Below are 55,066 nucleotides of genomic sequence, written 5' to 3'. Positions count from 1 at the left end.
AAGCGCGCAGAACGTACACAACGCGCAGGCACTTTGGCTGCTTCTTGTCGTGCGGGGACGCATTCTCATATGCGGCCGGCATGAGCAGCGGAGGGGACTTCCCCAACTCTACCTCGCTCAACCATGCAGAATTGCCCCCTCCGCTTATCGCGCGGAAGGGGCAATTCGTACCGACGGGTAAGGCTCAGCAGCCTCCGGCGACGGCCGGGATGATCGAGACGCCCGCGCCGGCCGGGGTGGCCGTCTCCAGGCCCTGCTCGAAGCGCACGTCGTCGTCGTTGACGTAGACGTTGACGAAGCGGCGCAGCTTGCCCTGGTCGTCCAGGACGCGGGCGGCGATGCCCGTGTGGTTCTTCTCCAGGTCCGCGATGACCTCGGCGAGGGTCGCGCCCTCGGCCTGGACCTCGGACTGCCCGCCCGTGTAGGTGCGGAGGATGGTGGGGATGCGGACGTTCACGGCCATGTCTTCGGAACCTTTCGGTGGGCCAGGAGGGGACGGACTCAGACGGCCAGGCCGGCGTCGCGGAACGCCTCCAGGCTCGGGCGGATGGTGACGGTCGCCTGAGAGGTGTCGGCCACCGCGTCCAGGGTCTTGAGTCCGTCGCCGGTGTTGAGGACGACGGTGGTGAGGTCCGGGTCGATGAGACCGGCCTCGACGAGCTTCTTGGTGACGCCGACGGTCACGCCGCCCGCGGTCTCCGCGAAGATGCCCTCGGTGCGGGCGAGGATCTTGATGGCCTCGACGACCTGCTCGTCGTTCACGTCCTCCACGGCGCCGCCGGTGCGGCGGGCGATGTCGAGGACGTACGGGCCGTCGGCCGGGTTGCCGATCGCGAGCGACTTGGCGATCGTGTTCGGCTTCTGCGGGCGGACGACGTCGTGACCGGCCTTGAAGGCGGCGGAGACCGGGGAGCAGCCCTCGGCCTGGGCGCCGAAGATCTTGTACGGCTTGTCCTCGACGAGGCCCAGCTTGATGAGCTCCTGCAGGCCCTTGTCGATCTTGGTGAGCTGGGAGCCGGAGGCGATCGGGATGACGAGCTGGTCGGGGATGACCCAGCCGAGCTGCTCGCAGATCTCGTACGCGAGCGTCTTGGAGCCCTCGCCGTAGTACGGGCGGAGGTTGACGTTCACGAAGCCCCAGCCCTCGCCGAGCGGGTCGCCGATGAGCTCGGAGCAGAAGCGGTTGACGTCGTCGTAGTTGCCCTCGATGGCGACGAGGTCACCGCCGTAGACACCGGCCATGACGACCTTGCCCTGCTCCAGGTCGTGCGGGATGAACACGCAGGAGCGGAAGCCGGCGCGGGCGGCGGCGGCGCCGACGGCGCCGGCCAGGTTGCCGGTGGAGGAGCAGGAGAGGGTGGTGAAGCCGAAGGCGCGGGCGGCTTCGAGCGCCTGGGCGACGACCCGGTCCTTGAAGGAGTGGGTCGGGTTGCCGGAGTCGTCCTTGACGAAGAGCTTGCCGGGGGCGACGCCGATCGCGGCGGCGAGGTTGTCGGCCCGGACGAGCTTGGTCCAGCCGGGGTTCAGGTTCGGCTTCTCGGCGACGTCGGCGGGGACGGGCAGCAGCGGGGCGTAGCGCCAGATGTTGGCGGGGCCGGCCTCGATCTGCTTGCGCAGCGCCTCGGGGTCACCGGTGGGGAGGTCGTACGCGACTTCGAGCGGTCCGAAGCAGAGTTCGCAGGCGAAGATCGGGCCGAGCGGGAAGACTTCACCGCATTCGCGACAGGAAAGCCCGGACGCGGGACCGAGGTCGACGTTGGTGGGTGCGACGGTCTGAACAGCCATGGAGGCGAGGCCCTTTCTCCTCATCTTTCCCATGACGAATTTTTCGCCATGAGACGGATTTGGCACCTTCCCTAGTCGGGGACCTCGCTGGAGGACGAGACGAACCGACTGGAGGGTTGCCGGGGCTTCAACGGGCCGTTTCCCTCTGCCCCTCTGGATGAGCGGTATTCGATTGTGAAGCGCGGTGGACTTTCGTTCCTGCGCTCCGACGCGGGCGGCACCCCGACGTGCATCGGGCATCCGCGTTGTTCAAGACTGTAACCGAAGGCCCGGAACCCTGGACCGGCCGTCCGAACCGCGAGATGGAGATCACGTGCTGGAAGAGGTGGAGCGCTGGCTGGACCGGCGGTCCTGGTCCGTGGCGGACCGGCCGCTGGAGCGGATCCTCGCCGCCAAGCGGAACACGAGGGTCAGCGTCGTCCTGCCCGCGCTGAACGAGGAGGCGACGGTCGGGGACATCGTCTCCGTGATCCGGCGCGAGCTGATGACCGAGGCGGTGCCGCTCGTCGACGAGCTGGTGGTGATCGACTCGGGCTCCACGGACCGTACGGCGGAGGTGGCGGCGGCGGCCGGCGCGCGGGTGGTCGCGCGGGACGCGATACTCCCCCGCATACCGGCGGTCCCCGGCAAGGGCGAGGTGCTCTGGCGGTCACTGATGGTGACGAGCGGGGACGTCGTGTGCTTCGTGGACGCGGACCTGCGGGACTTCTCGGCGGACTTCGTGACGGGGATCGTGGGCCCGCTGCTCACCGACCCGGACGTGGACTTCGTGAAGGCGATGTACGACCGCCCCTTCGGGGCCGAACCCGACGGGCTCGCCTCCGGCAGGACCCCTGCCCAGGGCGGCCGGGTCACCGAACTGGTGGCCCGCCCGCTCCTCAACCTGCACTGGCCGCAGCTGGCGGGCTTCGTGCAGCCGCTGGGCGGCGAGTACGCGGCGCGGCGCTCGCTGCTCGAACGGCTGCCGTTCCCGGTCGGTTACGGAGTGGAGCTGGGGCTGCTCGTGGACGCCCTGCACACGGTGGGCCTGGACGCGCTCGCCCAGGTGGACGTGGGCGTGCGCAAGCACCGGCACCAGGACGGTCTCGCGCTGGGCCGGATGGCGGCGGCGATCTACCGGACGGCGCAGCTGCGGCTGTCGCGGGGGCACCTGGTCCGGCCGAGGCTGACGCAGTTCGAGCGGGGCGAGAAGGGCTTCGAGCCGCGGACGTACGCGGTGGACACCGAGGAGCGGCCGCCGATGGCCGAGATCACGGAGTACGCGCAGCGCCGCGTGGCGTGACGCCCCATGATGATCCGTTTTGCATAAATTGCCCTTTTATGCGCTTCAGACAACATCACCTGGGCAGGGTGCTCGCGGCCATCGGGCTCACGGCGGGCTCGCTCGCGGCCGCGGTGGCCGCCCCGGCCGCCGCGGACGTGATCGAGCCCTTCGGCAAGCGGTACGACGCGTCGCTGTACGGCGACTTCACCACGATCGGCAACACGGTCATGGGCTGCCCGGACGCCCCGGCGGACCTGGCGGCGCGCTGCGCGACGGCGGCGTCGGGCCAGGGCTCGGACGACAACAACACCTTCGTGATGCGGCGGATCGACGCGGCGGGCACCGGGAACGCCGGCTTCGGCTCCAGCACCGGCCACGTGAGGATCCCGGCGGGCGCCGAGGTGGCGTACGCGCGCCTCTTCTGGGGCGGCAACGACGGCACGTACAGGGGCCCGGGCGGCGCCCTGCTGAAGCGCTGCGACCTCTCCGGCGCGGACGTCGGGCGGTCCCCCGGCGACCCGACGACGACGGCCCCGGTGATCAGGGTCGGGGCCGGGGCGGCGGCCCCGGTCTCGATCGACAGCATGGTCGCCGACCCGGCCGACACCGGCGGCCCGCACTACTACACGGGCGAGTCCGACGTGACGGCCGCCTTCGCGGGCGTCTCGGGGACGGACGCGCGGGTGGCGGTCGGCAACCTGTGGGCGCCGAGCGGCAAGGGCTGCGTGGCGGGCTGGTCCCTCACGGTCGTCCACAGGTTCCCGGGCCCCGACCCGGTGAAGGCCCCCGAGCGGCGCAGCGTCCACGTCTACGGCGGCCACGTCCTCCAGCGCTCCACGTCCCCCGCGACCACGATCACCGTGGACGGCTTCCGCCGGGGCCCCGGCACGGTACGCGCGAGCGTGACCGCGTTCGAGGGCGACCGGAACACGCCGGGCGACACGTTCCGCGTGGACGGGAAGAACGTCACCGAGGCCCACACCGGCAACACCGGCAACTTCTTCGTCGGCGTGGACGACGGCGCGGTCTCCCCGAAGCCGACCGACAACCTGAGCATCGACGCCAAGGCCTTCGACGTCCCGGCCGGCGCCGTCCCGCCGGGCGCGACCTCGGCGGACCTCACCTTCTCCACCAGCGGCGACACGTACGTGCCGTCCGGGCTCGCCTTCTCGGTGCCGGTCCCGGACCTGGAGATCGCCAAGACGGCGCACCCCCGCACGGTGAGGCCGGGCGACACCCTCACGTACACGATCACCGCGAAGAACGTCGGCGGGACCGACTACCCGGACGCGAGGTTCGGCGACGACCTGACCGGGATCCTGGACGACGCCGACTACAACGGCGACGTGCGGACGGACCTCGGCAGGGTCTCGTACGAGAAGCCGAGGATCGGGTACGCGGGGACCATCCCGGCCGGAAGGACGGCGACGGTCACCTACTCGGTGAAGATCAAGGACCCGGCGACGGGCGACGGGCGGCTCCGCGACGGCGTGGTGGTGCAGAGCCCGCGCTCGAACTGCGGAGACGGCAGCCGGGACCCGTCCTGCTCGGCGACCCCGAAGCTCGACGCCCCGAAGCCGACCCCGACGGCCCCGACCCCGGCCGCGGCACAGGCGGAGCAGGAGCCGGAGCCCCCCTCCCCGGAACCGAGCACCCCGCCCACCGTCTCGGTGGCTCCGCCCTCCCCGGCTCCCCCGGCCCCCGGCCCGCAGGGCGACCGGCACTCCGTCGCGGGCGACGGCTCCGGCACCGGCTCCGACTCCGACTCCGGCTCCGGCTCCGGCTCCGGCTCCGGCTCCGGCTCCGGCTCCATGGCGGAGACGGGAAGCAGCGGCGAGCGTCTCTGGCTGCTCGGCGCGCTCGCGGTGGCGCTGGCGGCGACTGGCCTGGTGGCGAAGGCGGCGATGCGCGGCCGACGCGACTGACCTGCGATGACTGCCCGTGGCCGAATCAGCCCGTCTCGTATACGTACGTTTGAGCGTTTACGAGACGGGCTAGGTTCGCCACATGGCTACTGTGCTCGTGGCATCCAACCGGGGCCCGGTCTCGTACGTGCTCGGCGAGGACGGCTCGCTCGACGCCCGCAAGGGCGGCGGCGGCCTGGCGTCGGCCCTGAGCACCATCGACGCGCAGGAGAGCCTCTGGGTGTGCGCGGCCCTCGGGGCGGGCGACCGCGAGGCGGTGCGGCGCGGGACGGCCGAGCCGGGCGTGCGGATGCTGGACATCGATCCGGCCGTGTACGCGGACGCGTACAACGGCATCGCGAACTCGGTGCTGTGGTTCCTCCACCACCACCTGTACGACATCCCGCGCGAACCGGTCTTCGACGCGGAGTTCCGCCGCCGCTGGGAGTCGTACCGGGCCTACAACCGCGCCTTCGCCGAGGCGCTGGCGGCGGAGGCGGCACAGGGCGCGGCGGTCCTGGTCCAGGACTATCACCTGGCCCTGGTCCCGGGGCAGCTCAGGGCCCTCCGCCCCGACCTGCGCATCGCCCACTTCACGCACACGCCCTGGGCGTCGCCCGCGTACCTGGGGATGCTCCCGGCGGACATCCGCGAGGAACTCCTCGGCGGGATGCTCGGCGCGGACCGCCTCGGCTTCCACACGCGCGCGTGGGCGGAGGCCTTCGAGAGCGGCGCGGGCGACCTGGGCCGCACACGGGTGGCGGCGTACCCGCTGGGCGTGGACGGCGAGGAGCTGAGGGCGCTGGCGTACCGCCCGGAGGTGGACGACCGCCTGGCACGGCTGCGCGACGAGACCGGCGGCCGGAAGACGATCGTCCGAGTGGACCGCACGGAACTCTCGAAGAACATCCTGAGGGGCCTCCAGGCGTACCGCGAACTCCTCACCACGCACCCCGAGTGGCGCGACCGGGTGGTCCACCTGGCCTCGGCGTACCCCTCGCGCCAGGACCTGGAGTCGTACCGCGCGTACACGACGGCGGTCTCGGCCCTGGCGGCGGAGATCAACACCGAGTTCGGCACGGCGGACTGGCAGCCGGTCCTGGTCTCGGTCGAGGACGACTTCACCCGCTCCCTGGCTACCTACCGCCTGGCGGACGTGGCCCTCGTGAACCCGGTGCGGGACGGCATGAACCTGGTGGCGAAGGAGATACCGGTCGTCTCGGAGAAGGGCTGCGCGCTCGTCCTCTCCCGGGAGGCCGGCGCGTACGAGGAGCTCCACGAGGACGCCCTCACGGTGAACCCCTTCGACGTGTCGGAGACGGCGCAGGCCCTGCACACGGCCCTGAACATGCCCCCGACGGAACGCACGGACCGCACGAAACGCCTGGCGGCCGCGGCCACGGCCCTTCCCCCGCAGCGCTGGTTCCTGGACCAGCTGGACGCGCTCAGGGACTAGGGGGTGTCTTGCCCGCGGCCCCGGTCCGCTCCCTGCCCCAGGCCGCGAGGGGTTCGAGGGCGTCGTTGAGGCGGACGCCGTCCTTCGTGAGGGCGTACTCGACGCGCGGCGGAACCTCGTCGTACGAGACGCGGTCGACGACGCCGTCCGCCTCCAGTTCGCGGAGGTGGGACGCGAGGACCTTCTCCGTGATGCCCGGGACCAGTCGGCGCAGCTCGCCGAAACGGCGGTGCGGCTGCTCGTGCAGCGCCCAGAGGATGAGCACCTTCCACTTGCCGCCGATCACCTCCATCGCGGTGTCGATCCCGCAGACGTGGCCGCCCCCGTCCCCCGGCCGGTTCAGTGTCGCCATCCGCCCCACCCTCCTGACCTGTTCGCTCACCCCAGGGTAACCACCCACTTGTAAGTGGGTACTTGAGCAGGTCAGAGGCCCGGCGCAGCCTTGTGGGCATGACAGCGAACACGCCTTCCCCGCTCTCCCTCCTCGGACTCGGCGCCATGGGCACCGCCCTCGCCCGGACCTGGCTCGCCGCCGGGCATCCGCTCACCGTCTGGAACCGCACCCCGGCCCGCGCGGACGCCCTCGCCGCCGAGGGCGCGAAGACCGCGGACAGCGCCGCCGCGGCCGTCGCGGCGAGCACCCTCGTCGTCCTCTGCCTCCTCGACGACGACTCCGTCGGCGCCGCCCTCGACTGCGTCGACGTCACCGGCAAGGACCTCGTCAACCTCACCACCACGACGCCCGCCCAGGCCCGGGCCCGGGCCGCGTGGGCCGAGGAGCGGGGCGCCCGCTACCTGGACGGCGGCATCATGGCCGTCCCGCCGATGATCGGCGTCCCGGAGGCCGGCGGATACGTCTTCTACAGCGGCGCGCGGGAGGCGTTCGAGCTCCACCGGGCCGCCCTGGCCGTACCGGTGGGCACGAGGTACGTCGGCGAGGACGCGGGCTTCGCGGCCCTGCACGACGTGGCCCTGCTCAGCGCCATGTACGGGATGTTCGCCGGGGCCGCGCACGCCTTCGCGCTGATCCGGCGGGAGGACATCGACCCCGTCGCCTTCGCCCCGCTGCTCGCCGACTGGCTCGCCGCCATGTCCGGGGGCGTCCACGGGACCGCCGCCCAGCTGCGGTCCGGCGACTACACCGAGGGCGTGGTCTCGAACCTCGCCATGCAGGTGGCGGGCACGCCGACGTTCCTGGCCACCGCCGAGGGGCAGGGCGTCAGCCCGGAACTGCTCCTGCCGTACTTCGAGCTGATGCGCCGCCGGCTCGACGTGGGCCGCGGCGAGGAGGACCTGACGGGGGTGGTGGACCTGCTTCTTCGCTAGCGGTACGAGGAACCCGTCGTCCGCTTCCTTCCGCTGTACGAGCCGTAGGGGGCGGTCAGCCCTCCCGTACCGCCTCCGCCAGTTCCGTCAGGAACGCGACCACGCCCGCCGGGCCCTGCACGGAGAGGTCGGCGCGGTCGGCCAGCTCAGGGACCTCGGTGGAGCCGCTGCACACCAGGACGCCCGGGGTGCCGTCGGAGCGGAGCTTCTCCACCGCCGCGAAGGCCGGCAGGTCGCCCAGGTCGTCACCCGCGTAGAGCACGGACCCGGCGCCCACCTCCCGTACGTACTCCGCGAGCGCGACGCCCTTGTCCATGCCCGGCGGCCGCAGCTCCAGGACCATGCGGCCGGGCTCCAGGACGAGGCCGTGGGCGACGGCCAGATCGCCCAACGGTCCCTTGAGCGCCTCGAAGGCGCCCTCGGGGTCCAGGGCGCGGCGGGTGTGGACGGCGACCGCGCGGCCCTTCTCCTCGATCCAGACGCCCGGCCAGGCCCCGGCCCGGTCGAGGAAGCCCGGGAGTTCGGCGCGGACGGAGGCCACGCCGGGGTGCGGGGCGGCGGCCTTCACGGTGCCGGTGACGGCGTCCCAGCGTTCGGCGCCGTAGTGGCCGAGGACGACGAGGTGCTCCAGGCCGGGGACGCCGGCGAAGCCGCCGTAGCGGACGGCGACCCCGGCGGGGCGGCCGGTCACGACGGCGACGGAGGCGACCTGCGGGGCGAGGGCGGCGAGGGCGGCCACGGCACCGGGGTGGGCGCGGGCCTGCTCGGGGTCGTCGACGATCTCGGCCAGGGTGCCGTCGAAGTCGAGGGCGACGACGGCCTGCGCGGGCCGCGCGAGGAGCGCGGCCAGGCCGTCGCGGCCGGTGGGTGTGGCCGGGTGCGGGAGGCTGCTGACCATGTTCCCGACCCTACCGACGTACGGGTGTCACGTCAGCGTGGCCGGAGTCACTGGACGGTCACCGACCGGAGTCCCCGGCCGGGGTCACCCTTCGCGCCGGCGCTGCTTCTCCTCGCGGACCCGGCGCAGCCGGTTGACGGTCACCGGGTCGTGGGCCAGGGCGCGCGGGTCGTCGAGGAGGGCGTTGAGGAGCTGGTAGTAGCGGGTCGGGGAGAGCCCGAGCCGCTCGCGGACGGCCCGCTCCTTGGCACCGGGTCCGGGCCAGGAGCGGCGCTCGACCGCGAGGAGGTCCCGCTCGCGCTCTCCGAGCCCGCCTTCGTCCGTTCCCTCACTCGCGGTCATACGACCAACCTATTACTCGGCACTTTCCGCCGCCGTCGCGTCCCGGCCTATCCGGCCGAGGACGTCGGAGGGCCGGCCGTTCGGGGCGACGGCCTTGCCGATGTTCTGCTTGACGTTCTCGCTGACCCTGGCCCAGGACGTCTTGCCGACCGGCGGGAGCTGCGCGTCGGGGAGGACCTTGAGGAAGACGCGCAGGTTGGCGTGGGCGGGGTCGGTCTCCATACGGGTGGAGGCGGTGACGGTGACCGGCAGCAGGTCGTTGTCGCCGGCGAACTTCAGGACGTTCTCGTCGCTGAAGACGAAGTTGAGGAAGTCGCCGATCTCCTTGCGGTGACCGTTCTGCTTGAAGCCCATGATCCAGTCGGCGACGCCCATGGAGGTCTTGGGCGTGCCGTCGGCGCCGGGGAGGGGGACCTGGCCGACCTCGACGCCCTTCTTCGCGGCCTCCTTGAGGAGCGAGGGGTGGCCGTTGAGCATGCCGACCTCGCCGTTCGCGAAGGCGGCGAAGGCGGCCTTGCGGTTGAGCTTGCCGGGGGCGACCGGCCCGGTGAGGTCCTTGCCGACCAGGTTCTTGCGGAGCCAGTCGAAGGTGCGCACGTTGGCGTCGGAGTCGATGGCGTAGCGGTCGGACGCGTCGGTCCAGCCGCCGCCGCCGCTGAGCAGCCACATGAGGGCCTCGGCCTGGGCCTCCTCGGGGCCGAGCGGCAGCGCGAAGGGGGTGGGGACGCCCTTGGCCTTGAGCTTGGCGGCGGCCTCGGCGAGCTCGTCCCAGGTGGTGGGGGCCTCGGCGCCGGCCTCCTGGAAGAGGTCCTTGTTGTAGAAGAGGGGCCGGGTGGAGGCGACGAACGGCATGCCGTACTGGGTGCGCTTGTACTCGCCGGCGGAGACGAGCGGGCCGAGGAAGTTGGCCTGGACGGGGATGGAGAGGAGCTCGTCGGCGGCGTAGAGCTGTCCGGCGGCCGCGTAGTCGGCGTAGGCGCCGATCTGCGCGATGTCGGGGGCCTTGCCCGCCTTGACCATGTCGGCGACCTTGCGGTCGACGTCGTCCCAGGACACGACGTCGATCTCGACCTTGACCCCGGGGTGCCCGGCCTCGAAGGCGGCGACGAGATCGGCCCAGTACTTCTTGGTGGTGTCGCCGCCGGTCAGGTCGTAGTCGGCGGCGACCAGCTTCAGGGTCACGTCGCCGGAGTCACCGCCGAGGGAGCCGCAGCCGGCGACCGTCGTGGTCAGTCCGAGGGCGGCGGCGGCCGCGGTCAGTCCAAGGAATCGTCGCCGCTCCACGTCTTCATCCACCTTTTGCTCATCTTTGAGCTGTCGTTCTGCCAGGGTTTCCACTGCATTGAGCTGTGTATTTGCTCTTCTCAGGGCCGTAAGTCTGCCTCGCGCCCGGACGTGAGGTCTACACCACTCGGGTATCACTTCCGCAACTGCAGCGGGACCATGGCCCCATGGTCGGCCTCGAATTTGTATCCGAGCGCAACAATCCTGCCCAGTGGACTAGACCTTTTGGGTGGTCCCGCGCCAGACTGTCCCCCGTGAAACACGTCATCGCCCTGGATGTGGGCGGCACCGGCATGAAGGCCGCCCTCGTCGGGGCGGACGGCACTCTGCTGCACGAGGCCCGCCGCGCCACCGGGCGCGAGCGCGGCGCCGAGGCCGTCGTGGAGACGATCCTCGGCTTCGCGGAGGACCTCCGCACCCTCGGCCAGGAACGGTACGGAGAGCCCGCCGCCGCGGCCGGCGTCGCCGTCCCCGGAATCGTCGACGCGGAGAACGGCATCGCCGTCTACGCCGCCAACCTCGGCTGGCGCGACGTTCCCATGCGCGAACTCCTCAGTCGGCGCCTCGACGGCATCCCCGTCGCCCTCGGCCACGACGTCCGCACCGGAGGCCTCGCCGAGGGCCGCATCGGCGCGGGCAACGGCGCCGACCGCTTCCTCTTCGTGCCCCTCGGCACCGGCATCGCCGGAGCCATCGGCATCGGCGACCGCATCGAGGCCGGCGCCCACGGCTACGCCGGCGAAATCGGCCACATCGTCGTCCGCCCCGGCGGCACCGACTGCGGCTGCGGCCAGCGCGGCTGCCTGGAGCGGTACGCCTCCGCCTCCGCCGTCTCCCTCGCCTGGGCCGCGGCCAGCGGCGACCCGGACGCCGACGCCGCCGACTGCGCCAAGGCCGTCGAGTCCGGCGACCCCACCGCCGTACGCGTCTGGCAGGACGCCGTCGACGCCCTCGCCGACGGACTCGTCACCGCCCTCACCCTCCTGGACCCCCGCACGCTCATCATCGGTGGCGGTCTCGCCGAGGCCGGGGAAACCTTGTTCACACCACTCCGGGCCGCCGTGGAGGAACGCGTCACGTTCCAGAAGCTGCCCGCCATCGTCCCGGCGGCCCTCGGGGACACCGCCGGATGCCTGGGCGCGGGCCTCCTCGCCTGGGACCTTCTCTCCCACGACTCGGAGGTTTCCGCCTGATGGCCGATCACAAGGTTCTCGCCGGCGCACACGTCGTGCTGCCCACCGGAACGGTCGAGAACGGACGCGTGATCGTCGACGGCGACCGCATCGCGGGCTCCGCACCCGAGAACGCCCCCGTCATCGACCTCGCCGGCCACTGGCTCGTGCCCGGCTTCGTCGACATGCACAACCACGGCGGCGGCGGCGCGTCCTTCACCTCCGGCACCGCCGACGAGGTCCTCAAGGGCGTCCACACCCACCGCCTGCACGGCACCACCACCGTCGTCGCCTCCTTCGTCACCGGCGAGATGGACTTCCTGAGCCGCCGCGCCGGCCTGCTCTCCGAGCTCGCCGAACAGGGCGAGATCGCCGGCCTCCACTTCGAGGGCCCGTTCATCTCCCCCTGCCGCAAGGGCGCCCACGACGAGACGCTGCTCCGCGACCCCGACCCCGCCGAGGTCCGCAAGCTGATCGACGCCGCCCGCGGCCGGGCCAGGATGGTCACCCTCGCCACCGAGCTGCCCGGCGGCCTCGACTCCGTACGGCTGCTCGCCGAGCACGGCGTGATCGCCGCCATCGGCCACACCGACGCCACGTACGAGCAGACGCAGGCGGCCATCGACGCGGGCGCCACCGTCGCCACCCACCTGTACAACGCCATGCCCGCGCTCGGCCACCGCGCCCCCGGCCCGATCGCCGCCCTCCTGGAGGACGAGCGGATCACCGTCGAGCTCATCAACGACGGCACCCACCTCCACCCCGCCGCCCTGGAGCTCGCCTTCCACCACGCGGGACCCGAGCGCGTCGCGTTCATCACCGACGCCATGGACGCCGCCGGCTTCGGCGACGGCAGCTACATGCTCGGTCCGCTGGCGGTCGAGGTGAAGGACAGCGTCGCCCGCCTCGTCGAGGGCGGCTCCATCGCCGGCTCCACCCTCACCCTGGACCGCGCCTTCAAGCGCGCCGCCACAGTCGACGGCCTCCCCGTCGAGGCGGTCGTCCAGGCCATCTCCGCCAACCCCGCCCGGCTCCTCGGCGTGTACGACCGCGTCGGCTCCCTGGAGCCCGGCAAGGACGCCGACATCGTGGTCCTGGACGCCGAGTTCAACCTCAAGGGCGTCATGCGCAAGGGCGAGTGGATCGTGGCGCCCGCGACAGCCTGATCAGGAGTCATACGGAAGGCGGTCGGCCGGGGGTCTGGGCCAACCGCCTTTCGTTTGGCATGATCAGTGCCCGTCGGAACGCCCGTTCCGCAGGACTTCACACGGAGTACGGGGGGTGAACAGGTCATGATCCTCACGGTCACCCTCAACACGGCGGTGGACCTGACCTACCGGGTCCCCGCCCTCACCCCGCACGCCTCCCACCGGGTCACCCAGGTGATCGAGCGGCCCGGCGGCAAGGGACTCAACGTCGCCCGCGTCCTCGCGGCCCTCGGACACGAGACGGTCGCCACCGGCTTCGCGGGCGGCGCGACCGGCGCGATGCTGCGGGACCTGCTCGCGGCGACACCCGTACGGGACGAACTCGTCGAGACGGCGGGGCCCACCCGCCGTACGGTCGCGGTCGTCGACACCGCGAGCGGGGACACCACCCAGCTCAACGAACCCGGCCCGACCGTCACCGCCGCGGAATGGACCGCCTTCCGCGCCCGCTTCGCGGAACTCCTCGACGGAGCCGCCGCGGTCGCCCTCTGCGGCAGCCTCCCGCCGGGCATCCACGTCGGCGCGTACGCGGAACTCATCCGCCTCGCCCGCACGGCCGGAGTCCCGGTCCTCCTCGACACCAGCGGCGAACCCCTCCGGCGGGGCATCGCCGCCCGCCCCGACCTGGTCAAGCCGAACGCCGAGGAACTCGCCCAGCTCACCGGCGCGCGCGAACCCCACCGGGCCACCCGCGACGCCCGCCGCCGGGGCGCCCACGCGGTGATCTCCTCGCTCGGCCCCGAGGGCATGCTCGCCGCCACCCCCGAGGGCCTGTGGCGCGCGACCCCGCCCGCCGCCGTGAAGGGCAACCCCACGGGCGCGGGCGACTCCGCCGTCGCCGGCCTCCTCTCGGGCCTGGTCGACAACACCCCCTGGCCCGACCGCCTCACCCGAGCGGTAGCCCTCTCAGCAGCCACGGTCCTCTCCCCGGTGGCCGGCGAATTCGACCCGAAGGCGTACGAGGAACTGCTGCCCCGGGTGAAGGTGACGTCCGAGCCCGAAGCCGCGTGAGGCTTCCCGGCCCGCTCGGTTCCGGCATGGATTCTCCGGCCTGTCAGGCCGGACGGAACAGGCACGGACCGCGGGCGATTACCGGCCATTCCCCATTTTCCCCTGGACGTTAATCGAGCACACGAACAAGAATCGAATCGCTCTGCAATTCGATTTGAGGGAACGTCACGTGCGCAAAAACTTCTTGACCGCCACGGGAGTCGTAGCGGCAGCCCTGACTCTTTCCGTGGCCACGGCCGGGTCCGCTCACGCCTCGCTGGACTCCGGCATGAGCAGCTGCAACACGACCGGCGCCTTCGGTGACATGGCCTGGGACAACTACTGGGGGCCCGGCTACACCATCAATCTCAGGCTCACCGTGACCGACACCCAGGCCGACGGCAACAGCGTCGGCGTGCGCCTGCTCTCGAAGGACACATGGGGGAAGATCCACTATTGGCCGTGGCATAAGAACACGAAGGGCTACGGAAAGACCGGAATCTGGGACACCACAGCCTCGCACGCCAATGGACTCTTCGACATCGGAATCGAAGTGGCCCGCTTCAACAGCAATGGGACCTGGCGGAACGGCTGCACCAAGTGGTGACCGCGGCGGGGAAGTGATGTGGGGGGTGGCGCGATTGGCGCCACACCCCACATACCTGGGAACGAAATCCTGCCGACGCGGCTGAACAACCCGTCAAGGGTCACTTGCCGGTGTGACCGGCCTCCAGGTAGACCTGATCGAGGATCGCGTCGCAGGTGTCGCCCGTCTCGCAGGAGATCTTGAGCGCGTTGGGCCCTTGGTTCAGGTTCACGTACGCGTACGTGTAGGTCCAGCCCTTCTCCCAGTCGCCCTCGGCGGCCTTCGCGAAGTTGGACATGTTCAGCGCGCGCGGCGTCTCACCGTTGACCGTCAGGGAGGTCTTGGCGTCCTTGCCGGGCACGCCGTACGTGATGCGGAGCGTGTACTCGCCGGTGTTCGGCACGTCGACCGACCAACTCGCGGAGCCGCCGGCCCCGTTGAAGGCCACATAGGCACCGTTCGTGCCCTTGGCGCCCTTGACCGCGGACTCCGTCGTGGCCGGGCCTCCCAGCGTCAGCGTCGCCGCGTCCTGCTTGGGGAGCGCTCCGGGGGTCTTGTCGGCGCTCGGCTCGTTGCTCGGGGTCTCCGAGACCTCGGACGGGGCCGTCGACGCGGTGTTGCCGCCGGCCTTGTCGTCCTTGTCCTTCTCGCCGCCCGAGTTGCTGATGACCGCCGCCGCGATGCCGATCACGACGACCGCGACGACCGCGACCGCGCCGATCAGCAGGCCCTTCGTGTTCGGGCCGCGGCCCGAGCCGCCGCCGCGCTGGGGCGGGATCGCGCGGGTCTGCGGCTGGGCGCCGTACGTCTCCGGCGCCGCGTACTGCGCCTGCGGCTGGCCGTACGGGGCCTGCTGCTGCGGGGGCACGTACGACTGCTGCTGGTGGTGGCCGTACTGGCGCTCGCCGACCGTTCTGACCTGGTTGTACGAGGTCCTCGGCACACCTGGCTGCGCGGCGGCGGGGCCGGGGTAGCCGTAGCCTCCGCCCTGCGGGGGCCGGGCGCCCGCTGCCTGGCCATCCTCGTAGAGGTAGCCGAACGGATCGTCGTCCTCGGGCGTGTTCGCGCCGTCGTTTCCGGCAGCCATCCGGGTCGTCCTCTCCATGCTCGCCAGCCGTCGCCGACCGGCCGAGCCTACCCCGAACGGACCAGCGCGCGACTCAGCCCGCCCGCCGGTGGACCTTCGCGCGGGAGCGCTTCTCCACGTACATCCGCTGGTCCGCCGAGTTCAGGACCTCTTCCACGGTCATCCCGCACTCGGCCCAGCCGATGCCGAAACTCGCCCCGACGCGGACCGCCCGCCCGTCCACCCGGATCGGCGGGATGATCGCGTTGCGGAGGCGTACGGCCAGGTCGGCGGCGTCGGCGGCACCGAGGCCGTCGGCGAGGACGACGAACTCGTCACCGCCGAGCCGGGCGACCGTGTCACCGTCCCGCACGCCGGTGGTGAGCCGGCGCGCGACCTCGATGAGCACCGCATCACCCGTGTGGTGCCCGAAGCGGTCGTTGATCGACTTGAAACCGTCGAGGTCGCAGAAGAGGACCGCGAGCCCCTTGGTGCCGTCGTCGACCTCCCCGCCGGTCGGCGCGACGATGTGGACGTGGTGGTCGTAGGGCCCCGCGCCGCCCGCCGGCTCGAAACCGAAGCCGTGCTCGTGCTCGTGCTCGTACGGCTGCGGCTCGTGGCCGGAGTCGTACGCCGGGTCGTAGGACTGGTCGTACGAGGGCTCGTAGCCGCCGGGCCCCGCCCCGTAACCGCCGTCCCGCTGCGAGTCGTACGTCCCGTACGCGGCCTCGTCCCCCGGCGCCGACGGCCGCTCGCAGAGCCGCGCCGACAGCCGCGAGCGCAGCTCGGCGCTGTTGGGCAGGCCGGTGAGGGCGTCGTGCGAGGCGCGGTGGGCGAGCTGCAGCTCGTGCCGCTTGCGCTCCTCGATGTCCTCGACGTGGGTGAGGAGGAAGCGGGGCCCGTCGGCGGTGTCGGCGACGACGGAGTTGCGGAGGGAGACCCAGACGTACGTGCCGTCCCGGCGGCCGAGGCGCAGCTCGGCCCGGCCGCCCTCGGCGGAGGTCCGCAGCAGCGTCCCGATGTCCTCGGGGTGGACGAGGTCGGCGAAGGAGTAGCGCCGCATGACGGAGGCGGGGCGGCCGAGGAGCCGGCACAGGGCGTCGTTCGTACGGAGGAGGCGGCCGTGCTGGTCGCCGCCCATCTCGGCGATGGCCATGCCGGAGGGCGCGTACTCGAAGGCCTGCCGGAAGGACTCCTCCGAGGCCCGCAGGGCCTGCTGCTCGCGCTCCAGGCGGACCAGGGCGCGCTGCATGTTGGAGCGGAGGCGGGCGTTGCTGATGGCGATCGCCGACTGCGAGGCGTACATCTGGAGCGCTTCCTGGCCCCAGGGGCCGGGGTGCCGGCCGTTGCGCGGGCGGTCGACGGATATGACGCCGAGGAGCTCACGGCCGGAGCCGGAGGCGTACATGGGGGCGTAGAGCCGGTCGTGCGGGTGCCACTCGTCCTCGAAGCGGGGCGCGGGGCCGTCGGTGTGCCACTGGGGGACGTCGTCCTCCATGAGGACCCAGCCCTCGGTGTGCGGGATGAACCGCAGGTCGCCCCAGGAGACGCCCATGGTCAGGCGGCGCTCCCAGGAGGTGCGGGAGCCGACGCGGCCGGTGATGAGGGCCTCCGCGGCGGAGCTTCCGGCGAAGGCGGCGACGACGAGGTCACCGTCGGGGCGGACGAGGTTGACGCAGGCCAGCTCGTAGTTGAGACCGGCGACCACACCGTCGGCGACGGTCTGCAGGGTGTCCGCCAGGCTGCGTGCAGTGTTGAGGTCCGCCACGACCTGATGCAGCTGCCGCAGGGTCGAGAGACGGACGTAAGGCTCCGACTCGGTCTCCATCGCTCGCTCTCCCCGAGACCTCGACAGCAACTCCAGGGTTCTCATCGGCTTCGTGTTGCACTGTCACCGCCACTGAATCACAGCGAGCTGCGCCCCCGGTACACAGGGTCAGCAAATACTGCCCCGTGTGACTCAAGTCACAGCAGGTCATCGCGGGTCGCACGAACCCTCACGGGGACGCCGGTCCTAGGTCCGCCGACCGTGCCGTGCTGGTCCCCCGGCCCGATGCGGGCCGCGGAGGCCCGGGGCTAGCGTGCGGGTGTGCTGCAGAAGACGCCCGCCTCGCCCCCCGTGACCGATCTGGCCATCCCTCATGCTGAGGGGGTGAGCAACGACGAGTTCCGGGCGGCGATGTCCCGCCTCGCGGCGGGCGTGGTCCTGGTGACCGCGCACGACCCCGACGACGGCCCGCGCGGCGAGGACGTCGGCATGACGGCCACCGCCTTCATGTCGGTCTCCCTGGACCCGCCCCTGGTCCTCGTCAGCCTCCGCAACGGCTCCCGCATGGACGACCTGCTCACCGACGTCCCGGTCTGGGCGGTGTCGGTCCTCTCGGAGGACCAGCGGCACGTCGCCGGGCGCTTCGCCATGAAGAACCGGGTCAGTGACCGGCTCCTCTTCGCCGACCTGCCGTACACCCGCGGCGAGGAGAGCGGCGCCCCGCTGATGGCCGGCGCGCTGTCGGTCCTGGAGTGCCGCACGGAGAGCCGCGTCGTGGCCGGCGACCACACCCTGGTGGTGGGCCGGGTCCTGACGGTCGGCCTGCCCTCGCACGACGACGGCCCCCTGACGTACTTCCAGGGGAAGTACCGCCGGCTGTCGTGACCGCGGTCCGTGGGGACGGGAGGGACGCGCCGGAGGGCGGCATGGAGCCGGCTCACCGACTCCGCCCCGGGGGCGGCGTCCACCACCCGGCACGCTCCTGGGCTCCGCTCTAGCCCCAGTCGCGGGACTGGCGGGTGCGCTTGGTCTCCGAGCGTTGCTTCTTCTCGCGGAGGCGGCGTTCGTTGATGCCGCGGGGGATCTTCGTCGCCCTGCGGGGCTTCGGGGGCGGGGCCGTCGCCTCGGCGAGGAGGGCGGCCAGGCGGACCGCCGCCGTCTCGCGGTTGCGCCACTGGGAGCGGTGCTCCGAGGCGCGGACCGTCACGACGCCGTTGACGAGGCGGGAGGCGAGGCGCTCCAGGGCGCGGGCCTTCCACACCTCGGGGAGCGCGTCGGTGGCCGCGAGGTCGAAGCGGAGCTCCACCTGCGAGTCGCTGGTGTTCACGTGCTGACCGCCCGGTCCCGACGACCGCGAGAAACGCCACTGGAGCTCGGCCTCGGGCAGGGAGACGGAGCCGCGGATGAGATGGGGACCGGACATGCCCTCCATGTTCCCCGCAGGGGGCCGTAAGAGTCATCCTGTTTTCCCGCGGCCGCGGGCGGGAACCGGCGGCGACCGCAGAGCGTTTCTCCAGGCGAGCGACGACATCACGACGAAAGGGACTTTCCATGGCTGTGAGCCTGTCCAAGGGCGGCAACGTCTCCCTGACCAAGGAGGCCCCGGGCCTCGCCGCCGTCACCGTGGGCCTCGGCTGGGACGTCCGCACCACCACCGGCACCGACTTCGACCTCGACGCCTCGGCGATCGGCGTGGACGCCGCAGGGAAGGTCGCCTCGGACGCCCACTTCGTCTTCTTCAACAACAAGTCGACGCCGGACCAGACCATCGTGCACACCGGTGACAACCGCACCGGCGAGGGCGGCGGCGACGACGAGCAGATCAACGTCAACCTCGCGGCCCTCCCGCCGAACGTCGACAAGATCGTCTTCCCGGTCTCCATCTACGACGCGGTGTCCCGCTCGCAGAACTTCGGCCAGGTGCGCAACGCGTACATCCGCATCGTGAACCAGGCCGGCGGCGCCGAGCTCGCCCGCTACGACCTCTCCGAGGACGCGGCCGTCGAGACCGCCATGGTCTTCGGCGAGCTGTACCGCAACGGCGCCGAGTGGAAGTTCCGCGCCGTGGGCCAGGGCTACGCCTCGGGCCTGGAGGGCATCGCCCGCGACTTCGGCGTCAACCTCTGACCCGTCGCGTGCCCGTAGAGCCCCGGCCGGGAATCCCCGGCCGGGGCTCTACTCTGTGCGCGTGATCGTCGAGACCCTCGCCCCCAAGGCCCTGGAGGACGGCGCCGCCCTCCCCGGCGCGCTGCTCACCGAGCTCACCGCCCTCTATGCCTCGAACGAGGAGTTCCAGCAGCTCAGCGGTGACTTCCCGGACCCGTCCGACATCCGGCCCGAGCAGGTCGCGGCGGCGCTCGCCGAGGAGCTCGCGCAGCCGACCGCCGAGGTCCTCCTCGCCCGCTCCGGGGGCCGGCTCGTCGCCGTCGCCGTCACCCTGGGCCGCCACCCCGACCCGGCCGATCCCGATCCGTGGCTCGGGCTGCTGATGGTCCACGCGGACGAGCGGCGCGCGGGCCACGGGCGCCGGCTCGCCGCGTACGTCGAGGACCGCTTCCGCGCCGCGGGCCGCACGGGGCTGCGGCTCGCCGTCCTGGAGAACAACCCGAAGGCGCTGGCCTTCTGGACCGCGCTGGGCTACGAGGAGACGGCCCGCCGCCCGGACCTCGCGCACGGCCGGGCGTGCGTCGTGATGCGCAAGAGCCTGGTCTAGGGTTTGGCCGGCTTCTCGTCGCCGTACAGCCAGACGTCCCACAGCGCGCCGAGGTCGCGGCCCGACACGCTCTCCGCGTAGGCCGTGAAGTCGTCCGTGGTGGCGTTGGCGTGGCGGTACTTCGCGGGCCAGCCGCGCAGGATCTCGTCGAAGACGCGGTCGCCGACCGCCTCCCGCAGCTTGTGCAGGACCATCGCGCCCCGCTGGTACACGGGCGGGTCGAAGAGGTTCTCGGCGGCGGGCGGGGCGGCGGGCGGGAAGGCCCAGTTGGCGTCCTGGGCGAAGGCCCGCGCGAAGTGGGTGCTCGCCGGGACGTGCTCGTACTCCTCCGAGTACAGCCACTCCGCGTAGGTCGCGAAGCCTTCGTTCAGCCAGATGTCCCGCCAGCTCGCGGGCGTGACGGAGTCGCCGTACCACTGGTGGGCCTGCTCGTGGACGAGGGTCGCGCGGTCGAAGGAGCCGGCCGGGAAGATGGGCCGGGTCTGGGTCTCCAGGGCGTAGCCGAGGGTCCCGTCCAAGGTGACGATCGCCCCGGCGGCGGAGAAGGGGTACGGGCCGAAGCGCTTCACCTGGCGGGCGAGGAGCTCGGGGATCTCGGCCCGCAGGGCGGCGCCGGCCGCCGCGACGGGGGCCTCGGCGGCGGTGAGGACGGGCACGGAGCCGAGGGCGGTCGCCGTCCCCGTCCGGTACCGGCCGATCGCGACCGTCGCGAGGTAGCCGGCCATCGGCTCGGCCGTGTGCCAGACGGTGGTGACGTGCCCGTCGGCCTCGGTCCGCCGTGCGGTCCTGACGCCGTTGGAGAGGGCTTCGAGTCCGGCGGGGACGGTGAGCGTGATGTCGTAGGAGGCCTTGTCGGAGGGGTGGTGGTTGCCGGGGAACCAGGTCATGGAGCCGGCGGGTTCGCCGACCGCGACCGCCCCGCCGGCGGTGCGCAGCCAGCCCTCCTTGGAGCCGTCGGCGTCGGTGAGCGGCTCGGGGACGCCGCTGTAGGTGACGGTGGCGCGGAACTCCCGGCCCTCGCGGATGTCCTCGTGGGGGCGGAGGGTGAGCTCGTTCCCGGCCCGGTTGTACGCGGCGGGGGCGCCGTCGACGGTGGCGCCGCCGACGGTGAGGCCGGCGAGGTCGAGGTTGAAGGCGCTGAGGTCCTGGGTGGCGCGGGCGGTGATCTCGGCGGTGCCGTCGAGGCGGCCGGTGGCGGGGTCGTAGGCGAGGGTCAGGCCGTAGTGGCCGACGTCGTACCCGCCGTTGCCGAGCTTCGGGAAGAGGGGGTCGCGCAGGCCCGCGGCGCCGGGGGTGCCGCGGACGCCTCCGCCGGCGTCGGAGCAGCCGCCCGCGAGCAGGCCGAGGGCGGTGAGGGCCGCGGTGAGGGCGAGGGCTCCGGTCCGGCTGCGTGGTGACACGTACCGATCTTAAAAGGTCAAAAACGAAAAAAGGTGGTGGCGCCCGGCGGGGGATCCGGGCGCCACCACCAGCTGGGGGCGTTACTTCGCGAGGGAGGCGACGCCGGCCTGGGCGAACTTCTCGTCGAGGTCGCCGGAGGGGGCGCCGGCGACGCCGATGCCGGCGATCGGGGCGCCCTTGGCGGTGACGGGGGCGCCGCCGGCGAGGAAGAGGGTGCCGGGGATGTCCTTCAGGGTCGGCGCGTTGGCCAGGCGGCCGGCGAGGACGGAGGTCGGGGCGTTCCAGGAGACGGCGGTGTACGCCTTCTTCTCGGCCGACTCGTAGGACTGCGGGCCCGCGCCGTCGCCGCGCAGGGTGACGAGGGTGTTGCCGTTGCGGTCGACGACCGCGACGGAGACGCGCTGGTTCTCCTTCTCGGCGGCGTCCAGGGTCGCCTGCGCGGCCTTCGTGGCGGCCTCGATCGTCAGGTGCGTCGACGTCGTGGTGTTGCCGTTGTCCGCGTCGGCCATGACGGCGGCGGGAGCGGCGGCCGGGGCGGCGGCGGGAGCGGCGGCCGGGGCGGCGGCGTTCGCGGAGACCACGCCGAAGGTACCGGCGGCGACGACAGCGGCGGCGGTGGCGCCGAGGAGGATCTTCTTCATGACTGACTCCGTAAGAGGTGAGGAGGGGGAAGCCTTCGAGCGGTGCGTTCCTTCGCTCTGCATCGATCCTCCGGCCGGAACCGGCGCCGGACGGTCCACGGTCCGGCTGCCCTCCGCGCGCACACCGGACGACGGGACTGTCAGCCGATCGGCTGATGCCCGGCTGGTCCCTCCGGGCCACCATGGACACGTACACCCAGGTCAGGAAGGCAGGGAGGCGGCACGGTGACCCGGCCCACGGAGCACGACCCGGACGCCCGCTGGCTCGCGCGGGTCATGCACATCGCGTTCTTCCTGCTGCTCGGCGCCTCCCTCGCCCGCTTCCTGCTGCGGCACGACTGGGAGGCCCGCAGCCCCTGGATCATCGCCCTGACCGGTGCGCTCGCCTCCCTCTACCTGCTCGGGCCGGTGCTCGGCACCCGCGCCACCCCCCGCCGGATCGCCTGGCTGGGCACGGTCGTCGCCGTCTGGGTCGTCCTCGTCGTCCTCGCGCCCAGCTTCGCCTGGTGCGCGGTGCCGCTCTTCTACACGGGCCTGCGCACGCTCCCGCCGCGCGCCGCCCTCGGCCTCGTCGCCCTGCTCACCGCCTTCGTGGTCTTCGCGCAGGTCCAGCTCTCGCACGGCGGCTGGGACCCGAACCTGATCGTCGCCCCGCCGGCCGTCGCCGCCCTCGCCACCGGCGTCTTCGTGTACGCGGACCGGCAGGCCGCCCGCCAGCGGGCGCTGATCGACGACCTCATCCGCACCCGGCGCGAACTCGCCGCGATCGAGCGCCGCGAGGGCACCCTCGCGGAGCGCCAGCGACTGTCCATGGAGATCCACGACACCCTGGCGCAGGGCCTGTCCAGCCAGCAGATGCTGCTCCAGGCCGCCGACCGCACCTGGGACAGCGACCCGGGCACCGCCCGCCGTCACGTCCGTACCGCCGAGTCCATCGCCGAGCGGAACCTCGCCGAGGCCCGCCGCTTCGTGCAGGACCTCGCCCCCGCCGACCTGGCCGGGGGCGGCGGCCTTGAGGAGGCCCTGCGCGGCCTCGCCGCCCGCGAGTCGGCGGCCTTCCGGGTCGACGGGATCGCGGTGCCGCTGCCCGACCGCGTCCAGGCGGCGCTCCTGCGGATCGCGCAGGGCGCCCTCGCGAACATCCGCGAGCACGCCGGCGCCGACTCCGCCGCGCTCACCCTCACCTACCTCGACGACCAGGTGGTCCTGGACATCGCCGACGACGGCCGCGGCTTCGACCCGGCGCTCGCGCGCGAGCAGGCCGAGCGCGGGCACGGGCTGCCCGCGATGCGGGTGCGCGCCCAGCAGCTCGGTGGCACCCTGACGGTCGAGTCCACCCCGGGCGAGGGCACGGTGCTCTCCGCCGCGATCCCGCTCTCCCTGGAGTCCTGATGTCCGTACGGATCCTCCTCTGCGACGACCACGTCGTCGTCCGCGCGGGCCTGCTCGCGCTGCTCGGCAGCACCCCCGACATCGAGGTGGTGGGCGAGGCGGGCAGCGGCGAGGAGGCCGTCGCGATGGCCGCGAAGCTGAAGCCGGACGTCGTCCTCATGGACCTCCAGCTCGGCGCGGGCATCGACGGCGTGGAGGCGACCCGGCGGATCGCGCCGACCGGCGTCCACGTCCTGGTCCTCACCACCTACGACACGGACGCGGACATCACGCGGGCGATCGAGGCGGGCGCCACCGGCTACCTCCTGAAGGCCGAGCGGCCCGAGGAGCTCTTCGCCGCGATCCACTCCGCCGCTCAGGGCCGCACGGCCCTCTCCCCGCCGGTCGCCAGCCGGGTCATGGACCGTATGCGCGGGGCCGCCGGGCCGAGCCTCACCGACCGGGAGCGGGACATCCTCGGGCAGCTGGGGCGGGGCCTGGGCAACCGGGAGATCGCGCGGGCGCTGTTCATCAGCGAGGCGACGGTGAAGACGCACCTGGGCCGGATCTACGCCAAGCTCGGCGTCGACACCCGCGCGGGCGCGGTCGCGGTGGCGAAGGAGCGCCGCCTGCTGCCGTAGGCCGGCGCCTTCCCGGTCCGCCCGCCACCCGGTCCGTACGCCGCCTTCATCCGTTGGGCTGGTCCGGGGTGCCGTTCCCCGGTGTCACACCGCCCCCACTGCTACCGTGCGTCGTCACTCGACCGCACGGTGTCATGTCTCAGTGGGAGCGCACGTGAAGCTCGCGATCGTCGGCGGCGGCCCCGCCGGCCTCTACCTCTCGATCCTGCTGAAGCGGCAGGATCCGTCCCACGAGATCACCGTGTACGAGCGGAACCCCGAGGGCTCCACGTACGGCTGGGGCGTCACCTACTGGGCCGGGCTCCTCGACAAGCTGCGCGCGGGCGACCCCGAGTCCGCGGCCGCCGTCGCCGAGGCCTCCGTCACCTGGACCGACGGGGTCGCCATCGTGCGCGACGAGCGGACCGTCCACCGGGGCGACGCGGGCTTCGGCATCGGACGGCGGCGGATGCTCGCGCTGCTCGCCGACCGGGCCGGGGAGCTCGGTGTACGGGTGGAGTTCGAGCACGACATCGCCGGCCCGGACGCGCCCGAGCTGGCGGGCCAGGACCTGGTCGTCGCCGCCGACGGCGTCAACAGCGTGCTGCGCGAGGCGCACGCCGGGCACTTCGGCAGCGAGGTCGCCGGTGGCCGCAACCCGTACATCTGGCTCGGCACCACCAAGGTCTTCGACTCCTTCAGCTTCGCGTTCAAGGAGACCGAGCACGGCTGGATCTGGTGCTACGCGTACGGGTTCAGCGGCGAGCGCTCCACCTGTGTCGTCGAGTGCTCCCCGGAGACGTGGACCGGCCTCGGGCTCGACACGCGCGGCGAGGCGGACAGCCTGAACCTGCTGGAGAAGCTCTTCCACGACCTCCTCGACGGGCACGAACTCATCGGCCGCGACCGGGCCGACGACGCCGCCCAGTGGCTGACGTTCCGCACGCTGACCAACCGGGTCTGGCACCGCGGCAACCTCGTCCTGCTCGGCGACGCCGCCCACACCACGCACTACTCGATCGGCGCGGGCACCACCCTGGCCCTGGAGGACGCGCTCGCCCTCGCGGACGCCCTGGGCGCCCCCGGCGCACTGAGCCACCCCGGCGGTCTGGACGCCGCCCTCACCGCGTACGGGAAGCGCCGCCGCGCCGAGCTGGTCTCCGCGCAGAGCGCCGCCCGCTACAGCGCCCAGTGGTACGAGAACCTGCCGCGCTACATGAGCCTGGAGCCGGCGAAGATGTTCGCGCTCCTCGGGCAGCGCCACTCGCCGCTGCTGCCGCACGTCCCGCCGCAGCTGTACTACCGGATCGACCGGGCCGCCGAGCAGTTGGAGGCACTGCGGCGGCTCAAGCGCTGGCTCGGGCCCCGGGTCGCCCGTGCGGTGCACGGCCGCCGCTGACCCCCGTCCGCGCACGGCCACGCACACCCACGTCCGTGCACGGCCGCCGCTGACCCCCGTCCAGGGGCGGCCGTGCACCCGGTCCGTCAGCGGTAGCGGGCGGCCCTGCGCCGGCGGGCCGGCTCCGTCACGTCGGGGAGCGTCCCGGCACCGAGGCCCGGGGTCTCGCCCCAGGCCCGCAGCCGGTCCGCGACCCGCGCCAGGCGGGCGTCGCCCGGCCGTACGGCGAGGTGGAAGAGCCCCTCGTACGGGCGGTCGTCGTCGCCGCCCCAGCGGACGAGCCCCTCGGTCTCGGCGAGGATGTCGCGGACGACCTCCTGCTGACGGGCCGTGAACCCGCCCCGTACGCCCGGCGGGTAGGAGCCGGGGCGGATGACGACGGCGGTGCCGGAGGCCTGGTTCGACTCGGGCAGCCGGCTGTCCCGGACGGTGCCGGGCGCCACCCAGCCTTCGAGCGGCCGCGGTTCGCCGGGGCGACCGCCGAGGTCCTCGACCTCGTAGTGGAAGCGGCGGACCACATGGACGAGGACCGCCTCGACGTCGCCCGTGCGGACGGCGACGCTCAGGCCGGTGCCGGGCACGGAACGGGTGGCGATGTCGCCGCCGTCGGCGTCGGCGAGCTTCTGCATCTCCCAGCCGTTGGCGGACGGGCGGCCGGTGAAGATGAGACGGTTGCGTTCCCGCGCGCGGCGCAGCGCCTCCTTCAGCGCGTCGTTCCGGGCGGGCTGGGCCGACGCGGCGGGGGCCGTGGGGACCGGGGCGGCGGCGGCCGGGGTGGCGAGGAATCCGCCTGAGGTGAGGCTCACGGCGGCCGTGACGCCGGCGGCGCCGACAAGGGCGCGCCGGCGGGTGACGTCGGAGGAGGGGTTCAACGGGTCGTCCTTTCTACCGTGCGGGCGGGGGCGGTGACGTCCGGGTCAGGACTCACGGATGATCCGGTTGTACTTCTCGAAGATCGCGTAGAGCGGCATCCGCAGCCGCGCGTCACTGAACGCCGGCTCCACAGAGCCCTGGTAGCGGCGGAGGATCTCGTAGCTCTCCGTCTCGGTGTAGTCGAGCGCGGGACGGCGAATCGCGGGCTCCTCATCGTCGCCGTGCTTGCCGTCCGCCCCCCAGATGTGCAGGTAGACGACGTTGCTCAGGTTGAACGCGTTGTCCTGGTTGACCTTCTGCCACATCGTCCAGCGGTCGGCGTCGCTGGCGGAGTTCATGAGCTCGCCCTCCAGAAGCCCGGAGTTGATCGCGTTGTTGCGGGCCAGGATGCAGGTGCGTCCGGACATCTTGGCGACACCGGTGCTGCTGTCGACGAGCCTTTCGACGTAGGGCAGGTCCTTTGCCCAGTCCGGCACCGCACCCGTGTGGTAGGCGGTGACGCCGGCGTCCTCTGTGAGGTCCTTGAGGCTGTAGTGGGCGAACTCCCAGAAGGCCGTCGTCTGGAGGAGGGCCTTGCGCATGCGGAAGGCGCGCGCCGAGGAGCTGAGCGTCGCGTCGTGCATGATGATCGTCTCCAGACACTTCTGGAGCGTGTAGATCCGCTCGCCGCCGGGCCGGCCGATCGACTCCATGTAGGACGTGATCTCGTTGAGGAGCGCGTCCCAGTACGTCAGGCTGAAGCCGATGTCCTGCTTCAGCGAGGGGCGGGGCAGGAACTCGCCCTGACCGGTGTCCCAGCCGGTGGCAATGTTGTTGTCGATCTCGATGAGGCCGTCCCCGGAGCCGACCGTCTTGGTGACGATCTGGTCGAAGGCCCACTTGTCCGGCATCGGGTAGCCGAGGTTGCCGGAGAAGCCGGACGACATGTCGGACACGAAGCAGGAGTCCGCGTGGTCCTTCTCGACCACGCGGGAGCAGACGTTCCGGGGGCCGTAGATACCGATCTTGTACGGGCTTCCGAGCCGGGTCATGGTGTCCCGGATGCTCTTGAAGTACGGCAGGATCTTCGCGGTGACCTCGTCGTCCATGGCGTCGTAGTCGACGGCGAAGTAGATCCGGGAGCCGTTCTTGAAGCCGTGCTCCTGCGCCTTGTACGCGGCGGTCATGCAGTCGGACTGGCCCTGCTCGGGGCTGTAGTAGTCGACCGAGCGCGCCCACGTCTGGTAGATCGGGAAGCAGCGCAGCCCGTACGCCTGGATGGTCTCCAGCTCGCCCGGCTGGATCTCCTTCTCCGGCAGGGAGGTGGTGGACGCGTTGTAGAGGTAGCGGCCGATGTACTTGTAGCCGGCGTTCTTCAGCGCCTGCGCGCGGGCCGGGGTGATCTTCGTGACGCCGTCGCAGGCCGTGCCCTGGCGGGTCTGGTCGCCGTACGAGACGAGGAGCGAGGCCCAGGTCCGGAAGTCGCCCTGGCCGGTCATGTCCAGCTCCATGAACTCCTGGAACGAGCGGACACTCACGGCCGTGGACTCGGTGAACGTGCTGGTGAAGCCGGTGTAGCGGCGGTTGAGCTCCATCGCCGCGGTGAACAGCTGCACCCACACGCCGGACGAGCCGACCGACACGGTGTGGTTCTTCAGACCGGCCTGGGTGCCGGGCCCGAACGCGCCGTTCGCGGTGCCGTCGGCCATGCCCAGCTCGTACTGGATGGCGAACAGCATCGACTTGGCGACGTCACGCGAGTGGTGGCCGTCGCACGGGATGATGAAGAAGTCCTTGCGCTGGACGTACTGGCCGTTCAGCCAGCGCTGGATCGCGCGGACGCTGTCGGTGCCGTTGTTGACGCTCACGTACGCGTCCATGTTGAACAGGCCCTTGACGACCTTCGGCTGGAGCGAGGTGCCGGGGAAGGCGTACGCGACGCCCATCTGGTCCTTCAGCTTCGCCACCGCGGCCTTCACGCGGGAGTTGTACGTGCCGTCGATGTCACCGCCGTCGTAGCCCTTGCAGTACAGCGCGGACTGGAGGACCCGGCAGAAGTTCGCCGAGGGGACCGTCGTCTCGTCGAGCTGGGCGTACTTCGTCTGCAGCGTGGACAGCGTCGTCGGGCCGAAGCTGTTGGACAGCGTCGTGATGCCCATCTCGTACTGCAGGGCGCGCGTGAGGGCGTACATGATGCCCCACCCCGTGCGGCCGTCCTCCTCCACCTTCGAGATGCCGAGCATCGACCCGTTCGCGTAGGTGAGGTTGATGAATCGCTGGGCGCGCAGCACCATTTCGTCGGCCATCGGACTCCTTGCTCCAAGGGTGCGGAAAGCACGGGGGACCTCTCGAACGTAGGCTCCGTGCACCGCCGCACCCCCGTCCCGGCCGTCCCGGGACGTCCCCGGTACACCGGGCCGGAAGAGGAGACGACCCGCCGTCACCACGCGGAACTGTCCCCGGTGTGCGCACGTCGGGGCTCACACGGCGGCGTTCACACGTCGGTTCGCACGTCGGTGCTCACACGTCACGCCGGTGCACGGCGAGGAAGGCCACCGCCACCGCGCCCACCGCCCACGCCGTGTACACCGTCCACGCCCCGCCGGCGGTCCACGGATACTCCACCGGCACCGGCGACACCCCCACCTCCGTGAGCCGCTTCCACGCGCCCTGCGGCAGGGCGTGCAGAAACGTCGCACCCCAGCGGTTCCGGTCGTTCATCAGCGCCGGCAGCAGGAGCAGCACCCCGGTCAGGGAGACGATCGTCGTCGCCGCGTGCCGCAGCAGCGCCCCGAGCCCGAAGCCCGCGAGAGCGCACACCGGCGCGAGGAGCGCCGACGCGGCGACGGCCCGCACCGCGCCCTCGTCGCCGAGCGCCATGCCGACGCCCCGGCCGTCGAGCACGCCCTGCGTGGCGGCGAACGAGACCCCGGCGACCAGCGTCCCGTACACCAGCATCACCGCGGCGAGGACGAGCGTCTTCGCCGCGACGACGGCCCGGCGGGCCGGGACGGCCGCGAACGTCGTACGGATCTGACCCGAGCCGTACTCGCCGACGATCATCAGCGCGCCGATGGAGCCGGTGGCGAGCGTGAACACCATGGCCCCGCCGAGCGTGAACGCGTCGCGCATCGCCCAGATCGGCACGAACAGCTCCTTGATGCCGTCCGCATAGTGCGGGTAGTTGCGGTAGTCGGCGAGGGCCGCGTCGAGGTTCACCGCGAGCACGGCGACCGCGCCGGCGGCGAAGGCCCAGGGCGTGGAGCGGAGCGACCACAGCTTCATCCACTCGGCGGCGAGGAGATCACGGAATCGGGCGGGCATCAGCGGTACTCCACACTGTCGGCGGTGAGCTCCATGAACGCCTCTTCGAGGGAGGAGGCGTGCGCGGTCAGTCCGGCGAGCGGGACGCCGTGCCGGAAGGCGAGGACGCCGATCCGGTCCGCGTCCGCACCGGTGACGGCGAGGGTCCCGTCCCCTTCCCGCCGTACGGCCGCGCCCTCGGCGGCCAGGACCTCGGCGAGGGCCGGGGCGTCGGCCGGGTCGGCCGTCCGCACGGTCACGCTCCGGCGGGTGCCGCGCGCGGCGAACGCCGTCGTGCTCTCGGCCGCGACGAGCCGGCCGCGGCCGATGACGACGAGGTCGTCGGCGGTGTGCTCCATCTCGCCCATCAGATGGCTGGAGACGAACACGGTGCGGCCCTCGGCGGCGAGCCGCCGGAACAGGCCCCGCGCCCACAGCACGCCCTCCGGGTCGAGGCCGTTGACCGGCTCGTCGAAGAGCAGCACGGGAGGATCGCCGAGCAGCGCGGCGGCGATCCCCAGGCGCTGCCTCATGCCGAGCGAGTAGCCGCCGATCCGCCGCCCGGCGGCGCCCGCGAGGCCGACCTCCTCCAGGACCTCGGTGGCCCGGCGGCGCGGGATTCCGTTCGTACGGGCCAGGGCCGCGAGATGGGCCCCGGCGGTCCGGCCACCGTGCACGTCGTGCGCGTCGAGCAGCGCGCCGACGTCCCGCAGCCCGCGCGACAGCTCCCGGAAGGGCCGCCCGCCGACGGTGGCGGTCCCGGACGTCGGCGCGTTCAGGCCGAGGATCATCCGCAGGGTCGTCGACTTCCCGGCCCCGTTGGGCCCGAGGAACCCGGTGACCCGACCGGGCCGCACCTCGAAACTGAGCCGGTCCACGGCGGGACGGGAGCCTTCGGCGGGGCTGCTGGGGGCGGGGTTCCGACGGGTGGGACGGATGCGGGCGGGCCGGCCCCGGAGGCCGTACCGCTTCGTCAGTTCATGGACTTCGATCATGCGGCCCACGGTCGCGGCCCAGCACCCCCCGGCACATCGGCCCGGCGGCCACAACCGGGCCGCCGGGGTGGCCCGGGGGCGTACGCCCCCGGGCCGATGCCCCGGCCGGCGCCCCCGCCTACGATCACCGTCATGCCCGCCACCCCCGCCGACCAGCCGTCCAGCGGACGGATACCGGCGGCCCTCGCCCGGGGCGCGGCCGTCGCGCACCCCTTCCTGCTCCTCGCCGCCGTACGCACCGGCCCCTACCGCTCCACCGAACTGCGGCTCTTCCTCACCGCCGTCTCCGTGGGCCTCGTCCTGCCCCTCGCGCGCCGCCACCCGCTCGCCGCGCTCGTACCGCTGCTCGCCGGGCTGCTCGCGGCCGCGACCACCCGCCCCGACGCCGCACTCCTCTACCTGCCGGTGCTCGCCGCCGACGCCGTCGTCGGCCGGATCGCCGTCCAGCGCCCGCTCCGGGTCCTGGTGCCGACCGCCCTCGGGGCGCTCGCCGTGCAGATCGCCGCCGCGACGTACACCACCTCCGGACAGGACGTCTTCGTCAGCACCGTCGTGGCCCTCGCGCTCGCGCTGCTCACCGCCGGGCTCCTCGGCCGGTCCGTACGCGAACGGCGCGACCACACGGCGGAACTGCGCGCCGCGACCACCGCCGAGGCCGTCGCCGCGGAACGGCTCCGGATCGCCCGCGAGCTGCACGACGTCGTCGCGCACAGCATCGGCGTCATCGCCATCCAGGCGGGCGTCGGCCGCCGGGTCATCGAGACCCAGCCCGCCGAGGCCCGCAACGCGCTCGCCACCATCGAGACCACCAGCCGGGAGACCCTCGCCGGCCTGCGCCGCACCCTGGGCGCGCTGCGCGGCGCCGCCGCCGACGGCCGCCCCGCACCGCGCGACCCGGCGCCCGGTCTCGCCGACCTGGAACGGCTCGCCGCGTCCACGGCGGACGCGGGGGTACGGGTCGAGGTGCGGCACCTCGGCAACCCCGACGGCACGCTCCCGCCGGAGGTCGACCTCGCCGCGTACCGGATCGTCCAGGAGTCCCTCACCAACGTCGTCCGCCACGCCGCCACCCCCACCTGCCGGGTGACGGTGGAACGGCGCACCGACACCCTGCTCGTCGAGATCGCCGACGACGGCAGGGGCGCGCCCGGTGCGGAACCCGGGGGCGGCTACGGTCTCGTCGGGATGCGCGAGCGCGCCGCGCTCCTCGGCGGAAGCCTCTCCGCGGGGCCGCGCCCCGGGGGCGGCTTCCACGTGACGGCGCTGCTGCCGCTGCCCGAAGGAGCCTCCACCCCGTGAACCCCGTGAACCCCGTGAACCCCGTGAACCCCGTGAACCCTGTGAACCCGCCGATCCGCGTCCTGCTCGTCGACGACCAGCCCCTCGTCCGGGCCGGTCTGCGCGTCCTCATGGCCGACACCCCCGACATCGAGGTCGCCGGCGAGGCGGGCACCGGCACGGAGGCGGTCGCGCTGGCCCGGGACCTCGGACCCGACGTGGTGGTGATGGACGTCCGGATGCCCGGCATGGACGGCATCGAGGCCACCCGGATCGTCACGGCCGGCCCCGGCGCGCCGCGGGTCCTCGTCCTCACCACGTTCGACGACGACGCGTACGTGTACGGGGCGCTCCGCTCCGGTGCGAGCGGCTTCCTCGTCAAGGACATGGCCGTCGACGACATCCTCGCCGCGATCCGGGTGGTGGCCGCCGGCGACGCCCTGATCGCGCCGGGCGTGACCCGCCGGCTGATCGAGGAGTTCGCGGCGCGGCCCGAGCCCGAGCGCCGGCCGTCCCGGGAGCCCTCCCGCGGGCTCGACGGGGTCACCGAGCGCGAGCGGGAGGTCCTCACCCTCGTCGGGCGGGGCCTGTCGAACGGCGAGATCGCGGAGCGGCTCCACATCAGCGCGGCCACCGCCAAGGCGCACGTGGCGCGGCTCTTCTCCAAGCTGGACGCCCGCGACCGGGTGCAGCTGGTGATCCTCGCGTACGAGGCGGGGCTGGTCCCGTGACACCATCGGTCCCGTGCTCGACATCGGCTACTCCCTCTCCCGTCGCTTCCCCGACCCGCCGCAGACCGACTACCGGCGCGCGGACGTCCACGCGCTGCGTCACGACCTGTTCTGCGGCGACGTGTACCTCGCGGACACCGAGGCGGACCGCGAGGTGTCCACAGCCTGGGGATGGGTGCCGGTGCTCGACTTCGCGTGGGCGCTGTGCGACATCGTCGAGCAGCTCGACCGGGACCCGCGCGGCAGCCGGGCCGCGCAGCCGCAGTACGCGGAGCTCGACTTCACCGAGTCCACGGACCGGATGCTCTTCGAGCGGCGCTTCGGGTGGGTGGACGTCGAGGCCGACTGGATGCCGGGCGACGAACCGCCGGTCACGTTCAACCACGCGGAGCTGCGGCGTGAGGCGCGGGACTTCCTGCACGACCTGATCGCGGACCTCACGGACATGCACGAGGGCCTGGCCGACAACCCCACCATCTGGACCCTCCAGTCCCGCTTCCCCCGCGTGAAGTAGCCGCCTCGTCGTGGGCCCACACGGCAGCGGGGCCCTCCGTCGGGGCCGCGGGCGCGGGTCCACCCCGGCGCGGCGGGATCAGTCCTCCACCCGCACCCCCAGGCGCGCCGCCAGCACCGGCGCCAGGTCCAGGAGTTGGGTGGAGGAGATCACCGCGCCCGACAGGGACTCCACGCCCCGGGTGATCTCCAGGCGCGCCACCCCCCGCAGGTCCACGTCCTTGAGCCGCGCCCCCGTGAGGTCCACCCCCGTGAGCACGCAGTCCACGAACTCGACCCGCTCCAGGACCGCGCCCCCGAAGTCCGGCTCGCTCAGCACGCAGCCCTCGAAGACGACGTCCTTCAGCTTCGCCTCCCGCAGGTTCAGGTAGTCGCTCTTGCCGCCCCGGAAGACGACTCTCTCCAGGACCGCCCCGTGCAGCTGCGCCCCGCCGAGCCGCGCCTCCACGACCTCCACGTCCCGCAGCTGCGCCCCGCCCAGCTCGGTGCCCACGCCCCGTACCCCCGTCAGGACCGAGTCGAGGAACCGCGCCGCCGTCAGCCGCGCGCCGTCGAGCCCGCACTCCCGCAGCGCGCAGTCGAGGAACCGGGCCCCCTCGCCCGACTGGCCCGCCAGGTCGAGCCCGGCCAGTTCGAGGCCGTCGTAGTCCCCGTCGGGTTCGAGCCCGCCCCCGTACGCCTCCAGGGAAGGCAGCCGGATCTCCGGCCGACGTGCCCTCGCCACCTTGTTCTTGCGCTGTGTCGCCATGACCCCATCGTGATGTACGCCACTGACAACGCTCCCCGTGTCACATTCGCGGGCCCGGCCCCCGTCCCCCGTACGAGACCGACACGAGGGAGACGGACATGCGGAAGCTCACGATCATCGGCGGCGGCTTCGCCGGACTGACCGCCGCCATCACGGCCGCCGAGGCCGGCACCTCGGTGACCCTCCACGAGGCGCACCGGACCCTCGGGGGCCGGGGCCGTACCGCCGAGGGCCCGTACCGCACCAACGAGGGCCCGCACGCGCTCTACAGCGGCGGCCCGCACTGGACCTGGCTCAGGCAGCGCGGCCTCCTCGCGCCGGAGAGCCTCGCCCCGCTGCCGCCCTCCGAGGCCCTCCGCTTCCGCTTCCACCTCGACGGCGCCCTGCGCCGCACCCCGCCGCTCGGTCTGCTCCGCCAGGCCCGCCGTCCCGCCGAGGCGGCCCCCGTGGACCTCGACTTCCGCACCTGGGTCACCGGGCTCGCGGGCGAGCGCACCGCGCGCGTGGCCGCCGCGTACAGCGGGGTGGCGCTCTTCCACCACGACCCCGGCTCCCTCTCCGCCCGTTTCGTGCAGGAGCGGCTGCACCGGGCCGCCTCCCTGCCGCCCGAGGCGCACTTCGTCCGGGGCGGCTGGGGGCAGCTCATCGACCGGATGGCCGCGCGCGCCTGGGACCTGGGGGTGCGGATCCAGACCTCGTCCCGTGTCGACGAACTGCCGCTCGACGGCGGCCCGGTGATCGTCGCGACCGCGCTTCCCGCCGCCGCCCGGCTCCTCGGCGAGCCGTCGCTGGCCTGGGAGAGCGGCCGTACGGTCCTGCTCGACCTGGCGCTGCGCACCCGGAAGGGCGAAGCGTTCGTGGTCTCCGACCTGGACGCGCCGGGCTGGGTCGAGCGGTTCACGGCCCAGGACCGCTCGCTCGCCCCGGCCGGGCAGCAGCTGATCCAGGCGCAGCTGCCGATCGGCCCGGGCGCGTCGAAGGCGGACGGCGTCGCCCACGCCGAGCGGCTGCTGGACCTCGGCTTCCCCGGCTGGCGCGAGCGGACGGTGTGGCGGCGGGAGTCCGTCTCCCAGGGCCGTACGGGCGCGGTGGACCGCCCCGGCACCACGTGGCGCGACCGGCCGGCCGTCGACCGGGGCGACGGGGTGTATCTGGTGGGCGACCAGGTGGCGGCGCCGGGCGTGCTGTCGGAGGTGTCGTTCACGAGCGCGGTCGAGGCGGTGTCGCTGGCCCTGCGCGCGGACCTCCTGGAGCGCCACCACAAGCACGGCCTTGACCTCAAGCATGCTTGAGGTCGGAGGGTGGAGCCGCGAGCCCACCCGTACGACGACAGGGGAAACGTCATGCACGCCATCCGCCTCCACGCCTTCGGTCCCGCCGAGAACCTCACGTACGAGGAGACCCCCGACCCCGTGCCGGGCCCCGGCCAGGTCCGCGTCAAGGTCGCGGCGGCCGGCGTGCACCTCCTCGACACCGCGCTCCGGGAGGGCGCCACGGGCCCCTTCCCCGCGCCCACCGCACTCCCCACGATCCCGGGCCGCGAGGTCGCCGGCACCGTGGACGCCCTCGGCGAGGGCACCGACCCGGCCTGGCTCGGGCGGCGGGTCGTCGCCCACCTCGGCATGAACCCCGGCGGCTACGCCGAGCTCGCCGTCACCGACGCCGCACGCCTCCACGCCCTGCCCGACCACCTCGGCGAGGCGGAGGCCGTCGCCATGATCGGCACCGGCCGCACGGCCCTGGGCATCCTGGGGTTCGCCGAGCTCGGGCCCGACTCGGTCGCGATCGTCCCGGCCGCCGCCGGCGGCATCGGCACCCTGCTCGTGCAGTACGCCAAGAACGCCGGCGCCACGGTCGTCGGCCTGGCCGGCGGCCCCGCGAAGACCGCCCTCGTCGAGGCCAACGGCGCCGATCTGGCCGTCGACTACAAGCGGCCCGACTGGCCGGAGAAGGTCCGCGCCTACCTGGAGACGCTCGGCCGCAGCGCCACCGTCGTCTTCGACTCGGTCGGCGGCGACACCGGACGCGCCGCCGTCGACCTGCTCGGCAAGGGCGGACAGCACCTGGTCTTCGGCTGGTCCGGCGCCGGAGTCCACGACGGCGAACCGCTCACCTTCTCCCCGGCGGAACTCACCGAGCGCGGCATCACCTCGGAGTCCGTCCTCGGCCCCGTCATGATCCGGAAGGCGGGCGGCGACATCCGTACGCTCGAACTCGCCGCCCTCGACGCGGCGGCCACCGGCGCCCTCCGCCCGGCGGTCCACCGCTTCCCGCTCGCGGAGGCGGCGCAGGCCCACCGCGCCCTGGAGAACCGGGGCACGACGGGCAAGGTGGTGCTCATCCCGTGAGGGATCGGCGGGTCACACCCCGAGGACGTCCCAGGAGTGCGCCTTGAACTCCTTCAGGAAGTCCGGGTGGTCCTCCCACATGCGGGCGGCGGAGCGCAGCACGTCCCAGTTGTGCTCCAGCGCCTGGTCGACGACCTGGCGCAGCTCCGGCGCAGTCTCCCGCTTCTCCACGAGCCCGTTCACCGCCGACGCGGCCTGCACGGTGTAGCGCAGGGCCCGCAGTGCCCGCGACGTGTCGTCCATGCCGAATCCGTGGTCGCTCCCGTTGGCGGGGTCGAAGAGCGGCGTCAGCCGTGCCTCGATGAAACCGGTGATCCGCTGGAACCGCTGCTCGATGTCATCCATGCCCCTTTCCTACACCGTCGCCCCGCCGAGCTCCGCCAGGGCCCCGTCCGTCAGCCGGTACACCGCCCACTCGTCCTGCGGGCGGGCGCCCAGGGACTCGTAGAAGTCGATCGAGGGCTTGTTCCAGTTCAGGACCGACCACTCCAGGCGCTCGTAGCCGCGCGCGACGCAGATCCGGGCCAGTTCGCGCAGCAGGGCCTTGCCGTGGCCGCCGCCACGGGCCTCCGGACGGACGTACAGGTCCTCCAGGTAGATGCCGTGGACACCGCGCCAGGTCGAGAAGTTCAGGAACCAGAGCGCGAAGCCCACCGGCTCGCCCGACTCCGTCTCGGCGATGTGCGCGTAGGCGGCGGGACGCTCGCCGAACAGGGCCTCGTGGAGCTGCCCGGGGGTCGCGCGGACCTCGTCGAGGGCCTTCTCGTACTCCGCGAGGTCACGGATCAGGGCGTGGATGACGGGGACGTCGGCAGGCGTGGCTGTACGGATCATGGGGCCCACCCTGCCCCGGATCGGGCCCTTCCCGCCACCAGGATCCCGCCCGGATCAGGCCCTTCCCGCCAGCAGGATCCGCGCGGCGGCGACCTGTTCGGGGTCGAGGCCCGGTTCTCCGTCCTCGACGTCCCAGAGCCCGTTCTGCAGGACCCGCCCCAGCGTCCAGGCCACGGCGCGCCGCCGGTCCCCGACGACCTCGGCGAGCAGGTCGAACCGCCACAGGAGCCGGTCCGGGTCGAAGCGGTCCATCAGGGCCGGCAGCAGGTCGAAGCCCGGGTCCCCGGCGAGCGGCTTCGGGTCGATCGCCAGCCAGGGTTCCCGGTCGGCCGCCAGGACGTTCCCGAAGTGCAGGTCCCAGTGGAGCAGCCGGTCGCCCGGCTCGCCCGCCACCTCCCGTACGGCCGCCGCGCAGTCCCGCAGGACCGCCGCGTCGTCCGCGCCGAGCCGCGCCGCCGCCTCCGGGACGTCGGCGAGCATCCCCGCCGCGATGTCCGCGAGCGTCCGCAGCCCCGCCGGCGCGGGGACGGCGACGAGCCGGGCGAGCAGGTCCCTGACGATCCCGAGCGCCTCGCGGGTGTCCGCGACCGTGGACAGCGGCCGGGCCTCGTCGAGGCGCTCCAGGAGCATCGTCCCGGTCGCTTCGTCGTGGTCGAGGAGCCGGACCGCGCCCGCCCCGTCCCAGACGCGCAGGCCGACGGGCTCGCCCTCCGATACTCCTCGTCGAGGAGCTGCATCTTCAGGGCGGCGGGCGTACCGTCCGCGTCCCGCACCACGGGCAGCACCAGCGACGCCACCCCGTACATCGAGGGCCCGGTGACCCGCAGCCCCCACCGGCCGAGGAACTCCTCGGCACGCCCGGGCAGCCCGGCGACGAACGCCCGCCCCGCCTCACCGTTGTACTTCGCCTGCGACGTGGCCAGTTCCTCCGGTACGTGAATCACCCGACGACCCTAGGCATCCGCGGCGCGCGGCGCCTCCGGGAATCCGGCGCGCGGGTCCGCGGAAGGAGCTGTATCCAGGAAGCCGAGGCCACCGGTAACGTCCCGCCCACGCATCCGGAATCCAGGGGTACACATGAGCACGGTCAACGGCGGCATATCGTTCTGGTACGCGCAGGAGGGCGCCCCCGCGCCCCGCGAACCGCTCCCCGGCGACACGACCGCCGACGTCTGCATCGTCGGCGGCGGCTACACCGGCCTGTGGACCGCCTACTACCTGAAGAAGGCCGTCCCCTTCCTCAACATCACCGTCCTCGAAGCCAAGTTCTGCGGCTACGGCGCCTCCGGACGCAACGGCGGCTGGCTCTACAACGGCATCGCGGGACGCGACCGCTACGCGAAGCTCCACGGCCACGAGGCCGCCGTCCGCCTCCAGCAGGCCATGAACGCCACCGTCACCGAGGTCCTCGACGTCTGCGAGACCGAGAAGATCGACGCCGACCAGCACCGCGGCGGCGTCCTGGAGGTCGCCCTCTCCCCCGCCCAGCTCGCCCGCCTCAAGGCCTTCCACGCCGCCGAGCTCGCCTTCGGCGAGACCGACCGCGAGCTGTACGGGGCCCGCGAGACCGCCGAGCGCGTCCGCGTCGCCGGGGCCGTCGGCTCCTCCTGGACCCCGCACGGCGCCCGCCTGCACCCCCTGAAGCTCGTCCAGGGCCTCGCGGACGCCGTGGAGGCCCTCGGCGTCACCGTCCACGAGTCGACCCCCGTCACCGAGATCCGGCCCAAGCACGCGATCACCCCGTACGGCACCGTCCGCGCCCCGTACGTCCTGCGCTGCACCGAGGGCTTCACCGCCTCCCTCGCCGGGCAGCGCCGCACCTGGCTCCCCATGAACTCCTCGATGATCGCCACCGCGCCCCTCACCGACGCCCAGTGGGAGTCCCTCGGCTGGAACGGCCGCGAGACCCTCGGCGACATGGCCCACGCCTACATGTACGCCCAGCGCACCGCCGACGGCCGCATCGCGCTGGGCGGCCGGGGCGTCCCGTACCGCTTCGGGTCGAAGACCGACAACGACGGCCGCACCCAGCCGCAGACCGTCGAGGCGCTCCGCGAGATCCTGGTCCGCTTCTTCCCGCAGCTGGCGGGCGTACGGATCGACCACGCCTGGTCCGGCGTCCTCGGCGTCCCCCGCGACTGGTGCGCCACCGTCACCCTGGACCGCTCCACCGGCCTGGGCTGGGCCGGCGGCTATGTCGGCTCCGGCGTCGCCACCGCGAACCTCGCCGCCCGCACCCTGCGCGACCTGATCCAGCAGGACTCCGGCCAGTCGGGCCCGACGGACCTGACGGCCCTGCCCTGGGTGAACCACAAGGTCCGCAAGTGGGAGCCGGAGCCGCTGCGCTGGCTCGGCGTCCAGACCATGTACGCCGCCTTCCGGGGCGCCGACCGCCGCGAGGCCACCGGCCACTCGGCGGACACGGACCGCGTGGCGACCCTGGCGAACCGCCTGAGCGGCCGCTGAGCGAAGCGCGGGCGGGGCGGACGCGGGGGCCGGGCGGGGCGGACCCGGGGGGCGGGCGGGGGCCGCGCGGACGCGGGGCGGGCGGGGGCCACGGGAGCCCCCGCCCGCCTCCCCTACTCCACCTCGATGCCGAAGTCCCCCACCAGCTCCTCCAGACCGCCCCCGTACCCCTTCCCGCCGAGCACGAAGTCCCAGTCCCCGCCGGCCCTCCGCCGGAACGAACCGAGGACCAGCGCCGTCTCCCCCGGCCGCCCGTCGGACACCTCAAGGCGGTCGAGCTCGGCGCCCGCGTCGTCCCGCAGCCTGATCCCGGCCTCCGTGAAGCCCCCCAGGTCCGCGTCGGGGTTCACCTCCGGGTCCACGGCCGCCACCAGGACCAGCCGGTCGGCCCGGGCGGGCAGCGCGTCGAACCCGACCCGCACGGCGGCGCGGTCACCGGGCGCCGCCGCCACCATGGCCACCGAACCGTCCGGCGTCGAGGGGTTGTTGAAGAAGACGAACCACTCGTCGCCGAGGACCCGGTTCCCGGCGCAGACGAGCGCGCAGACGTCCAGGGCGGCGGACCCCGACCACACCATCCCGAGCAGGTTGAAGTCCTCGGACGCCTCGGCCGGCGCGGAGACGGGGACGGGCGCGGGCGCCGTCTCCCGGGCGGGCCCGCCCAGCCGGCCCCGCAGGCCGTGCTGGTGCAGCAGGTCCACCAGCTCGGTCCCCGGGATCAGCGTCAGCGGCTTGCCGTTGGCGAAGGTGTACGAACCGGGCCCGAACTTCGAGGTGGTGACGAGCACGCCCTTGTTGGCGCCCTTGTCCTGCACGGTCCCGAACAGATCCCGCACCGCGCTCGGCGGCACCGTGTTCCGGTACCGCTTGACCTGCACCACGATCGACCCGCCGCTGATCGGGTCGGGGTCGAGCGCCTGGACGTCGACCCCGCCGTCACCCGACCGCTGCGTGGTCACCGCCTGGAGCCCCCGCGCCCGGAACAGCTCGGCCACCAGTCCCTCGAAGACGATCGGGTCCATGGCGAGCAGATCGGGCTCCTCCCCGTCCCCCTGCACCACCACGTCGGACCCCACCTGCCCCGGCTCCCGCAGCGGCACCACCGCCGTCCGCTCGTCCGGCCTGGCCGAGAGCCGTCCGGCCAGCGCCCCGGTCAGGCACTCGACGGCCGCCACGAGCTCCAGGTTCAGCCGGTCGAACGCCGGCCGCTCCACCACGACGGACGCCACGCACACGCGGGAGGCGAGCCCGGTGGCGGGATCGACGCCGCCGACGTACCCGTTGAGCGCCACCCCGTCGAGCGCCCCGAACCGGTCGGCGGCGAACAGCTCCCGGACCGCGAGCAGCACGCTCTGCGCCAGCACGTCCCGGTACAGCGCCCGCCGCTGCGTCACCGGCCGCGGGACCTCCTTCTCCTGATCGGTGCTCGGCAGGTACTTGACGCCCTTGGCCTCGGGAACGACCTCGTACCCGGGCAGGTCCCAGTCGAGTACGAGCGCCCGCCCGGCCCGGTCGTAGGCGGCCGACACCTCCCGGGGGAACCCCTCGGGCCAGGCCGTCGACGCGAAGAGCACGGCGGTGAAGTAGTCGACGACGGTGTCGGCGTCCCCGTCCCGCAGGGCGGCCACGGTCCCGTCGATCCCGCTGTTCTGGGCGCGTATCTCGGCGCGGCGGCCGGCGGCCCATTCGTCGTACGCGCGCCGGTACGCCGCCAGTTGCTCGATCCGCCGCGCCTCGGCGGCCTGCGCCGCGTACCAGTCGTGCTCGAACCTGGCCCGCGCGTCCCGCTCGGCCTGGGCCCTGCCGGACGCCGTCCACGCCCCCTGCGGCTGGTAGAGCCGCTGATCGGGCATGGCGACGGGCTCCCCCAGCGGTCCGGGGGCGAAGGGCTCGATCGCCTCCTCCCGCCGCAGCGACTCCACGCCGAAGGCGGGCGCCCGGCAGCCCGTCGCGAGCAGCGACCCGAGCAGGGCGACCCGCCGGTCGAGCTCCTGGGTCCGCCGCAGGGCGTCGGCGTCCCGCTGCTGCCGGTACGCGGCCCGCTGCTCCCGCTGCATCCGGGCGACGTCCCGCTCGTACGCCCGTTGCTCCCGCTCGGCGTCCCGCTGCTGCCGCAGCACCGCCTGGTGCTGTCCCTCCCGCTGCCTCTGCGCCACCCGCTGCTGCTCGGCCCACACTCCGATCAGCCCACCGGAACGCCGACTCATCCGCGCACCCCTCCCCAGATCTCCCCGGTGACGACGGAGGGCCCCGGACGCGTCGCGCGTCCGGGGCCCTCCGTCACAGAGCCGCCTGTCGGAATCGAACCGACGACCTCAAGATTACAAGTCAAGCGCTCTAGCCAACTGAGCTAAGGCGGCAGCGAGTGAAGTGTAACCAACCCGGCCCCGGCGACGGTCGGAAATCTCACGGGCTCCCGAGTGCTGACAGATCGGGCACCGGCGGGTAGCGTCACTTGCGGTCCACTCCGGTGGACTAGACCTCCATCCTTCCTTTACTCGGATCGTCCGGCACGTTCCTGCCGGTGAAGGGACGCATCACCATGGCTTCCGTCACGTTCGACAAGGCCACCCGGGTCTACCCGGGTGCCACCAAGCCCTCCGTCGACCAGCTCGACATCGAGATCGCGGACGGCGAGTTCCTCGTCCTCGTCGGCCCCTCCGGCTGTGGCAAGTCGACCTCCCTGCGCATGCTCGCGGGTCTCGAGGACGTCAACGCCGGCTCCATCCGCATCGGTGACCGCGACGTCACGCACCTGCCGCCGAAGGACCGGGACATCGCGATGGTGTTCCAGAACTACGCGCTGTACCCGCACATGACCGTCGCCGACAACATGGGCTTCGCCCTCAAGATCGCCGGCGTGAACAAGTCCGAGATCCGCGCCAAGGTCGAAGAGGCCGCGAAGATCCTCGACCTCACCGAGTACCTGGACCGCAAGCCGAAGGCGCTCTCCGGCGGTCAGCGCCAGCGCGTCGCGATGGGCCGCGCCATCGTCCGTGAGCCGCAGGTCTTCCTCATGGACGAGCCGCTGTCGAACCTCGACGCCAAGCTCCGCGTCTCGACCCGTACGCAGATCGCGGGCCTCCAGCGCCGTCTGGGCATCACCACGGTCTACGTCACCCACGACCAGACCGAGGCCCTCACCATGGGCGACCGCGTCGCCGTCCTCAAGGACGGTCTGCTCCAGCAGGTCGACTCGCCGCGCAACATGTACGACAAGCCCGCCAACCTCTTCGTCGCCGGCTTCATCGGCTCCCCGGCCATGAACCTGGTCGAGGTCCCGATCGTCGACGGCGGCGTGAAGTTCGGATCGAGCGTCGTCCCGGTGACCCGCGACGCCATCGCCGCCGCCTCCGCCGCCGGTGACACCACCGTCACGGTCGGCGTCCGCCCGGAGCACTTCGACGTGCAGAGCGCTACCTCGAAGGACGGCCTGGCCGTCACGGTCAACGTCGTCGAGGAGCTCGGCTCCGACGGCTTCGTGTACGGCTCCACCCGCGTCGGCGGCGAGGACAAGGACCTGGTGGTCCGCGTCGGCGGCCGTGACGTGCCCGCCAAGGGCACCACGCTGCACGTCGTGCCGCGCGCCGACGAGCTGCACGTCTTCTCGACCTCCACGGGTGCCCGCCTCAGCGACTGAGACCGTCCCCGAGCACATCCGTACGGCCCCGCATCTCTTGCAGATGCGGGGCCGTTCGTTTAAACGGGCGCACAACGGGCTTACCCCGGAAAACCCCGGCATTCGAGGCCCCGCCCGGGCCCCCGCGTCAACACGGGATTCGAAAAGACGCCTCGAACCATCCCTCGCGAGAGTGACTAAATGTCGCCATATCACTACCGGCCGCTACGCTCGCCTGCGTGACGCACACTGCCCGCCGAATCGGCCGCTCTCTCGCCCTCGTCCTGCCCGTCGTCCTGGTGCTCTCGGGAACGCTCGCGGTGTCCGCCGTTCCGTGGGCCGGCCAGGACTCCGGGACCCAGCTGACGGCGTCCTCCACGGACGTCTCCGTCCGGGCCAAGTCCCGCGCCCCCCAGGATATTCTCCGCGACCAGCTCCTCGCGGAGCTTCAGGAGAAGGACCCCGGCACGGCCCTCACCCACCTCCAGCGCGAGGTGGAGAACCGGCCCTCCCTCGCCCAGCACTGCTTCTCCATCGCCCGTGCCCTCGGCCGCGCCGCCGTCGAGCAGTACGGCCCCTCCCGCGCCCAGTCCTTCTCCCGCCCGGTCTGTGACACCTCGTACGCGACCGGCGTGATGCGCGCGAGCTGAGCGCATCGGCGCATACCGGGCGCCTATCGTTCCCCGTATGCACACCACTCCGACGCAGGCCGTGGTCCTGGCGGGCGGCCAGGGCTCACGGCTCCGCCCGTACACCGACGACCGCCCCAAGCCGATGGTCGAGATCCCGGGCACCGGGACCCCGATCATCGGCCATCAGCTCTCCTGGCTGGCCGCCGAGGGCGTGACCGACGCCGTCGTCTCCTGCGGGCACCTCGCCGAGGTGCTCCAGGAGTGGCTCGACACCGCGAACCTGCCCCTGAAGGTGACCACGGTCGTCGAGAGCGAGCCCCTCGGCCGCGGCGGCGGCCTCAAGTACGCCGCCGCGCACCTGCCCGCCCCGGACCAGCCCTGGTACGCCACCAACGGCGACATCTGGACCCGCTTCTCGCTGCGCGAGATGGCCGCCTTCCACGCCGAGCGGGACGCCCTCGCGACGCTCGCCCTGGCCCGCCCCCGGATCCCGTGGGGCGCCGTCGAGACCGACAACTTCGGGCACATCACCGACTTCATCGAGGCACCGCCCTCGCCGTTCCTGATCAACGCGGGCGTGTACGTCTTCTCCGCGGACTTCACGGAGCTCCTCCCCGACCTCGGCGACCACGAGCGGACCACCTTCCCCCGCCTCGCGCGCGAGCGGCGCCTGGCGGGCTTCCCGCTGCCCCAGGGCGCGTACTGGAGGGCCATCGACACCGCCAAGGACCTGACGGAGGCCGCCAAGGAGCTGGCCGCCCAGAAGGCCTGACGGACGGGCGCACGAGAAGGGCGGCACCGCAGCGGGTACGGGAGAGGGCCGCACCGCCGCGGGTACGGGAAAGGGCGGCACCGCCGGAGAAGCGGTGCCGCCCTTTCCCGTACCCGCCGTCAGCCCAGCAGGCCGCCGATCGGGTTCCGTGCGCCGCCCGACGTCGAGCCGCTCTCCGACGGGGTGCTGGTGGAGCCGGTCGAGCCGCCGCCCGACGTGCCGCCGCCGGCGCTCGGGGTGTCGCTCGTGGACGGCGGGGGCGCCGGCTTCGACTGCGTGGGCGTACGGCTGCTGGTGCCGCCCGTGCTCGCGCCCTGGGTGGACGTCGGCCGCTGCTCCCGGGTCCGGGTGGACTCGCGGGTCGTCTCGGTGGGCCGGGCGGCCTCCCGCGTCTCCTCGCGCCGCGCGGGCGGCTCGGTGGTCGCGGCGGGCTCGGGCACGGTGGAGGCGGCCTTCGAGGGGGCGCGGCGGGTCGGCTCCTGGGGCAGCGGCTGCCCGGGGAGGTGGTTGATCGGGTCGTCGTCGGGGCCCGGGACGGTGACCATCTCGGTGGAGCGGACGGCGCCGCCGAGGACCGAGCCGACGAGGAGGGTGAGGCCGACGACGACGGCGGCGAGGAGGGTGCTGCGGCGGGTGACGCGGCGGCGGAGGTCCCAGAGTTCGGCGCGGGGGCCGAGGGTGCGCCAGGCCTCGCCGGCGAGGCGGCCGTCGAGGGAGTAGACGGGGGCGCCGGCGATGATCAGCGGGGACCAGGCGGCGAGGTAGATGATGTCGGCGGAGTCGTAGACCGGGACCGTCTTCCAGCTGACGGTCAGCAGGAGGGCGGCCGAGAGCAGGCCGCCGACGACCGCGGCGACGCGCTGCCAGAGTCCGAGGACGGTGAGGACGCCGACGACGACCTGGAGGAAGGCGACGGTGAGTCCGGCGCCGACCGGGTGCTGGAGGGCGAAGTCCCGCAGCGGTTCGGCGAGGGCCCAGGGGTGCAGGGAGTTGAGCCACTTCACCATGGAGCCGCGCTCGCCGCCGTCGAAGTAGACGGGGTCGCAGAGCTTGCCCATGCCCGCGTAGATGGAGATGAAGCCGAGGAAGACGCGGAGCGGGAGGAGGACGACCCCGAGGTTCATCCGGCGGCCGGGGTAGTAGGCGTGCCGGACGTTGTCCTGTCCGTGGCGCTGCGCGGCGCGGCCGTGCGGTTCGTCGTTCCCGTACGGCTCGTTGGGCTCCGGCCGGAGGTCGTACAGCTCGTCGTAGGCGCCCTCGGCGCGGCGCATCGGCGGCAGCAGGGGCGCCGCGGCCTCGCCGGGCACCGCGGGGTGGGCCATGGTGGTGTCGATGCGCGGGATGGCCTGGGTGTCGCCGACGCCGTGGCCGCCGTGCCCGACGGGTTCGAGCGTGGAGACGGAGGACTCGCGCACGGCCTGGAGGAGGCCGGTCGCGCCCGGAGTGGACTTCCCGGTCCACACGACGGGCCGACGGCGCGGGCCGCCCGCGCCCACTCCGGACAGGGCGGCGGTACGGGCCGCGAACTTCGGCTGCGGGGCCGGCGCGAGCCGCACACGGAAGCTGGCGTGGTTCACGATCACCTGGGCGGGATCGGAATCCACCTTGACCATGCTCAGCGCGGGCTGATCGTCGAACCCCGGCCGGGGCGTTCTGGTGTCCACACTCATCTAACCGAGTGACGCGCGGTTAGGACACTGCTTTGACGGTTGCCAAATGTCCGAGACCCGTCAAGATCAACGCCGTTGGGGCGGGCCCGACTCGGGGAACCATTGTTCGCTGGCGGTTCGTCAGTTTACTTTGAGGGGCGCTTGATGCGCGCGATGCGAGTCGAGGGGAGCGACAGCATGGCCAGTCCCGTCCAGGACGGTCCGGACGACGACACCCAGCCAGAGACGGAGGGACGTATTCCGAACCAGCGGACACCGGAACCGGCCCGCCGCCGGGGGAACCAGCTCGTCTTCTCGGACCTGACCCACTACCCCGTCATCGCCCAGGCACTCGACAACCAGTGGCTGCCGGCGGACCTCGCCGAGGGCCGCCAGGAGGCGCACGCACCCCGGCGGACGCCCGGCGCCGTCGCCGCCACCGCGGCCGAACTGCGCCGCGCCCTCGTCAACAGCGGGACCCTGGTGGTCAACCGCGCGTTCTTCCTCAACAACGAGGCCCTGTACGGGAACTTCGGCCCCCACGCCGACCCGGACGACCGCACCTCGTTCGCCCGCCTCCTGCACGACCGGGCCGTGGTCCCGTACCTCTTCATGGAGCGGGACGGGACGGAGGACTTCGCCTTCGAGCACGACCAGGCCGCCGGGCACGCCTGGCGCCGCCTGGTCACGGAGGAGTCCGACCCGGCGTTCGTCCGGCTCGACTGGGACGAGGACGCCAACCGGGCCGGCGCCGAGCGCATCAGCCGGCGCTTCACCCGGCTGCTGCCGGGACTGAAGTGGCTGAACCCCGAGGACCTGGCGATGGACCTCGCCATCCCGCGCGAACTGGCCGAGTCGATGAAGACGGGCATCCTCCAGGACGTCGGCCGCTGGGCGTCCGACCAGGACCCCTCCCTCCCCATCACCAGGAACGCGGTCTACAAGGAGTTCCTCACGCGCCCCGGCACCGACCCGCACCTGAAACTGCTGCGGGACGGCACCGACATCGTCCCGGCGAAGCAGCTGATCGACCTCATGTACAACCTGGGCATACCCGACGCCAGCGGGCTCGTCGCCCTGACACCGCCCGGGTCCCCGCCGCGCCGCGCGCTCCAGGAGGACGTCTCGCCGCGGGCGCGGGCCCAGGACCCGGAGGCCGTCGGCCTGCTGATCCGGAACCTGGTCGCCGACTCCCTGCACCGGTCGGTCGACGGCCCCAACTCGTACGCCGGCCTCTCGCTCGCCGACGTCGTCGCCCTGCGCGAGACCGGCGAGTGGCGGACGTACATCTCCTCCCTGGACACCTTCCTGCACGACAGCTTCCGGGGCGGACGCATCCCTGACGGGGACGAGTTCACGGACCGGACGGCCACGATCGCCCGGGACCACGCCCGGATGCTGCGGACGGCGCGCCGGGCCGGACGCTCGCGCGAAGGACTCACCCGGGAGATCTCGACGGTCCTCGTGCTGGAGTCGGGCGGGGTCGCGGTCCAGATCGCGAGCGGTGAGCCGGTGACCGTGGTGCAGGGCGCCATCGGGATGCTGACGGCGGTGGGCGGGGCGCTGAGCGTCCGTCTGGAGTTCTGGGACAAGGCCGCCCGGACCCGCCGGGCCGGTCTCGGACACTCGCTGACATTGCCGACGCTGCGGCTGGGCAACCTGAAGAAGGACTGGGCGACCATCCAGGCCGCGTCCGGCGTCGAGTTCGTCGAGAGCACGGGGTCGCCGCACGGCATCCAGGCCGACCAGCAGGCCCGGGACGACTAGGAGGAGCGAGAACCCATGAGCGGCGAACCGGTACGACGGTACGAGCTGCTGCGCGCCGAGCGGCCGGAGCTGTTCCGCAACGAGCCGGGCGGGATCGAGATCCTGACCGACCCGGACGCCGTCGAGGCCGCCGGCGGGGTGGTGTACCAGGACCCGTACGTGCTCCTCGTACGGGACGCGGTGCGCTTCCCCGGCGGCCGTACCGGTGCGTACATCCGCTCGGTGAGCGCGACGGCCGCGCAGGGGTGTGCGGTGCTGCCGCTCCTGGGCGACCGGGTCGTGCTGATCGAGCACTTCCGGCACGCGACCCGGTCCTGGCACTGGGAGGTGCCCCGCGGTTTCGGCACGGCGGGGCTCTCGGACGCGGAGAACGCGGCGAAGGAGCTCCGGGAGGAGATCGGCGCGCCGGTGCGGGAGCTCGTCCCGCTCGGTGCGGTACATCCGGATTCGGGGGCGACCGGCGACCGGGTGCTGCTGTTCGCCGCCCGGATCGACGCGGTGGGGCGCCTGGAGGCGGGCGAGGGCATCCGCGGCTCCCTGACGGTGCCGTTCGCGGAGGCCGAGGCCATGATCGCCGACGGGCGGATCACGGACGGCTTCACCATCGCCGTGCTGACCCGCGCCCGCCTGGCGGGCCTGACGGCCTGAGGCGGGCAGCGGCGACGACGGGACGGACCCGGCCGTTCAGGGCCGGGCCCGGCCCTTGTCCGTACGGGCTCAGCCCCGGCGGCGGCGGGCCGCCTCGTAGAGCACGACGCCCGCGGCGACACCGGCGTTGAGCGACTCGGCGCCGCCCGGCATCGGGATGCGGACGAGGTAGTCGCAGGTCTCGCCGACGAGGCGCGACAGGCCCTTGCCCTCCGAGCCGACGACGATGACGACCGGGCCGCCGAGCGCCTCCAGGTCCTGCACCTCGTGCGTGCCCTCGGCGGCGAGGCCGACGACCGCGATGCCGGCCTTCTTGTACTCCTGCAGCGCGCGGGTCAGGTTGGTGACGCGGGCGACCGGGGTGCGCGCGGCGGTGCCGGCGGAGGTCTTCCAGGCACCGGCGGTCATGCCGGCGGCGCGGCGCTCGGGGATGACCACGCCGTGGCCCGCGAAGGCGGAGACGGAGCGGACGATCGCGCCGAGGTTGCGCGGGTCGGTGACGCCGTCGAGGGCGACGATCAGCGGGTCCTCGCCGTCGTCGTAGGCGGCGGCGGTGAGGTCCTCGGGGTGCGCGTACTCGTACGGCGGGACCTGGAGGACCAGGCCCTGGTGGTTCAGCCCGTTGGTCATGCGGTCGAGCTCGGGGCGCGGGGCTTCCATCAGGTTGATGTTGCCGCGCGCGCCGGCGAGCTGGAGGGCCTCGCGCACGCGCTCGTCGTTGTCGATGAACTGCTGCACGTACAGCGTGGTGGCGGGCACGCCGTCGCGCAGCGCCTCGAAGACCGGGTTGCGGCCGACGACCATCTCGCTGGCGCCCTTGGGGCCGCCGCGGCGGGGCGCGGGACGGCGCTTGGCCGCCTGCCGGGCCATCGCGTTGGAGACGCGGTACGCCTTGTGGCCCTTGCGGTCCTCGGCCTTGGGGGTCGGGCCCTTGCCTTCGAGGCCCTTGCGCCGCTGGCCACCGCTGCCGACCGTCGCACCCTTCTTGTTCGACGTGCGACGGTTCCTGCGCTGGCTGTTCCCGGCCATGACTACCTGTTTCCTCTGCTGACGTACAAAGTCTGTAACTGAAGTGTGCCGCCCGGAGTCCCGAGCGGCACGTCTTCTAACGGTTGCCCAGCGTCCAGCGGGGGCCGTCGGGGCTGTCCTCGATGGCGAGACCGGACTGGCTCAGCTGGTCGCGGATCGCGTCCGCGGTCGCCCAGTCCTTGCGCTCGCGCGCCGACTCGCGCTGCTGGAGCACGAGCCGTACGAGGGTGTCGACGACGCCGTGGAGCTCCTCGCCGCCACCGGTCTCCTCGGCCCAGTGCGGGTCGAGCGGGTCGAGGCCGAGGACGCCGAGCATGGCACGGACCTCGGCGAGGCGGGCGATGGCCTCGTCCTTGTCGTCCGCGGCGAGGGCGCTGTTGCCCTGGCGGACGGTGGTGTGGATGATCGCGAGCGCGTGCGGCACGCCCAGGTCGTCGTCCATGGCCTCGGCGAAGGCCGGCGGCACCTCGGCGGCGGGGGCGACGGTCGTCCCGGCCTTCTCGGTGGCGCGCTGGACGAAGCCCTCGATGCGGGCGAACGCCGACTCGGCCTCGCGCAGGGACTCCTCGCTGTACTCGATCATCGAGCGGTAGTGCGGGGTGCCCAGGTAGTAGCGGAGGACGATGGGGCGCCAGTTCTTCACCATCTCGGAGACGAGGACGCTGTTGCCCAGCGACTTCGACATCTTCTCGCCGCTCATGGTGACCCAGGCGTTGTGCACCCAGTAACGGGCGAACTCGTCGCCGAAGGCCTTGGCCTGGGCGATCTCGTTCTCGTGGTGCGGGAAGATCAGGTCGAGGCCGCCGCCGTGGATGTCGAAGGCGGAGCCCAGGTACTTGTGGGCCATCGCCGAGCACTCCAGGTGCCAGCCGGGACGGCCGCGGCCCCACGGGGTCTCCCAGTCGGGCTCGCCCGGCTTGGTCGCCTTCCACATGGCGAAGTCGCGCGGGTCGCGCTTGCCGGTGATGCCCTCCTCGGTGGGCTGGCGGAGGTCGTCGATGTCCTGGTTGGACAGCTCCAGGTACCCCGGGAAGGAGCGCACGTCGAAGTAGACGCTGCCGTCCGCCTCGTAGGCGTGCCCGCGCTCGATCAGACCCCGCATCATCTCGATCATCTCGGGGACGTGACCGGTGGCGCGGGGCTCGTACGACGGCGGGAGGCAGCCGAGCGCCTCGTAACCGGCGTTGAACGCGCGCTCGTTCTCGTAGCCGATGGACCACCAGGGGCGCCCCTGCTCGGCGCCCTTCCTGATGATCTTGTCGTCGATGTCGGTGACGTTGCGGATGAACGTGACGTCGTAGCCTCGGTACGCGAACCAGCGGCGCATGATGTCGAAGTTCAGCCCCGACCGGATGTGACCGATGTGCGGGGCCGCCTGCACGGTGGCACCACACAGGTAGATCGAGACGCAGCCCGGCGTGAGCGGGGTGAAGTCACGGATCTGCCGGGCGCTGGTGTCGTACAGGCGAATAGTCACCACTCCAGGGTAGTGGGCGTGTGGTAGTGCCCCGCGACCTGATCGGGGTCACCGATGACGTTTTTCACCGCGCCCGGCGCACTACGGGGTGCCGACGGGGTACACGAGGGCGGTCGCGAGGGCCGCGAGCCCCTCGGCGCGGCCGGTGAGGCCGAGTCCGTCCGTGGTGGTGCCGGAGACGGAGACGGGGGCGCCCGCCGCCTCGCTGAGCGCCTTCTGCGCCTCGTCGCGCCGCTTGCCGACCTTCGGGCGCACGCCGACGACCTGGACCGCGATGTTGCCGATCTCGTACCCCTCGGCGCGCACGATCCGGGCGGCCTCGGCGAGCAGGGTGACGCCGGACGCGCCGGACCACTCGGGGCGCGAGGTGCCGAAGTGGGCGCCGAGGTCGCCGATCCCGGCGGCGGAGAAGAGCGCGTCGCAGGCGGCGTGGGCGGCGACGTCACCGTCGGAGTGCCCCGCGAGGCCGTACTCCTCACCCTCCCAGAGGAGGCCGGCGCACCAGAGTTCGCGGCCCTTCTCGAAGGCGTGCACGTCGGTGCCGATGCCGGTACGGGGAAGGACGGGTCGGTCAGAAGCCATCGTTGGCCCTCCTGCGGGCGAGTACGGCCTCGGCGAGGACGAGGTCGAGAGGTCGGGTCACCTTGAAGGCCTCCTCGTGGCCGGGCACGACGACGACGGGCGCGCCGAGCCGCTCGACCATGCTGGCGTCGTCGGTGGCGCCGTCACCGGTGAGGGCGATGGTGGCGTGGGCGTTGACCAGGGTGTCGTGGTCGAAGCCCTGCGGGGTCTGGACGGCGCGGAGGCGGGCGCGGACCGGGGTGGCGACGACCTGCTCGGGGTCGCCGGGCTTCTCGGCCGGCTCGACCTCCTTGACGGTGTCGGCGACGGGCAGCGCGGGGACGACGGCGACGGCCCCGTCCCGTACGGCCTCGATGACGGCGTCCACGGTGTCGACGGGCACCAGGGGGCGGGCCGCGTCGTGGACGAGGACGGTGGTGATGCCCTCGGGGAGCGCCTTGAGACCGAGGTGGACGGACTCCTGGCGGGTGTCGCCGCCGGGGACGACGAGGTAGTCGGTCCGCTCGGGCAGGGCGTGGGCGTCGAGGAGGTTCTTGACCTCGGCCGCGCCGTCCGACGGGGCGACCACCACGACGAGCGAGACCGCGCGCGAGGCGGCCATGGCGCGGACGGCGTGGATCAGCATGGGGGTGCCGTTCAGCGCGCGGAGCGCCTTGGGGGCGCCCGGACCGAGGCGTACGCCCCGTCCGGCGGCCGGGATCACCACGGCGGTACGACTGGGACGCACTTCGTCTGACATCGGTTGCACTCCGGCAGGTTTGTTTCCGCGGCCGACATGGGTATGGCCTCACCGTGCCGGACGCACCGCCTTGACCGGGCCCTTTCCGTGACGACGGTCGAGGCGTGGCCGCGTGGGCACAGGGGTTCGGGTGAAGAGAAGTTCAGGGGGTGCGGGTTACTTCAGCGCTGCGGTGCGGTGTATTCCGGTGCGACCGCGTGCGTACGCTCCGCAAACATACGCGAACATGCCGCAGCGCCCGACGACAGCACTGTGTGGATCACAGCACGCCAGCGGGCACCGCGGCATCGCTTCACTGCTTCACTTGGGCAACGCGGCTCAGGACGCGAGGACCTCGTCGAGGAGGGCCTCGGCCTTGTCCTCGTTCGTGTTCTCCGCGAGGGCCAGCTCACTCACCAGGATCTGACGAGCCTTGGCGAGCATGCGCTTCTCACCTGCGGAAAGTCCGCGCTCGCGCTCACGACGCCACAGGTCGCGCACCACTTCGGCGACCTTGATGACATCGCCGGAGGCGAGCTTCTCGAGATTTGCCTTGTAGCGCCGGGACCAGTTCGTCGGCTCTTCGGCGTACGGCGCACGCAGCACCTCGAAGACCCGGTCCAGCCCGTCCTGACCGACCACGTCGCGAACACCGACGAACTCCGCATTGTCCGCCGGCACACGAACCGTCAGGTCGCCCTGCGCGACCTTGAGCACCAAGTAGGTCTTGTCCACGCCTTTGATCTGGCGAGTTTCGATGGCCTCGATCAGCGCGGCCCCGTGATGGGGATAGACCACGGTGTCGCCAACCTTGAACGTCATGTGACAGGTACCCCTTCCGTGGCTATCCAGGGTAACACGGATTCGGCTTCTTCTGAATGGCGTTTTCGCAGGTCAGGGCATATCTCGGGGCTTGACAACGGTGACACGGACGTGCTGCGGAGGGCTTCCGGAGGGCGGTATTCGCAGGTCGGAGCGGCTGCGTGGACGGAGAGAAACGCGCACGTTACACGTACCAGGAGCCCCTCCAGAGAGGGTCGATGTCCCGTTTTGTCTGGTTCGGAGCGGCCTTCTTCACCTACTCCGTTCGAGGATCGGCCACTCGTACGGACGCATGTCGGGGTGATTCCCGAAATTGATCAGTGGACATCAACCGACATCGGTGCGGGATTTTCCGCGGGGACGGCTCCGTGGAATGCGGCGGCGCCTCCGAATTGATCAAGGCGGTTATGTGAACAGCAGGTCAATGGGTCGTGATCCGGCCACACGGGGCGCCCGCGAGGCAGGCGACGGGAGGGCCGTCCCCCGGCACTCCCTGGGCGGACCGGGGGACGGCCGTGACCGCTTAGGGGCGGGTCGGGTGCGGGACGCGGAGTGAGGCTCGGTAACCTAAGCGCGCTGACACACCTTTAGCTGTCCCTTAGTTCCCACGCCCGTCCGTACGTCCTAGGAGATGCCGCCGCCGTGAGCCGCAGCCTTCGACGCGGCGCCCTCGCCGCCACCGCCATCGTGTTCTCCGTCGCCGCGCTCTCCGCCTGTGGCGCCGGCAACGACGCACAGACGCTCGAGATCCGGCCGGACAACGCCGCCGTCACCGTGGACGACGTCAAGATCCAGAACGCGCTGGTCATCACGCAGCCCGAGCCCGGCGTCAAGGGCCCGGCCGCCGTCTCGGCCACCGTCTTCAACAACGGCAGCCTGCCGCAGACCATCGACGCGATCCGCCTGCCCGGCACCGCCTCCCTCGTGAAGCTCCAGGCGGCCGGCGGCGCGGGTCCGATCATCGTCCCCGCCCACGGCTCCGTCGTCATCGGCGGCGCGGGCAACGCCTCCGCCGTGATCGAGAACGGCGCCGCGTCCGCCCGCGACGGCGACGCGCAGAAGGTCGTCTTCAAGCTGAGCAGGACCGGCGACGTCGCCCTGAACGCCTTCGTCGTCCCGGCGAAGAGCTACTTCAAGGACTACGGCCCGACCGTCGTCCCGGCCCCCCCGGCGGCCGCCCCGAGCGCCACCGCGTCGCCCTCGGGCGAGGCCGAGCACGGCGCCGGGCACGGCACGGAGACCCCGGCCTCGGGCGAACCGACGACGGCCGGCCACTGACGCCGAAGCCATACGCCGAAGGGGCGCCCCCCCAGCTGGGGGGCGCCCCTTCGGCGTTCTGTCGGTTCCACGGCTCGGGCTCGGCCCCTCCGCCCGCGCCCTCGCACCGCCGCGCGGGCATCGGGGCGCTGCGCCGGACTCCGTCCGGCCCGGCAGGCGGAGCTCGGGTCTACGGCTCGAACTTGTAGCCCAGGCCCCGGACCGTCACCAGGTAGCGCGGCGCGCCCGGGTCGGGTTCGATCTTCGCGCGGAGGCGCTTGACGTGGACGTCGAGGGTCTTGGTGTCGCCGACGTAGTCCGCGCCCCAGACCCGGTCGATGAGCTGCATGCGGGTCAGCACGCGGCCCGCGTTGCGCAGCAGCATCTCCAGGAGGTCGAACTCCTTCAGCGGCAGGTCGACCTTGCCGCCCGAGACCGTCACCACGTGGCGGTCGACGTCCATGCGGACCGGGCCGGCCTCCAGGGCCGCCGGGGTGACCTCCTCCGGCTCGCCGCGGCGCCGCAGCACCGCGCGGATGCGGGCGACCAGCTCCCGCGAGGAGAAGGGCTTGGTCACGTAGTCGTCGGCTCCTATCTCCAGGCCGACGACCTTGTCGATCTCGCTGTCCTTGGCGGTCACCATGATCACCGGGACGTTCGAGCGGCCGCGCAGCTGGCGGCACACCTCGGTACCGGGCAGACCCGGAAGCATCAGGTCGAGGAGGACGAGGTCGGCTCCGTTGCGCTCGAACTCGTCGAGGCCGTCGGGCCCGGTCGCCGCGACGGCGACCTCGAAGCCCTCCTTGCGGAGCATGTACGACAGGGCGTCGCT

The 55,066-nt window shown here is 72.7% G+C and carries 52 protein-coding genes, 1 tRNA gene, 1 pseudogene and 1 riboswitch (1 of these 55 only partly in view); of the genes and pseudogenes, 26 read left to right on the top strand and 28 right to left on the bottom strand.

Annotation, left to right across the window (positions count from 1 at the left end; all coding sequences use genetic code 11):
* Positions 1–184 precede the first annotated feature (184 nt).
* Both ACN9MM_RS21760 and thrC read right to left on the bottom strand, forming a co-directional pair.
* Positions 185–463, bottom strand: coding sequence for a MoaD/ThiS family protein (locus ACN9MM_RS21760; RefSeq protein ID WP_017238235.1), 279 nt, complete (start codon positions 461–463; stop codon positions 185–187).
* Between the two features lie 38 nt (positions 464–501).
* Positions 502–1,809 carry a threonine synthase gene (gene thrC / locus ACN9MM_RS21755; RefSeq protein ID WP_426368794.1) on the bottom strand — a complete coding sequence of 436 codons (1,308 nt, stop codon included), beginning with the start codon at positions 1,807–1,809 and terminating at the stop codon, positions 502–504.
* Positions 1,803–1,949: riboswitch (SAM riboswitch) on the bottom strand. Its footprint overlaps the gene before it by 7 nt.
* A gap of 149 nt (positions 1,950–2,098) precedes the next feature.
* On the opposite strand from thrC, the gene ACN9MM_RS21750 reads away from it, so the two are divergent.
* The 3 genes from ACN9MM_RS21750 to ACN9MM_RS21740 all read left to right on the top strand — a co-directional run bounded on the left by ACN9MM_RS21750 (position 2,099) and on the right by ACN9MM_RS21740 (position 6,409).
* On the top strand, positions 2,099–3,067 hold the full coding sequence (locus ACN9MM_RS21750) for a glucosyl-3-phosphoglycerate synthase (protein ID WP_426365180.1): 969 nt from the start codon (positions 2,099–2,101) through the stop codon (positions 3,065–3,067).
* A gap of 38 nt (positions 3,068–3,105) precedes the next feature.
* Entirely contained in the window at positions 3,106–4,974 is a 1,869-nt protein-coding gene (locus ACN9MM_RS21745; protein WP_426365179.1) for a DUF11 domain-containing protein, read from the top strand.
* A gap of 82 nt (positions 4,975–5,056) precedes the next feature.
* Positions 5,057–6,409, top strand: coding sequence for an alpha,alpha-trehalose-phosphate synthase (UDP-forming) (locus ACN9MM_RS21740; protein WP_426365177.1), 1,353 nt, complete (start codon positions 5,057–5,059; stop codon positions 6,407–6,409).
* Here ACN9MM_RS21740 and ACN9MM_RS21735 read toward each other — a convergent pair.
* Positions 6,399–6,761, bottom strand: a complete 363-nt coding sequence (locus ACN9MM_RS21735; RefSeq protein WP_426365176.1) for a winged helix-turn-helix transcriptional regulator — start codon at positions 6,759–6,761, stop codon at positions 6,399–6,401. The two genes, ACN9MM_RS21740 and ACN9MM_RS21735, sit on opposite strands and share 11 nt — an antisense overlap.
* Before the next feature lie 98 nt (positions 6,762–6,859).
* Here ACN9MM_RS21735 and ACN9MM_RS21730 point away from each other — a divergent pair, with 98 nt between their 5' ends.
* Complete coding sequence (locus ACN9MM_RS21730) at positions 6,860–7,735, top strand: NAD(P)-dependent oxidoreductase (protein ID WP_426365175.1); 876 nt, start codon at positions 6,860–6,862, stop codon at positions 7,733–7,735.
* 55 nt (positions 7,736–7,790) lie between these two features.
* Here the strand turns inward: ACN9MM_RS21730 and otsB are convergent, their stop codons facing one another.
* The 3 genes from otsB to ACN9MM_RS21715 all read right to left on the bottom strand — a co-directional run bounded on the left by otsB (position 7,791) and on the right by ACN9MM_RS21715 (position 10,259).
* Positions 7,791–8,633: a trehalose-phosphatase gene (gene otsB / locus ACN9MM_RS21725; protein WP_426365173.1), complete on the bottom strand. Its 843-nt coding sequence runs from the start codon at positions 8,631–8,633 to the stop codon at positions 7,791–7,793.
* 84 nt (positions 8,634–8,717) lie between these two features.
* Positions 8,718–8,975, bottom strand: coding sequence for a DUF3263 domain-containing protein (locus ACN9MM_RS21720; RefSeq protein ID WP_426365172.1), 258 nt, complete (start codon positions 8,973–8,975; stop codon positions 8,718–8,720).
* A 12-nt stretch (positions 8,976–8,987) separates the two neighbouring features.
* Positions 8,988–10,259 carry an extracellular solute-binding protein gene (locus ACN9MM_RS21715; RefSeq protein WP_426365171.1) on the bottom strand — a complete coding sequence of 424 codons (1,272 nt, stop codon included), beginning with the start codon at positions 10,257–10,259 and terminating at the stop codon, positions 8,988–8,990.
* 254 nt (positions 10,260–10,513) lie between these two features.
* On the opposite strand from ACN9MM_RS21715, the gene ACN9MM_RS21710 reads away from it, so the two are divergent.
* The 4 genes from ACN9MM_RS21710 to ACN9MM_RS21695 all read left to right on the top strand — a co-directional run bounded on the left by ACN9MM_RS21710 (position 10,514) and on the right by ACN9MM_RS21695 (position 14,236).
* On the top strand, positions 10,514–11,452 hold the full coding sequence (locus ACN9MM_RS21710) for an ROK family protein (protein ID WP_426365170.1): 939 nt from the start codon (positions 10,514–10,516) through the stop codon (positions 11,450–11,452).
* On the top strand, positions 11,452–12,597 hold the full coding sequence (gene nagA / locus ACN9MM_RS21705) for an N-acetylglucosamine-6-phosphate deacetylase (RefSeq protein ID WP_426365168.1): 1,146 nt from the start codon (positions 11,452–11,454) through the stop codon (positions 12,595–12,597). Before ACN9MM_RS21710 ends, nagA begins: the two co-directional genes overlap by 1 nt.
* 126 nt (positions 12,598–12,723) lie before the next feature.
* Positions 12,724–13,650, top strand: a complete 927-nt coding sequence (locus ACN9MM_RS21700) for a 1-phosphofructokinase family hexose kinase (RefSeq protein WP_426365167.1) — start codon at positions 12,724–12,726, stop codon at positions 13,648–13,650.
* Positions 13,651–13,918: 268 nt separating this feature from the next.
* Entirely contained in the window at positions 13,919–14,236 is a 318-nt protein-coding gene (locus tag ACN9MM_RS21695) for a hypothetical protein (protein WP_426365166.1), read from the top strand.
* A 100-nt stretch (positions 14,237–14,336) separates the two neighbouring features.
* Here the strand turns inward: ACN9MM_RS21695 and ACN9MM_RS21690 are convergent, their stop codons facing one another.
* Together ACN9MM_RS21690 and cdgB are read right to left on the bottom strand one after the other, a co-directional pair.
* Entirely contained in the window at positions 14,337–15,302 is a 966-nt protein-coding gene (locus ACN9MM_RS21690) for a CBM35 domain-containing protein (RefSeq protein WP_426365164.1), read from the bottom strand.
* A gap of 73 nt (positions 15,303–15,375) precedes the next feature.
* A complete protein-coding gene (gene cdgB / locus ACN9MM_RS21685; RefSeq protein WP_426365162.1) occupies positions 15,376–17,109 on the bottom strand; it encodes a diguanylate cyclase CdgB in 1,734 nt (577 codons plus the stop codon).
* Positions 17,110–17,370: 261 nt separating this feature from the next.
* Here cdgB and ACN9MM_RS21680 point away from each other — a divergent pair, with 261 nt between their 5' ends.
* Entirely contained in the window at positions 17,371–17,934 is a 564-nt protein-coding gene (locus tag ACN9MM_RS21680; protein WP_426365161.1) for a flavin reductase family protein, read from the top strand.
* A gap of 109 nt (positions 17,935–18,043) precedes the next feature.
* On the opposite strand, the gene arfB is transcribed toward ACN9MM_RS21680, so the two are convergent.
* Positions 18,044–18,481 carry an alternative ribosome rescue aminoacyl-tRNA hydrolase ArfB gene (gene arfB, locus ACN9MM_RS21675; RefSeq protein ID WP_426365160.1) on the bottom strand — a complete coding sequence of 146 codons (438 nt, stop codon included), beginning with the start codon at positions 18,479–18,481 and terminating at the stop codon, positions 18,044–18,046.
* A 119-nt stretch (positions 18,482–18,600) separates the two neighbouring features.
* On the opposite strand from arfB, the gene ACN9MM_RS21670 reads away from it, so the two are divergent.
* Together ACN9MM_RS21670 and ACN9MM_RS21665 are read left to right on the top strand one after the other, a co-directional pair.
* Positions 18,601–19,176: a TerD family protein gene (locus ACN9MM_RS21670; RefSeq protein WP_073911578.1), complete on the top strand. Its 576-nt coding sequence runs from the start codon at positions 18,601–18,603 to the stop codon at positions 19,174–19,176.
* Positions 19,177–19,237: 61 nt separating this feature from the next.
* Complete coding sequence (locus ACN9MM_RS21665) at positions 19,238–19,762, top strand: GNAT family N-acetyltransferase (RefSeq protein WP_426365158.1); 525 nt, start codon at positions 19,238–19,240, stop codon at positions 19,760–19,762.
* On the opposite strand, the gene ACN9MM_RS21660 is transcribed toward ACN9MM_RS21665, so the two are convergent.
* Both ACN9MM_RS21660 and ACN9MM_RS21655 read right to left on the bottom strand, forming a co-directional pair.
* Positions 19,759–21,162, bottom strand: coding sequence for a M1 family metallopeptidase (locus ACN9MM_RS21660; protein WP_426365156.1), 1,404 nt, complete (start codon positions 21,160–21,162; stop codon positions 19,759–19,761). The genes ACN9MM_RS21665 and ACN9MM_RS21660 overlap by 4 nt on opposite strands.
* An 81-nt stretch (positions 21,163–21,243) precedes the next feature.
* A complete protein-coding gene (locus tag ACN9MM_RS21655; RefSeq protein WP_426365155.1) occupies positions 21,244–21,804 on the bottom strand; it encodes a GlcG/HbpS family heme-binding protein in 561 nt (186 codons plus the stop codon).
* Positions 21,805–22,080: 276 nt separating this feature from the next.
* Here ACN9MM_RS21655 and ACN9MM_RS21650 point away from each other — a divergent pair, with 276 nt between their 5' ends.
* From ACN9MM_RS21650 to ACN9MM_RS21640, 3 genes are all read left to right on the top strand, one after another.
* Positions 22,081–23,196 carry a sensor histidine kinase gene (locus tag ACN9MM_RS21650; protein WP_426368793.1) on the top strand — a complete coding sequence of 372 codons (1,116 nt, stop codon included), beginning with the start codon at positions 22,081–22,083 and terminating at the stop codon, positions 23,194–23,196.
* On the top strand, positions 23,196–23,816 hold the full coding sequence (locus ACN9MM_RS21645; protein WP_015035223.1) for a response regulator: 621 nt from the start codon (positions 23,196–23,198) through the stop codon (positions 23,814–23,816). The genes ACN9MM_RS21650 and ACN9MM_RS21645 overlap by 1 nt, the downstream gene beginning before the upstream one ends.
* A gap of 154 nt (positions 23,817–23,970) precedes the next feature.
* Positions 23,971–25,194, top strand: coding sequence for an FAD-dependent monooxygenase (locus ACN9MM_RS21640; protein WP_426365154.1), 1,224 nt, complete (start codon positions 23,971–23,973; stop codon positions 25,192–25,194).
* Between the two features lie 86 nt (positions 25,195–25,280).
* Here the strand turns inward: ACN9MM_RS21640 and ACN9MM_RS21635 are convergent, their stop codons facing one another.
* The 4 genes from ACN9MM_RS21635 to ACN9MM_RS21620 all read right to left on the bottom strand — a co-directional run bounded on the left by ACN9MM_RS21635 (position 25,281) and on the right by ACN9MM_RS21620 (position 30,344).
* The gene (locus tag ACN9MM_RS21635; RefSeq protein ID WP_426365153.1) at positions 25,281–26,066 is read right to left on the bottom strand and encodes a hypothetical protein; all 786 of its coding nucleotides are present in this window, start codon (positions 26,064–26,066) and stop codon (positions 25,281–25,283) included.
* Between the two features lie 45 nt (positions 26,067–26,111).
* Entirely contained in the window at positions 26,112–28,352 is a 2,241-nt protein-coding gene (locus tag ACN9MM_RS21630; protein ID WP_426365152.1) for a glycoside hydrolase domain-containing protein, read from the bottom strand.
* Positions 28,353–28,566: 214 nt separating this feature from the next.
* A complete protein-coding gene (locus ACN9MM_RS21625) occupies positions 28,567–29,370 on the bottom strand; it encodes an ABC transporter permease subunit (protein ID WP_426365150.1) in 804 nt (267 codons plus the stop codon).
* Positions 29,370–30,344 carry an ABC transporter ATP-binding protein gene (locus tag ACN9MM_RS21620; RefSeq protein ID WP_426365148.1) on the bottom strand — a complete coding sequence of 325 codons (975 nt, stop codon included), beginning with the start codon at positions 30,342–30,344 and terminating at the stop codon, positions 29,370–29,372. Before ACN9MM_RS21620 ends, ACN9MM_RS21625 begins: the two co-directional genes overlap by 1 nt.
* Before the next feature lie 132 nt (positions 30,345–30,476).
* On the opposite strand from ACN9MM_RS21620, the gene ACN9MM_RS21615 reads away from it, so the two are divergent.
* The 3 genes from ACN9MM_RS21615 to ACN9MM_RS21605 are packed head-to-tail and all read left to right on the top strand — an operon-like array spanning position 30,477 to position 32,867.
* Entirely contained in the window at positions 30,477–31,643 is a 1,167-nt protein-coding gene (locus tag ACN9MM_RS21615) for a sensor histidine kinase (protein WP_426365147.1), read from the top strand.
* 5 nt (positions 31,644–31,648) lie between these two features.
* Entirely contained in the window at positions 31,649–32,353 is a 705-nt protein-coding gene (locus ACN9MM_RS21610; RefSeq protein ID WP_426368792.1) for a response regulator, read from the top strand.
* A 13-nt stretch (positions 32,354–32,366) separates the two neighbouring features.
* Positions 32,367–32,867, top strand: a complete 501-nt coding sequence (locus ACN9MM_RS21605) for a hypothetical protein (RefSeq protein WP_383797101.1) — start codon at positions 32,367–32,369, stop codon at positions 32,865–32,867.
* 78 nt (positions 32,868–32,945) lie between these two features.
* On the opposite strand, the gene ACN9MM_RS21600 is transcribed toward ACN9MM_RS21605, so the two are convergent.
* On the bottom strand, positions 32,946–33,614 hold the full coding sequence (locus ACN9MM_RS21600) for a pentapeptide repeat-containing protein (protein WP_426365146.1): 669 nt from the start codon (positions 33,612–33,614) through the stop codon (positions 32,946–32,948).
* Between the two features lie 98 nt (positions 33,615–33,712).
* Between ACN9MM_RS21600 and ACN9MM_RS21595 the strand changes: the two genes are divergently transcribed.
* Positions 33,713–34,906: a phytoene desaturase family protein gene (locus ACN9MM_RS21595; RefSeq protein ID WP_426365145.1), complete on the top strand. Its 1,194-nt coding sequence runs from the start codon at positions 33,713–33,715 to the stop codon at positions 34,904–34,906.
* Between the two features lie 51 nt (positions 34,907–34,957).
* Positions 34,958–35,962, top strand: a complete 1,005-nt coding sequence (locus ACN9MM_RS21590) for a zinc-binding dehydrogenase (protein WP_426365144.1) — start codon at positions 34,958–34,960, stop codon at positions 35,960–35,962.
* Between the two features lie 12 nt (positions 35,963–35,974).
* Here the strand turns inward: ACN9MM_RS21590 and ACN9MM_RS21585 are convergent, their stop codons facing one another.
* The 3 genes and pseudogenes from ACN9MM_RS21585 to ACN9MM_RS21575 all read right to left on the bottom strand — a co-directional run bounded on the left by ACN9MM_RS21585 (position 35,975) and on the right by ACN9MM_RS21575 (position 37,740).
* Positions 35,975–36,307: a hypothetical protein gene (locus ACN9MM_RS21585; RefSeq protein ID WP_361392791.1), complete on the bottom strand. Its 333-nt coding sequence runs from the start codon at positions 36,305–36,307 to the stop codon at positions 35,975–35,977.
* Between the two features lie 9 nt (positions 36,308–36,316).
* Positions 36,317–36,796: a GNAT family N-acetyltransferase gene (locus ACN9MM_RS21580; RefSeq protein ID WP_426365143.1), complete on the bottom strand. Its 480-nt coding sequence runs from the start codon at positions 36,794–36,796 to the stop codon at positions 36,317–36,319.
* A gap of 54 nt (positions 36,797–36,850) precedes the next feature.
* Positions 36,851–37,740 (bottom strand): annotated as a pseudogene (locus ACN9MM_RS21575) (aminoglycoside phosphotransferase family protein).
* A 133-nt stretch (positions 37,741–37,873) separates the two neighbouring features.
* On the opposite strand from ACN9MM_RS21575, the gene ACN9MM_RS21570 reads away from it, so the two are divergent.
* Positions 37,874–39,262 (top strand): NAD(P)/FAD-dependent oxidoreductase, encoded by a 1,389-nt coding sequence (locus ACN9MM_RS21570; protein WP_426365141.1) that lies wholly within the window; start codon positions 37,874–37,876, stop codon positions 39,260–39,262.
* A gap of 113 nt (positions 39,263–39,375) precedes the next feature.
* Here ACN9MM_RS21570 and ACN9MM_RS21565 read toward each other — a convergent pair whose 3' ends face one another.
* Together ACN9MM_RS21565 and ACN9MM_RS21560 are read right to left on the bottom strand one after the other, a co-directional pair.
* Positions 39,376–41,469: a restriction endonuclease gene (locus ACN9MM_RS21565; protein ID WP_426365139.1), complete on the bottom strand. Its 2,094-nt coding sequence runs from the start codon at positions 41,467–41,469 to the stop codon at positions 39,376–39,378.
* A gap of 79 nt (positions 41,470–41,548) precedes the next feature.
* Positions 41,549–41,622, bottom strand: a tRNA-Thr gene (locus tag ACN9MM_RS21560).
* Positions 41,623–41,804: 182 nt separating this feature from the next.
* Between ACN9MM_RS21560 and ACN9MM_RS21555 the strand changes: the two genes are divergently transcribed.
* The 3 genes from ACN9MM_RS21555 (at position 41,805) to ACN9MM_RS21545 (ending at position 44,285) form a co-directional block, all read left to right on the top strand.
* A complete protein-coding gene (locus ACN9MM_RS21555) occupies positions 41,805–42,902 on the top strand; it encodes an ABC transporter ATP-binding protein (protein ID WP_426365137.1) in 1,098 nt (365 codons plus the stop codon).
* 218 nt (positions 42,903–43,120) lie between these two features.
* Positions 43,121–43,531, top strand: coding sequence for a hypothetical protein (locus ACN9MM_RS21550; RefSeq protein WP_426365136.1), 411 nt, complete (start codon positions 43,121–43,123; stop codon positions 43,529–43,531).
* Positions 43,532–43,568: 37 nt separating this feature from the next.
* Positions 43,569–44,285: a nucleotidyltransferase family protein gene (locus ACN9MM_RS21545; protein WP_382873100.1), complete on the top strand. Its 717-nt coding sequence runs from the start codon at positions 43,569–43,571 to the stop codon at positions 44,283–44,285.
* 119 nt (positions 44,286–44,404) lie between these two features.
* Here ACN9MM_RS21545 and ACN9MM_RS21540 read toward each other — a convergent pair whose 3' ends face one another.
* Positions 44,405–45,955 carry a DoxX family membrane protein gene (locus ACN9MM_RS21540; RefSeq protein ID WP_426365134.1) on the bottom strand — a complete coding sequence of 517 codons (1,551 nt, stop codon included), beginning with the start codon at positions 45,953–45,955 and terminating at the stop codon, positions 44,405–44,407.
* Between the two features lie 177 nt (positions 45,956–46,132).
* Between ACN9MM_RS21540 and ACN9MM_RS21535 the strand changes: the two genes are divergently transcribed.
* Together ACN9MM_RS21535 and ACN9MM_RS21530 are read left to right on the top strand one after the other, a co-directional pair.
* Complete coding sequence (locus tag ACN9MM_RS21535; RefSeq protein WP_426365133.1) at positions 46,133–47,701, top strand: hypothetical protein; 1,569 nt, start codon at positions 46,133–46,135, stop codon at positions 47,699–47,701.
* A 15-nt stretch (positions 47,702–47,716) separates the two neighbouring features.
* The gene (locus tag ACN9MM_RS21530) at positions 47,717–48,349 is read left to right on the top strand and encodes an NUDIX hydrolase (protein WP_426365132.1); all 633 of its coding nucleotides are present in this window, start codon (positions 47,717–47,719) and stop codon (positions 48,347–48,349) included.
* Between the two features lie 69 nt (positions 48,350–48,418).
* Here ACN9MM_RS21530 and rlmB read toward each other — a convergent pair whose 3' ends face one another.
* The 5 genes from rlmB to ACN9MM_RS21505 all read right to left on the bottom strand — a co-directional run bounded on the left by rlmB (position 48,419) and on the right by ACN9MM_RS21505 (position 52,977).
* Entirely contained in the window at positions 48,419–49,378 is a 960-nt protein-coding gene (gene rlmB, locus ACN9MM_RS21525; protein ID WP_382867844.1) for a 23S rRNA (guanosine(2251)-2'-O)-methyltransferase RlmB, read from the bottom strand.
* Positions 49,379–49,454: 76 nt separating this feature from the next.
* Entirely contained in the window at positions 49,455–50,855 is a 1,401-nt protein-coding gene (gene cysS / locus ACN9MM_RS21520; RefSeq protein ID WP_426365130.1) for a cysteine--tRNA ligase, read from the bottom strand.
* 81 nt (positions 50,856–50,936) lie between these two features.
* Entirely contained in the window at positions 50,937–51,437 is a 501-nt protein-coding gene (gene ispF / locus ACN9MM_RS21515) for a 2-C-methyl-D-erythritol 2,4-cyclodiphosphate synthase (RefSeq protein WP_329849864.1), read from the bottom strand.
* A complete protein-coding gene (gene ispD, locus ACN9MM_RS21510) occupies positions 51,427–52,176 on the bottom strand; it encodes a 2-C-methyl-D-erythritol 4-phosphate cytidylyltransferase (protein ID WP_426365128.1) in 750 nt (249 codons plus the stop codon). Before ispD ends, ispF begins: the two co-directional genes overlap by 11 nt.
* A gap of 318 nt (positions 52,177–52,494) precedes the next feature.
* On the bottom strand, positions 52,495–52,977 hold the full coding sequence (locus tag ACN9MM_RS21505) for a CarD family transcriptional regulator (protein WP_003953493.1): 483 nt from the start codon (positions 52,975–52,977) through the stop codon (positions 52,495–52,497).
* A 642-nt stretch (positions 52,978–53,619) separates the two neighbouring features.
* Here ACN9MM_RS21505 and ACN9MM_RS21500 point away from each other — a divergent pair.
* A complete protein-coding gene (locus tag ACN9MM_RS21500) occupies positions 53,620–54,255 on the top strand; it encodes a DUF461 domain-containing protein (protein WP_426365127.1) in 636 nt (211 codons plus the stop codon).
* Between the two features lie 169 nt (positions 54,256–54,424).
* Here the strand turns inward: ACN9MM_RS21500 and ACN9MM_RS21495 are convergent, their stop codons facing one another.
* Positions 54,425–55,066: the 3' portion of a response regulator transcription factor gene (locus ACN9MM_RS21495; RefSeq protein WP_017242433.1), read on the bottom strand. 39 nt of this gene lie beyond the right edge of the window; only the last 642 of its 681 coding nucleotides appear in the window; its start codon lies beyond the right edge, outside the window; it ends in the stop codon at positions 54,425–54,427.

Source organism: Streptomyces sp. E-08 (genome assembly GCF_049913095.1).
In the GTDB taxonomy this organism is placed as follows: domain Bacteria; phylum Actinomycetota; class Actinomycetes; order Streptomycetales; family Streptomycetaceae; genus Streptomyces.
Note: the sequence above shows the minus strand (reverse complement) of the source record. Positions and strands in the feature narration are given on the sequence as shown.

Excerpts from the sequence above, each read along its gene's own strand:
- ispF (WP_329849864.1), bottom strand. The coding sequence starts at position 51,437 with ATGGCTTCTGACCGACCCGTCCTTCCCCGTACCGGCATCGGCACCGAC.
- ACN9MM_RS21585 (WP_361392791.1), bottom strand. The coding sequence starts at position 36,307 with ATGGATGACATCGAGCAGCGGTTCCAGCGGATCACCGGTTTCATCGAG.
- ACN9MM_RS21740 (WP_426365177.1), top strand. The coding sequence starts at position 5,057 with ATGGCTACTGTGCTCGTGGCATCCAACCGGGGCCCGGTCTCGTACGTG.
- ACN9MM_RS21735 (WP_426365176.1), bottom strand. The coding sequence starts at position 6,761 with ATGGCGACACTGAACCGGCCGGGGGACGGGGGCGGCCACGTCTGCGGG.
- nagA (WP_426365168.1), top strand. The coding sequence starts at position 11,452 with ATGGCCGATCACAAGGTTCTCGCCGGCGCACACGTCGTGCTGCCCACC.
- thrC (WP_426368794.1), bottom strand. The coding sequence starts at position 1,809 with ATGAGGAGAAAGGGCCTCGCCTCCATGGCTGTTCAGACCGTCGCACCC.
- ACN9MM_RS21505 (WP_003953493.1), bottom strand. The coding sequence starts at position 52,977 with ATGACGTTCAAGGTTGGCGACACCGTGGTCTATCCCCATCACGGGGCC.
- ACN9MM_RS21670 (WP_073911578.1), top strand. The coding sequence starts at position 18,601 with ATGGCTGTGAGCCTGTCCAAGGGCGGCAACGTCTCCCTGACCAAGGAG.
- ACN9MM_RS21695 (WP_426365166.1), top strand. The coding sequence starts at position 13,919 with ATGAGCAGCTGCAACACGACCGGCGCCTTCGGTGACATGGCCTGGGAC.
- ACN9MM_RS21655 (WP_426365155.1), bottom strand. The coding sequence starts at position 21,804 with ATGAAGAAGATCCTCCTCGGCGCCACCGCCGCCGCTGTCGTCGCCGCC.
- ACN9MM_RS21745 (WP_426365179.1), top strand. The coding sequence starts at position 3,106 with ATGCGCTTCAGACAACATCACCTGGGCAGGGTGCTCGCGGCCATCGGG.
- ACN9MM_RS21555 (WP_426365137.1), top strand. The coding sequence starts at position 41,805 with ATGGCTTCCGTCACGTTCGACAAGGCCACCCGGGTCTACCCGGGTGCC.
- ACN9MM_RS21650 (WP_426368793.1), top strand. The coding sequence starts at position 22,081 with ATGCACATCGCGTTCTTCCTGCTGCTCGGCGCCTCCCTCGCCCGCTTC.
- ispD (WP_426365128.1), bottom strand. The coding sequence starts at position 52,176 with ATGTCAGACGAAGTGCGTCCCAGTCGTACCGCCGTGGTGATCCCGGCC.
- ACN9MM_RS21535 (WP_426365133.1), top strand. The coding sequence starts at position 46,133 with ATGGCCAGTCCCGTCCAGGACGGTCCGGACGACGACACCCAGCCAGAG.
- ACN9MM_RS21630 (WP_426365152.1), bottom strand. The coding sequence starts at position 28,352 with ATGGCCGACGAAATGGTGCTGCGCGCCCAGCGATTCATCAACCTCACC.
- ACN9MM_RS21690 (WP_426365164.1), bottom strand. The coding sequence starts at position 15,302 with ATGGCTGCCGGAAACGACGGCGCGAACACGCCCGAGGACGACGATCCG.
- ACN9MM_RS21580 (WP_426365143.1), bottom strand. The coding sequence starts at position 36,796 with ATGATCCGTACAGCCACGCCTGCCGACGTCCCCGTCATCCACGCCCTG.
- cdgB (WP_426365162.1), bottom strand. The coding sequence starts at position 17,109 with ATGGAGACCGAGTCGGAGCCTTACGTCCGTCTCTCGACCCTGCGGCAG.
- ACN9MM_RS21645 (WP_015035223.1), top strand. The coding sequence starts at position 23,196 with ATGTCCGTACGGATCCTCCTCTGCGACGACCACGTCGTCGTCCGCGCG.
- ACN9MM_RS21625 (WP_426365150.1), bottom strand. The coding sequence starts at position 29,370 with ATGCCCGCCCGATTCCGTGATCTCCTCGCCGCCGAGTGGATGAAGCTG.
- arfB (WP_426365160.1), bottom strand. The coding sequence starts at position 18,481 with ATGGAGGGCATGTCCGGTCCCCATCTCATCCGCGGCTCCGTCTCCCTG.
- ACN9MM_RS21600 (WP_426365146.1), bottom strand. The coding sequence starts at position 33,614 with ATGGCGACACAGCGCAAGAACAAGGTGGCGAGGGCACGTCGGCCGGAG.
- ACN9MM_RS21700 (WP_426365167.1), top strand. The coding sequence starts at position 12,724 with ATGATCCTCACGGTCACCCTCAACACGGCGGTGGACCTGACCTACCGG.
- ACN9MM_RS21615 (WP_426365147.1), top strand. The coding sequence starts at position 30,477 with ATGCCCGCCACCCCCGCCGACCAGCCGTCCAGCGGACGGATACCGGCG.
- ACN9MM_RS21760 (WP_017238235.1), bottom strand. The coding sequence starts at position 463 with ATGGCCGTGAACGTCCGCATCCCCACCATCCTCCGCACCTACACGGGC.
- ACN9MM_RS21565 (WP_426365139.1), bottom strand. The coding sequence starts at position 41,469 with ATGAGTCGGCGTTCCGGTGGGCTGATCGGAGTGTGGGCCGAGCAGCAG.
- ACN9MM_RS21730 (WP_426365175.1), top strand. The coding sequence starts at position 6,860 with ATGACAGCGAACACGCCTTCCCCGCTCTCCCTCCTCGGACTCGGCGCC.
- ACN9MM_RS21595 (WP_426365145.1), top strand. The coding sequence starts at position 33,713 with ATGCGGAAGCTCACGATCATCGGCGGCGGCTTCGCCGGACTGACCGCC.
- ACN9MM_RS21590 (WP_426365144.1), top strand. The coding sequence starts at position 34,958 with ATGCACGCCATCCGCCTCCACGCCTTCGGTCCCGCCGAGAACCTCACG.
- ACN9MM_RS21620 (WP_426365148.1), bottom strand. The coding sequence starts at position 30,344 with ATGATCGAAGTCCATGAACTGACGAAGCGGTACGGCCTCCGGGGCCGG.
- ACN9MM_RS21545 (WP_382873100.1), top strand. The coding sequence starts at position 43,569 with ATGCACACCACTCCGACGCAGGCCGTGGTCCTGGCGGGCGGCCAGGGC.
- otsB (WP_426365173.1), bottom strand. The coding sequence starts at position 8,633 with ATGGTCAGCAGCCTCCCGCACCCGGCCACACCCACCGGCCGCGACGGC.
- ACN9MM_RS21570 (WP_426365141.1), top strand. The coding sequence starts at position 37,874 with ATGAGCACGGTCAACGGCGGCATATCGTTCTGGTACGCGCAGGAGGGC.
- rlmB (WP_382867844.1), bottom strand. The coding sequence starts at position 49,378 with ATGGCCGGGAACAGCCAGCGCAGGAACCGTCGCACGTCGAACAAGAAG.
- ACN9MM_RS21530 (WP_426365132.1), top strand. The coding sequence starts at position 47,717 with ATGAGCGGCGAACCGGTACGACGGTACGAGCTGCTGCGCGCCGAGCGG.
- ACN9MM_RS21720 (WP_426365172.1), bottom strand. The coding sequence starts at position 8,975 with ATGACCGCGAGTGAGGGAACGGACGAAGGCGGGCTCGGAGAGCGCGAG.
- ACN9MM_RS21540 (WP_426365134.1), bottom strand. The coding sequence starts at position 45,955 with ATGAGTGTGGACACCAGAACGCCCCGGCCGGGGTTCGACGATCAGCCC.